31 protein-coding genes and 1 tRNA gene are annotated in these 40,454 nt (G+C 65.1%); 25 read left to right on the top strand and 7 right to left on the bottom strand.

What is annotated here, in order from left to right:
- The 10 genes from tuf to rpoC all read left to right on the top strand — a co-directional run.
- The coding region (tuf, locus tag CDN36_RS20115; RefSeq protein WP_287497716.1) for an elongation factor Tu at positions 1 to 905 on the top strand (905 nt) is incomplete at its 5' end.
- A gap of 64 nt (positions 906 to 969) precedes the next feature.
- Positions 970 to 1,045: transfer RNA gene (locus CDN36_RS20110), tRNA-Trp, on the top strand.
- Between the two features lie 22 nt (positions 1,046 to 1,067).
- Positions 1,068 to 1,448, top strand: coding sequence for a preprotein translocase subunit SecE (secE, locus tag CDN36_RS20105; protein WP_287497715.1), 381 nt, complete (start codon positions 1,068 to 1,070; stop codon positions 1,446 to 1,448).
- Between the two features lies 1 nt (position 1,449).
- Entirely contained in the window at positions 1,450 to 2,007 is a 558-nt protein-coding gene (gene nusG, locus CDN36_RS20100) for a transcription termination/antitermination protein NusG (protein ID WP_150557444.1), read from the top strand.
- A gap of 143 nt (positions 2,008 to 2,150) precedes the next feature.
- Entirely contained in the window at positions 2,151 to 2,582 is a 432-nt protein-coding gene (gene rplK, locus CDN36_RS20095; RefSeq protein WP_010804164.1) for a 50S ribosomal protein L11, read from the top strand.
- The gene (gene rplA, locus CDN36_RS20090) at positions 2,582 to 3,277 is read left to right on the top strand and encodes a 50S ribosomal protein L1 (protein ID WP_150557443.1); all 696 of its coding nucleotides are present in this window, start codon (positions 2,582 to 2,584) and stop codon (positions 3,275 to 3,277) included. Before rplK ends, rplA begins: the two co-directional genes overlap by 1 nt.
- Positions 3,278 to 3,610: 333 nt before the next feature.
- On the top strand, positions 3,611 to 4,108 hold the full coding sequence (gene rplJ / locus CDN36_RS20085; RefSeq protein WP_150557442.1) for a 50S ribosomal protein L10: 498 nt from the start codon (positions 3,611 to 3,613) through the stop codon (positions 4,106 to 4,108).
- A gap of 60 nt (positions 4,109 to 4,168) precedes the next feature.
- Entirely contained in the window at positions 4,169 to 4,546 is a 378-nt protein-coding gene (gene rplL / locus CDN36_RS20080) for a 50S ribosomal protein L7/L12 (protein WP_023593799.1), read from the top strand.
- A gap of 495 nt (positions 4,547 to 5,041) precedes the next feature.
- Entirely contained in the window at positions 5,042 to 9,148 is a 4,107-nt protein-coding gene (gene rpoB, locus CDN36_RS20075) for a DNA-directed RNA polymerase subunit beta (RefSeq protein ID WP_150557441.1), read from the top strand.
- 26 nt (positions 9,149 to 9,174) lie between these two features.
- Positions 9,175 to 13,386 carry a DNA-directed RNA polymerase subunit beta' gene (rpoC, locus tag CDN36_RS20070; protein WP_287497714.1) on the top strand — a complete coding sequence of 1,404 codons (4,212 nt, stop codon included), beginning with the start codon at positions 9,175 to 9,177 and terminating at the stop codon, positions 13,384 to 13,386.
- A 210-nt stretch (positions 13,387 to 13,596) separates the two neighbouring features.
- Here rpoC and CDN36_RS20065 read toward each other — a convergent pair whose 3' ends face one another.
- A complete protein-coding gene (locus CDN36_RS20065) occupies positions 13,597 to 15,789 on the bottom strand; it encodes a TonB-dependent receptor family protein (RefSeq protein ID WP_287497713.1) in 2,193 nt (730 codons plus the stop codon).
- Between the two features lie 557 nt (positions 15,790 to 16,346).
- Between CDN36_RS20065 and hpaH the strand changes: the two genes are divergently transcribed.
- The 6 genes from hpaH to CDN36_RS20035 all read left to right on the top strand — a co-directional run bounded on the left by hpaH (position 16,347) and on the right by CDN36_RS20035 (position 22,541).
- Entirely contained in the window at positions 16,347 to 17,150 is an 804-nt protein-coding gene (gene hpaH, locus CDN36_RS20060) for a 2-oxo-hept-4-ene-1,7-dioate hydratase (protein WP_287497712.1), read from the top strand.
- 85 nt (positions 17,151 to 17,235) lie between these two features.
- Entirely contained in the window at positions 17,236 to 18,042 is an 807-nt protein-coding gene (gene hpaI / locus CDN36_RS20055) for a 4-hydroxy-2-oxoheptanedioate aldolase (protein ID WP_287497711.1), read from the top strand.
- 146 nt (positions 18,043 to 18,188) lie between these two features.
- A complete protein-coding gene (locus CDN36_RS20050; RefSeq protein WP_287497710.1) occupies positions 18,189 to 19,664 on the top strand; it encodes an aldehyde dehydrogenase family protein in 1,476 nt (491 codons plus the stop codon).
- Between the two features lie 44 nt (positions 19,665 to 19,708).
- Positions 19,709 to 20,572: a DODA-type extradiol aromatic ring-opening family dioxygenase gene (locus CDN36_RS20045; protein ID WP_150557435.1), complete on the top strand. Its 864-nt coding sequence runs from the start codon at positions 19,709 to 19,711 to the stop codon at positions 20,570 to 20,572.
- A gap of 12 nt (positions 20,573 to 20,584) precedes the next feature.
- On the top strand, positions 20,585 to 21,544 hold the full coding sequence (locus tag CDN36_RS20040) for a fumarylacetoacetate hydrolase family protein (protein ID WP_287497709.1): 960 nt from the start codon (positions 20,585 to 20,587) through the stop codon (positions 21,542 to 21,544).
- A 13-nt stretch (positions 21,545 to 21,557) separates the two neighbouring features.
- Positions 21,558 to 22,541: a 2-dehydropantoate 2-reductase gene (locus tag CDN36_RS20035; protein ID WP_287497708.1), complete on the top strand. Its 984-nt coding sequence runs from the start codon at positions 21,558 to 21,560 to the stop codon at positions 22,539 to 22,541.
- Between the two features lie 6 nt (positions 22,542 to 22,547).
- Here the strand turns inward: CDN36_RS20035 and CDN36_RS20030 are convergent, their stop codons facing one another.
- Together CDN36_RS20030 and CDN36_RS20025 are read right to left on the bottom strand one after the other, a co-directional pair.
- Positions 22,548 to 23,834: an MFS transporter gene (locus tag CDN36_RS20030; RefSeq protein ID WP_241014208.1), complete on the bottom strand. Its 1,287-nt coding sequence runs from the start codon at positions 23,832 to 23,834 to the stop codon at positions 22,548 to 22,550.
- Between the two features lie 146 nt (positions 23,835 to 23,980).
- Positions 23,981 to 25,180 carry an amino acid aminotransferase gene (locus tag CDN36_RS20025; protein WP_287497707.1) on the bottom strand — a complete coding sequence of 400 codons (1,200 nt, stop codon included), beginning with the start codon at positions 25,178 to 25,180 and terminating at the stop codon, positions 23,981 to 23,983.
- Between the two features lie 148 nt (positions 25,181 to 25,328).
- Between CDN36_RS20025 and CDN36_RS20020 the strand changes: the two genes are divergently transcribed.
- Together CDN36_RS20020 and CDN36_RS20015 are read left to right on the top strand one after the other, a co-directional pair.
- Positions 25,329 to 26,261 carry a LysR family transcriptional regulator gene (locus tag CDN36_RS20020; protein ID WP_287497706.1) on the top strand — a complete coding sequence of 311 codons (933 nt, stop codon included), beginning with the start codon at positions 25,329 to 25,331 and terminating at the stop codon, positions 26,259 to 26,261.
- A 240-nt stretch (positions 26,262 to 26,501) separates the two neighbouring features.
- The gene (locus CDN36_RS20015) at positions 26,502 to 29,966 is read left to right on the top strand and encodes an autotransporter family protein (protein ID WP_287497705.1); all 3,465 of its coding nucleotides are present in this window, start codon (positions 26,502 to 26,504) and stop codon (positions 29,964 to 29,966) included.
- 79 nt (positions 29,967 to 30,045) lie between these two features.
- On the opposite strand, the gene CDN36_RS20010 is transcribed toward CDN36_RS20015, so the two are convergent.
- Positions 30,046 to 30,564, bottom strand: coding sequence for a hypothetical protein (locus CDN36_RS20010; protein ID WP_287497704.1), 519 nt, complete (start codon positions 30,562 to 30,564; stop codon positions 30,046 to 30,048).
- A 475-nt stretch (positions 30,565 to 31,039) separates the two neighbouring features.
- On the opposite strand from CDN36_RS20010, the gene CDN36_RS20005 reads away from it, so the two are divergent.
- Positions 31,040 to 31,750 (top strand): dienelactone hydrolase family protein, encoded by a 711-nt coding sequence (locus tag CDN36_RS20005; RefSeq protein WP_150557427.1) that lies wholly within the window; start codon positions 31,040 to 31,042, stop codon positions 31,748 to 31,750.
- Positions 31,751 to 32,123: 373 nt separating this feature from the next.
- Here the strand turns inward: CDN36_RS20005 and CDN36_RS20000 are convergent, their stop codons facing one another.
- The gene (locus CDN36_RS20000; RefSeq protein ID WP_150557426.1) at positions 32,124 to 32,432 is read right to left on the bottom strand and encodes a DUF4148 domain-containing protein; all 309 of its coding nucleotides are present in this window, start codon (positions 32,430 to 32,432) and stop codon (positions 32,124 to 32,126) included.
- Between the two features lie 149 nt (positions 32,433 to 32,581).
- Here CDN36_RS20000 and CDN36_RS19995 point away from each other — a divergent pair, with 149 nt between their 5' ends.
- On the top strand, positions 32,582 to 32,992 hold the full coding sequence (locus CDN36_RS19995) for a CopD family protein (protein ID WP_150557425.1): 411 nt from the start codon (positions 32,582 to 32,584) through the stop codon (positions 32,990 to 32,992).
- Between the two features lie 220 nt (positions 32,993 to 33,212).
- The gene (locus tag CDN36_RS19990) at positions 33,213 to 34,004 is read left to right on the top strand and encodes an AraC family transcriptional regulator (protein WP_241014210.1); all 792 of its coding nucleotides are present in this window, start codon (positions 33,213 to 33,215) and stop codon (positions 34,002 to 34,004) included.
- Here the strand turns inward: CDN36_RS19990 and CDN36_RS19985 are convergent.
- Entirely contained in the window at positions 33,952 to 34,674 is a 723-nt protein-coding gene (locus CDN36_RS19985; RefSeq protein WP_287497703.1) for an HAD family hydrolase, read from the bottom strand. The genes CDN36_RS19990 and CDN36_RS19985 overlap by 53 nt on opposite strands.
- A 203-nt stretch (positions 34,675 to 34,877) precedes the next feature.
- Positions 34,878 to 36,317, bottom strand: a complete 1,440-nt coding sequence (locus CDN36_RS19980; RefSeq protein ID WP_150557423.1) for an aminotransferase-like domain-containing protein — start codon at positions 36,315 to 36,317, stop codon at positions 34,878 to 34,880.
- 444 nt (positions 36,318 to 36,761) lie between these two features.
- Between CDN36_RS19980 and rpsL the strand changes: the two genes are divergently transcribed.
- The 4 genes from rpsL to CDN36_RS19960 form a co-directional block, all read left to right on the top strand.
- Complete coding sequence (rpsL, locus tag CDN36_RS19975; protein WP_010804142.1) at positions 36,762 to 37,136, top strand: 30S ribosomal protein S12; 375 nt, start codon at positions 36,762 to 36,764, stop codon at positions 37,134 to 37,136.
- A 125-nt stretch (positions 37,137 to 37,261) separates the two neighbouring features.
- Entirely contained in the window at positions 37,262 to 37,732 is a 471-nt protein-coding gene (gene rpsG / locus CDN36_RS19970) for a 30S ribosomal protein S7 (protein ID WP_010804141.1), read from the top strand.
- A gap of 117 nt (positions 37,733 to 37,849) precedes the next feature.
- Positions 37,850 to 39,952, top strand: a complete 2,103-nt coding sequence (fusA, locus tag CDN36_RS19965; RefSeq protein WP_150557422.1) for an elongation factor G — start codon at positions 37,850 to 37,852, stop codon at positions 39,950 to 39,952.
- 79 nt (positions 39,953 to 40,031) lie between these two features.
- On the top strand, positions 40,032 to 40,454 hold a 423-nt coding region (locus tag CDN36_RS19960), incomplete at its 3' end, for a GTP-binding protein (RefSeq protein WP_287497702.1).

The following is a 40,454-nucleotide window of genomic DNA, read 5'->3' as shown; positions in this document are numbered from 1 at the left end:
CTGCGCAGATGGACGGCGCCATCCTGGTTTGCTCGGCCGCTGACGGCCCGATGCCGCAAACGCGCGAGCACATTCTGCTGGCCCGTCAGGTTGGCGTGCCGTACATCATCGTGTTCCTGAACAAGTGCGACATGGTGGATGACGCCGAGCTGCTCGAGCTCGTGGAGATGGAAGTTCGCGAACTGCTGTCGAAGTACGACTTCCCGGGCGACGACCTGCCGATCATCAAGGGCTCGGCCAAGCTGGCGCTCGAGGGCGACAAGGGCGAGCTGGGCGAAGCCGCGATCATGGCGCTGGCCGAAGCGCTGGACACGTACATCCCGACGCCGGAGCGCGCCGTTGACAAGCCGTTCCTGATGCCGGTCGAAGACGTGTTCTCGATCTCGGGCCGCGGTACGGTGGTGACGGGTCGCGTGGAGTCGGGCGTGATCAAGGTTGGCGAGGAAATCGAAATCGTCGGTATCACGCCGACGGTGAAGACGACCTGCACGGGCGTTGAAATGTTCCGCAAGCTGCTCGACCAGGGCCAGGCGGGCGACAACGTGGGTATCCTGCTGCGCGGCACGAAGCGCGAAGAAGTTCAGCGTGGTCAGGTTCTGGCCAAGCCGGGCTCGATCACGCCGCACACGGAATTCACGGGCGAAGTGTACGTGCTGTCGAAGGACGAAGGCGGTCGTCACACGCCGTTCTTCAACAACTACCGTCCGCAGTTCTACTTCCGCACGACGGACGTGACCGGCTCGATCACGCTGCCGGAAGGCAAGGAAATGGTCATGCCGGGCGACAACGTGTCGATCACGGTCAAGCTGATCGCCCCGATCGCCATGTCGGAAGGCCTGCGCTTCGCAATTCGCGAAGGCGGTCGTACCGTCGGCGCCGGCGTCGTGGCCAAGATCATCGCTTAAGCCGGTACCTTAACGGTCCGCGCTTACGGGGTCAGCTTTTGGCGGCTGGCCCCACTGCTGTTTTAGGGGTATAGCTCAACTGGCAGAGCGTCGGTCTCCAAAACCGAAGGTTGGGGGTTCGATTCCCTCTGCCCCTGCCAAACAACTGTCTGCAAGCTGGAAATGGCGAATTCTCCCGTAGAAACTGTACGTACGACTGGCGACAAGCTGCTGCTGGCTCTGGCCGGGCTGCTCGTGATTGCCGGCGTCGTGGCGTTCTACGCGCTGGAGCAACAGGCGCTGTACGTGCGTGTTGCCGCTATCGTCGTCGTCCTGGCCGTCGCGGCAGGTGTTGCATTGGCATCGCAAACCGGCAAAGGCTTCCTGGCTTTTGCCAAGGATGCGTATCGGGAAGTGGGTAAGGTCGTTTGGCCGACCCGTAAAGAGGCCGCTCAAACGACGGCGATCGTCTTCGCGTTCGTCATCATCATGGCGCTGTATCTGTGGATCAGCGACAAGACGATCGAATGGGCGGTTTTCTCTTTGATTCTTGGCTGGAAGTGATATGTCTGATACCGGGGCTGCACCGAGTAAGAAGCGCTGGTACGTCGTTCAAGCGTATTCCGGCATGGAAAAGAGTGCGGTCAAGGCGCTGCGAGAGCGCATTGCCCGTGCAGGTATGGAAGACTACTTCGGTCAGATCCTCGTTCCGACCGAAGAAGTCGTGGAAATCAAGGGTGGCCACAAGTCGGTCACCGAACGTCGTTTCTATCCCGGCTATGTGCTGTGCGAGATGGAGATGACGGATGAGACCTGGCACCTGGTGAAGAACACTTCCAAGGTGACCGGTTTTGTCGGCGGCACGGGCAATCGTCCGCAGCCGATCCGTCAGGCGGAAGTCGACAAGATCATGTCTCAGATGAAGGATGGGGTGGAGAAACCCCGTCCCAAGACGTTGTTCGAGGTAGGCGAGCTGGTACGAGTCAAGGATGGTCCTTTCACGGACTTCAACGGCTCGGTGGAAGAAGTGAACTACGAAAAGTCCCGCCTCCGTGTTTCCGTCACCATTTTCGGACGGGCGACTCCGGTGGAACTGGAGTTCGGACAAGTCGAAAAGATCTAAGAATAAAATGCGCCGGCGCGACGTCCGGCGCGTTTTTGCGTTGGTGACAACCGTCGCCGAGGAGCGTCAGTAGCCCGTTTTGGGTGAACGCGCGCTATGACTCAACCCCGAATATGCGCCACATATTCGTTCCGGAGTAAACCATGGCAAAGAAAATCATCGGCTTTATCAAGCTGCAGATTCCTGCAGGTAAAGCCAACCCGTCGCCGCCCGTGGGCCCTGCCCTGGGTCAACGCGGCCTGAACATCATGGAGTTCTGCAAGGCGTTCAACGCGCAGACGCAGAGCCTCGAGCCGGGCCTTCCGATCCCGGTGGTGATCACCGCATTTGCGGACAAGAGCTTCACGTTCGTCCTGAAGACCCCGCCGGCAACGGTGCTGATCAAGAAGGCTGCCAACCTGCAAAAGGGTTCGAGCAAGCCGCACACCGACAAGGTGGGCAAGATCACCCGCGCACAAGCGGAAGAAATCGCGAAGACCAAGATGCCTGACCTTACCGCCTCCGATCTGGATGCCGCGGTTCGCACCATCGCTGGCAGCGCACGTTCGATGGGCATCACGGTGGAGGGTCTGTAATGGCTAAGATCTCGAAGCGTCAACAAGCACTGGCCGCCAAGGTCGACCGCAACAAGCTGTACCCGGTCGGCGACGCTCTGGCCCTGGTCAAGGAATGCGCAAGCGCCAAGTTCGACGAGTCGATCGACGTCGCCGTGCAACTGGGCGTGGATGCGAAGAAGTCGGACCAGGTGGTTCGTGGTTCGGTCGTTCTGCCGGCCGGTACCGGCAAGTCGGTTCGCGTGGCCGTTTTCGCCCAGGGCGAGAAGGCCGAGCAAGCCAAGGCCGCAGGCGCCGAAATCGTGGGTATGGAAGACCTCGCCGAGCAGATCAAGGCTGGCAACATGGACTTCGACATCGTGATCGCTTCGCCGGACACGATGCGTATCGTCGGTACGCTGGGCCAGATCCTCGGCCCGCGTGGCTTGATGCCGAACCCGAAGGTGGGCACGGTGACGCCGGACGTCGCTACGGCAGTGAAGAACGCCAAGGCAGGTCAGGTGCAGTTCCGCGTCGACAAGGCCGGTATCATCCACGCGACCATCGGTCGCGCGTCGTTCGAGCCGAGCGCGCTGCAGCAGAACCTGTCGGCACTGCTCGACGCCCTGACGAAGGCCAAGCCGGCTTCGAGCAAGGGTGTCTACCTGCGCAAGATCGCTCTGTCGAGCACGATGGGCGTGGGCGTGCGCGTGGACCAGGCCAGCCTGGGCGCCTAAGCGACACCGCATCGCAATGTATCGCAATCGCCGGGTGATGGCGTCCCCGGCGATGGCCGAGATCCTCGAGATCGACAGCCGGTAGCAAAAGACTTTGGGCGGAAGCGGTTTCTTCGGAAATCGCTTCCGGTTATCAAAGACCGTTGGCGGGAATGGGCATTCACTGACACTCCCTTAATACGCCAGCCAACGCAGATGGCGAACCCGAACAAGTTATGCAGTCACTTCGCCGCCCCCGGGCAACCGGGCGCGGGGATAGAAACTCCAGACATGTCGGCGAGCCGTTAGTGGAACGGCATCACCATGAGGTGATGTCAATTTTGGAGGTTAACCGTGGCACTTAATCTTGATGATAAGAAAGCCGTCGTGGCAGAAGTATCGGCGCAAGTCGCCGCCGCTTCGACCATCGTTGTGGCTGAATATCGCGGAATCACGGTTGGCGATCTGACGAAGCTTCGCGCCAATGCGCGTCAGCAAGGCGTCTACCTGCGCGTTCTGAAGAACACGCTGGCTCGCCGTGCGGTGGAAAACACCCCGTTTGCTGACCTGGCTGAGCAGATGACCGGTCCTCTGATCTACGGTATCTCGACGGATCCCGTAGCCGCTGCGAAAGTCCTGAACGACTTTTCGAAGGGCAACGACAAGTTGATCTTGAAGGCCGGCTCGTACGACGGCAAGGTGATGGACAAGGCGGGCGTGCAAGCGCTGGCCTCGATCCCGAGCCGCGACGAACTGCTCGCGAAGTTGCTGGGTGTCATGCAAGCGCCGGTTTCCGGCTTTGCTCGCGTCCTGGCTGCCGTGGCAGAGAAGAAGCAAGCGGAAGCTGCTTGATTCTCGCTTCGGTTACACGATCGCTGACTTCGGTCCGAACACAATCTAGGAGTTTTACAAATGGCAATCACGAAAGACGAAATCATCGAAGCCGTAGGCGCGATGTCGGTTATGGAACTGAACGACCTGGTCAAGGCGTTCGAAGAGAAGTTCGGCGTGTCGGCAGCTGCCCTGGCAGTGGCTGGCCCGGCGGGTGCTGGCGGCGGTGCCGCTGCTGCTGAAGAGCAGACCGAATTCAACGTCATCCTGGCGGAAGTCGGTGCAAACAAGGTCGGCGTCATCAAGGCCGTGCGCGAAATCACCGGCCTGGGCCTGAAGGAAGCCAAGGACCTGGTCGATGGCGCTCCGAAGGCTGTCAAGGAAGGCGTCGACAAGGCTGCCGCCGACGAAGCCAAGAAGAAGCTGGAAGAAGCCGGCGCCAAGGTCGAAGTCAAGTAATTCGACTCTGCGCGTAGGGAAGGCTGGCGACGAAATGTCGTCAGCCTTTTTGTGCTTTCTGGAGATGCAAATCCCGAAATTGGGATGTTGAATTCGAAAGCCGGTGTCGACGAACACCAAGTGATTGAAAGTAAAGCGTTTTCGCAAAAGTGCCCGTGAGCGGCGCCGTTTCAAACGGACGTCTCACACGAGCGCGGCGCAAAGCGCGCGGTGCGCGACGCACCGCGGAAAGACCGAAGAGGCCAAAGAAAAAATCGCGGCGCGACGCGCGCCTGGCGGTTTTCTCTTTGTCTTCTGAAGCGACTGCAGAAGGCAAGTTTGGTCGGGCGACGGGCAACACAGGCATCCGTCGCCGTCAGCCAGCGGTTGGTAGCGGCCAACCACCAAGCTCGTTGCTCCGCGGCAAGCCCGCCGCGGGGGACGTCTGGTCTCAGTCGATGAACACCCGTTGACGATGCCTGCCGTCGTCGTCAGCGTAGTGATTCGGAGATCGTAATGCACTATTCCTTCACCGAGAAGAAACGCATTCGCAAGAGTTTTGCGAAGCGTCCGACCGTGCACAAGGTGCCGTTTTTGCTGGCCACCCAGCTCGCCTCGTACACATCGTTCTTGCAGGCCGACGTGCCTGCATCGGAGCGGAAGCCGGAGGGTCTGCAAGCAGCCTTTTCCTCCATTTTCCCGATCGTTTCTCACAACGGGTTCGCACGCCTGGAGTTCGTCAGCTATGTGCTGGGCACTCCCGCGTTCGATGTCAAGGAATGCCAACAGCGCGGCCTGACCTTCTGCTCGGCCCTGCGCGCCAAGGTTCGTCTGGTGATTCTCGACAAGGAATCGCCGAACAAGCCGGTGGTGAAGGAAGTCAAGGAACAGGAAGTGTACATGGGCGAAATTCCGCTCATGACCTCCACGGGTTCCTTCGTCATCAATGGCACGGAACGTGTCATCGTCTCGCAGCTGCACCGCTCGCCGGGCGTGTTTTTCGAACACGACAAGGGCAAGACGCACAGCTCGGGCAAACTGCTGTTCTCCGCGCGTATCATCCCCTACCGCGGTTCGTGGCTCGACTTCGAATTCGACCCGAAGGACATCCTGTATTTCCGCGTCGACCGCCGTCGCAAGATGCCGGTCACGATTCTGCTCAAGGCCATCGGTCTCACGCCGGAACAGATCCTCGCGAACTTCTTCGTGTTCGACAACTTCAAGCTGATGCCGGAAGGCGCACAGATGGAGTTCGTGCCGGAGCGTCTGCGCGGTGAAGTCGCGCGCTTCGACATCACGGATCGCGAAGGCAAGGTCATCGTCCAGAAGGACAAGCGCGTCAACGCCAAGCACATCCGCGACCTGGAGAACGCCAACACCAAGTTCATCTCGGTGCCGGAAGACTACCTGCTCGGCCGCGTGCTCGCGAAGAACGTGATCGACGGCGACACCGGCGAAGTGATCGCCAACGCCAACGACGAAATCACCGAAAGCGTGCTGGCGAAGCTGCGCGAGTCGGGCGTGTCGGACATCCAGACGCTGTACACGAACGATCTGGACCAGGGTTCGTACATCTCGGCCACGCTGCGCATCGACGAGACCGCCGACCAGACGGCCGCGCGCATCGCGATCTACCGCATGATGCGCCCGGGCGAGCCGCCGACCGAAGACGCGGTCGAGGCCCTGTTCAATCGTCTGTTCTACAGCGAAGAAGCCTACGACCTGTCGAAGGTGGGTCGTATGAAGTTCAACCGTCGTGTGGGCCGTGACGAAGTGGTCGGGCCGATGACGCTGACGGACGACGACATTCTCGCGACGATCAAGATCCTGGTGGATCTGCGCAATGGTCGCGGCGAAGTCGACGACATCGATCACCTGGGCAACCGCCGCGTGCGTTGCGTGGGCGAGCTGGCCGAGAACCAGTTCCGCGCCGGTCTCGTGCGCGTCGAGCGCGCCGTGAAGGAACGTCTGGGTCAGGCCGAGTCGGAAAACCTGATGCCGCACGACCTGATCAACAGCAAGCCGATCTCGTCGGCCATTCGCGAGTTCTTCGGTTCGTCGCAGCTCTCGCAGTTCATGGACCAGACCAACCCGCTGTCCGAAATCACGCACAAGCGTCGCGTGTCGGCACTGGGCCCGGGCGGTCTCACGCGCGAGCGTGCGGGCTTCGAAGTGCGCGACGTGCACCCGACCCACTACGGTCGCGTGTGCCCGATCGAAACGCCGGAAGGCCCGAACATCGGCCTGATCAACTCGCTGGCGCTGTACGCCCGCCTGAACGAATACGGCTTCCTCGAGACGCCGTACCGCAAGGTGGTGGACGGCAAGGTCACCGACCAGATCGACTATCTGTCGGCCATTGAAGAAGGCCGCTACGTGATCGCGCAGGCGAACGCGTCGATCGGCGAGCACGGCGAGCTGACCGACGAACTCGTGTCGGCGCGCGAAGCGGGCGAAACGCTGATGGTCACGCCGGACCGCATCCAGTACATGGACGTGGCGCCGTCGCAGATCGTCTCGGTCGCCGCCTCGCTGATCCCGTTCCTCGAGCACGATGACGCGAACCGCGCATTGATGGGCTCGAACATGCAGCGCCAGGCCGTGCCGTGCCTGCGCCCGGAAAAGGCGGTCGTGGGTACGGGTATCGAACGTACCGTGGCGGTCGACTCGGGTACGACGGTGCAAGCGTTCCGTGGCGGTGTGGTCGATTACGTCGACGCCGGCCGTGTGGTCATTCGCGTGAACGACGACGAGGCCGTGGCCGGTGAAGTCGGCGTGGACATCTACAACCTGATCAAGTACACGCGTTCGAACCAGAACACCAACATCAACCAGCGCCCGATCGTGGAAGTGGGCGACAAGGTGGCGCGCGGCGATGTGATCGCCGACGGCGCGTCGACCGATCTGGGCGAGCTGGCGCTGGGTCAGAACATGCTGATCGCGTTCATGCCGTGGAACGGCTACAACTTCGAGGACTCGATCCTGATCTCGGAGCGTGTCGTGGCGGAAGACCGTTACACGTCGATCCACATCGAAGAGCTCAACGTGGTCGCGCGCGACACGAAGCTCGGACCCGAGGAAATCACGCGCGACATCTCGAACCTGGCCGAAGTGCAGCTGAGCCGTCTGGACGAGTCGGGCATCGTGTACATCGGTGCGGAAGTCGAGGCCGGCGACGTGCTCGTGGGCAAGGTCACGCCGAAGGGCGAAACCCAGCTCACGCCGGAAGAGAAGCTGCTGCGCGCGATCTTCGGCGAGAAGGCGTCGGACGTGAAGGACACCTCGCTGCGCGTGCCCTCGGGCATGAGCGGCACCGTGATCGACGTGCAGGTGTTCACGCGCGAAGGCATCCAGCGCGACAAGCGCGCCCAGCAGATCATCGACGATGAGCTCAAGGGCTATCGCCTGGACCTGAACGACCAGCTGCGTATCGTGGAAGGCGACGCGTTCCAGCGTCTGGAGCGCTTCCTGGTGGGCAAGACCGCGAACGGCGGTCCGAAGAAGCTCGCCAAGGGCACCAAGATCACCAAGGAATACCTGGCCGATCTGGACCGCTACCACTGGTTCGACATCCGTCTGGCCGACGACGAAGGCGCGCAACAGCTCGAGCAGATCAAGGAGTCGATCGAGCAGAAGCGTCACCAGTTCGACCTGGCGTTCGAAGAGAAGCGCAAGAAGCTCACGCAAGGCGACGAACTGCCGCCGGGCGTGCTCAAGATGGTGAAGGTGTACCTGGCGGTCAAGCGTCGTCTGCAGCCTGGCGACAAGATGGCCGGCCGTCACGGTAACAAGGGCGTGGTCTCGAAGATCGTGCCGATCGAGGATATGCCGTACATGGCCGATGGCCGTCCGGCCGACATCGTGCTCAACCCGCTCGGCGTGCCGTCGCGGATGAACGTGGGTCAGATTCTCGAATCGCACCTCGGCTGGGCGGCGAAGGGTCTGGGCTGGCGCATCGGCGAAATGCTGCAGGCGCACACCAAGGTCCAGGAAATTCGCAAGTTCCTGACGAAGATCTACAACGAGAGCGGTCAGCACGAAGACATCGACAGCCTGACGGACGACGAAGTGATGACCCTGGCGCGCAACCTGCAGAACGGCGTGCCGTTCGCAACGCCGGTGTTCGACGGTGCGCACGAGGACGAAATCCGCCGCATGCTGGATCTGGCCTTCCCGGACGAGATCGCCAAGGAACTCGGCATGACCCCGTCGAAGAACCAGGTCACGCTGTTCGACGGCCGTACCGGCGAAGCCTTCGAGCGTCCGGTCACGTGCGGCTTCATGCACATGCTCAAGCTGCACCACCTGGTCGACGACAAGATGCACGCGCGCTCGACCGGTCCGTACTCGCTGGTGACGCAACAGCCGCTGGGCGGCAAGGCCCAGTTCGGTGGTCAGCGCTTCGGTGAAATGGAAGTGTGGGCGCTGGAAGCATACGGCGCCTCGTATGTGCTGCAGGAAATGCTGACTGTGAAGTCGGATGACGTGACGGGCCGCACGAAGGTGTACGAGAACCTCGTCAAGGGCGATCACGTGATCGATGCCGGCATGCCGGAGTCGTTCAACGTGCTGGTCAAGGAAATCCGTTCGCTCGGTATCGATATCGACCTGGAGCGCGGTTAATCGCGTTCAGGCAACAGGAGAAAGCAATGAAAGCTTTGCTCGATCTATTCAAGCAAGTCCAACAGGACGAACAGTTCGACGCGATCAAGATCGGTCTGGCCTCGCCGGACAAGATCCGCTCGTGGTCGTTCGGCGAAGTGAAGAAGCCGGAGACGATCAACTACCGGACTTTCAAGCCCGAGCGTGACGGCCTGTTCTGCGCAAAGATCTTCGGTCCGATCAAGGACTACGAATGCCTTTGCGGCAAGTACAAGCGCCTCAAGCACCGTGGCGTGATCTGCGAGAAGTGCGGCGTGGAAGTCACGCTGGCGAAGGTGCGTCGCGAGCGCATGGGCCACATCGAGCTGGCCTCGCCGGTCGCGCACATCTGGTTCCTTAAGTCGCTGCCGTCGCGTCTGGGCATGGTGCTCGACATGACGTTGCGCGACATCGAGCGCGTGCTGTACTTCGAAGCGTATGTGGTCCTCGATCCGGGCATGACGCCGCTCAAGCGCTGCCAGATCATGACCGAGGAGGATTACTACAACAAGGTCGAGGAATACGGCGACGAATTCCGTGCCGAGATGGGCGCGGAAGGCGTGCGCGAGCTGCTGCGCTCGATCGACATCGATCAGCAGGTCGAGCATCTGCGCGCCGAGCTGCAGGCCACGGGCTCGGAAGCGAAGATCAAGAAGTACGCCAAGCGCCTGAAGGTGCTCGAGGCGTTCCAGCGCTCGGGCATCAAGCCCGAGTGGATGGTGCTCGAAGTGCTGCCGGTGCTGCCGCCCGAGCTGCGCCCGCTGGTGCCGCTCGACGGTGGCCGCTTCGCGACCTCGGACCTGAACGATCTGTATCGCCGCGTCATCAACCGCAACAACCGTCTGAAGCGTCTGCTCGAGCTCAAGGCCCCGGACATCATCGTGCGCAACGAAAAGCGCATGCTGCAGGAATCGGTGGACTCGCTGCTCGACAACGGCCGCCGCGGCAAGGCGATGACCGGCGCGAACAAGCGCCCGCTCAAGTCGCTGGCCGACATGATCAAGGGCAAGAGCGGTCGCTTCCGTCAGAACCTGCTCGGCAAGCGCGTCGACTACTCGGGCCGTTCGGTGATTACCGTGGGCCCGACGCTCAAGCTGCACCAGTGCGGTCTGCCCAAGCTGATGGCGCTCGAACTCTTCAAGCCGTTCATCTTCCACAAGCTGGAAGTGATGGGCGTGGCCACGACCATCAAGGCCGCGAAGAAGGAAGTCGAGAACCAGACGCCGGTGGTGTGGGACATCCTCGAAGAGGTGATCCGCGAGCACCCGATCATGCTCAACCGCGCGCCGACGCTGCACCGCCTGGGGATTCAGGCGTTCGAGCCGGTGCTGATCGAAGGCAAGGCGATCCAGCTCCACCCGCTGGTTTGCGCGGCGTTCAACGCCGACTTCGACGGTGACCAGATGGCCGTTCACGTGCCGCTGTCGCTCGAAGCGCAGATGGAAGCGCGTACCCTGATGCTGGCCTCGAACAACGTGTTGTTCCCGGCCAACGGCGATCCGTCGATCGTGCCGTCGCAGGATATCGTGCTGGGTCTGTACTACGCGACCCGCGACAAGATCAACGGCCGCGGCGAAGGCCTGTCGTTCGTCGACGTCTCGGAAGTGCTGCGCGCTTACGACAACAAGGAAGTCGAACTGGCTTCGCGCGTGAACGTGCGTATCACGGAGTACACGGTCGATCCGGAAACGGGCGAGAAGACGCCGAAGGTCACGCTGTACCCGACCACCGTCGGCCGCGCAATCCTGTCGGAGATCCTGCCGCCGGGCCTGCCGTTCTCGGTGCTCAACAAGTCGCTCAAGAAGAAGGAAATCTCGAAGCTGATCAACACGGCGTTCCGCCGCTGCGGCCTGCGCGAGACGGTGATCTTCGTCGACAAGCTGATGCAGTCGGGTTTCCGTCTGGCCACGCGCGCCGGCATCTCCATCTGCGTCGACGACATGCTCGTGCCGACGAAGAAGGAAGAGCTGATCGCCGAAGCGTCGAAGAAGGTCAAGGAATACGACCGTCAGTACATGTCGGGCCTGGTCACGGCGCAAGAGCGTTACAACAACGTCGTGGACATCTGGGGCGCTACTGGTGACGCCGTGGGCAAGGCGATGATGGAGCAGCTCTCGAAGGAGAAGACGGTCGACCGCGACGGCAACGCCGTGGATCAGGAGTCGTTCAACTCGATTTACATGATGGCCGACTCCGGCGCTCGCGGCTCGAGCGCCCAGATTCGCCAGCTCGCCGGTATGCGCGGCCTGATGGCCAAGCCGGACGGCTCGATCATCGAGACGCCGATTACCGCGAACTTCCGCGAAGGCCTGAACGTGCTGCAGTACTTCATCTCGACCCACGGGGCACGTAAGGGTCTGGCCGATACGGCACTGAAGACGGCAAACTCCGGTTACCTGACGCGTCGTCTGGTCGACGTGACGCAGGATCTGGTCGTGGTCGAGGACGATTGCGGCACGAGCAACGGCGTGGCAATGAAGGCGCTGGTCGAGGGCGGTGAAGTGGTCGAAGCCCTGCGTGACCGTATCCTCGGCCGTGTGGCCGTGGCCGACATCGTGAACCCGGAAACGCAAGAGACGGTGTTCGAAGCGGGCACGCTGCTCGACGAAGATGTCGTGGAGATGATCGAGTCGCTCGGTATCGACGAAGTGCGCGTGCGCACGCCGCTCACCTGCGACACGCGCTATGGTCTGTGCGCAGCCTGCTATGGCCGCGACCTGGGCCGCGGCACGCGCGTGAACGTCGGCGAGGCGGTCGGCGTGATCGCTGCGCAGTCGATCGGTGAGCCGGGCACGCAGCTGACCATGCGCACGTTCCACATCGGTGGCGCGGCGTCGCGTGCGGCGGTGGCCTCGTCGATCGAAGCCAAGTCGAACGGTACGGTTCGCTTCACGTCGACCATGCGCTACGTGACGAACGGCAAGGGCGAACAGGTCGTGATTTCGCGTTCGGGCGAAATCCTGATCACGGACGACCATGGCCGCGAGCGCGAGCGTCACAAGGTGCCCTACGGCGCCACGCTGCTGCAGCTCGACGGCGCGCAGGTCAAGGCCGGCGCCCAGCTCGGTACGTGGGATCCGCTCACGCGCCCGATCATTACCGAGCACGGCGGTATCGCCAAGTTCGAGAACGTCGAGGAAGGCGTGACGGTGGCCAAGCAGATCGACGATGTGACGGGTCTGTCCACGCTGGTCGTGATCGATCCGAAGCGTCGTGGTCCGGCGTCGAAGAACGTGCGTCCGCAGGTCAAGCTGCTCGACGAGAACGGTCAGGAAGTGAAGATTCCGGGCACCGACCACGCCGTGACGATCGGCTTCCAGGTGGGCGCGCTGATCACCGTGAAGGACGGTCAGCACGTACCGGTGGGTGAAGTGCTCGCACGTATCCCGACCGAATCGCAGAAGACCCGCGACATTACGGGGGGTCTGCCGCGCGTGGCCGAACTGTTCGAAGCGCGTGCTCCGAAGGACGCCGGCATTCTGGCCGAAGTCACGGGTACCACGTCGTTCGGCAAGGACACGAAGGGCAAGCAGCGTCTGGTCATTACCGATCTGGACGGCAATCAGCACGAATTCCTGATTCCGAAGGAAAAGCAGGTGCTGGTGCACGACGGTCAGGTGGTGAACAAGGGCGAAATGATCGTGGACGGCCCGGCCGACCCGCACGACATCCTGCGTCTGCAGGGTATCGAGGCGCTGGCGCGTTACATCGTCGACGAAGTGCAGGACGTGTATCGCCTGCAGGGTGTGAAGATCAACGACAAGCACATCGAGGTGATCGTTCGCCAGATGCTGCGTCGTGTGCAGATCGTCGATCCGGGCGATACGCGCTTCATCACCGGCGAGCAGGTCGAACGTTCGGAAATGCTCGACGAGAACGACGCGATGATCGCGCAGGACAAGCGTCCGGCGACCTACGAGAACGTGTTGCTGGGTATCACGAAGGCGTCGCTGTCGACGGATTCGTTCATCTCGGCCGCATCGTTCCAGGAAACGACGCGCGTGCTGACCGAAGCCGCGATCATGGGCAAGAAGGACGACCTGCGTGGCCTGAAGGAAAACGTCATCGTCGGCCGTCTCATCCCGGCAGGTACGGGTCTGGCGTATCACAAGGCCCGCAAGGCCCGCGAGACGTCGGATCGCGAGCGTCACGACCAGATCGCGCTGGAAGAGGCGTTTGCTCCGATGCCGAACTCGGTGGAGCAGCCTACGGCCGAGTGATGACGCAGTAATGGCGAAGTAACAGGCAAGGCGGCGCTGGCGAATGCGGGCGCCGCCGCCCTGAGACCGAAGTCGTTGCCAACAGGAAAATCGGCACCCTTTGCGGGGTGCCGATTTTTTTTTGCCCGCTTTTTTTTCCGATTCCTGCCGGGTTACCGCCGGGCTGCTGCCAGGTGGTTGCCGCGTTCGGGCTCGGCGCCGGGCGCCCGCTCAGAAGCCGAAGTGCCCCTGTACGTAGACCATGCGCGGCGCGCCGACCATGCGGCCCGCGTTGCTGTCCACGTTACGCGTGTAGTAGCGCTTGTCGAACACGTTGTTCAGACCGACGGTGACGTCGGCTTTCTTGTAGCCGGGGATTCGGTACATTGCCTGCAAGTTCCAGATTCGGAAGCCCGGCACCTTGCCGTTGCTGCCGTCTGCCGACTCCGCTTCCGTATTCGCCAGATCCGAGTACTGCGAGCTCTGGTGCGTGGTCGAGACGTTGAACGTCCACTGGCCGATCTCGTAGCGTGCGCCCAGCGTATCGGTGAAGCGCGAGTAGAACGGCACGTCGAGGCCCGACGTCGCTCCCGACTTCTGGATCGCGCGCACGTAAGTGAAGTTGGCGTACAGGTTCAGGCCGCGCAGCGCGCTGTCCTGATCGAACGTATAGTCGACGGCGGTTTCGATGCCGTCGTGGTTCGTCGCCCCAATGTTCTGGAAGGTCGCCGGGCTGCTGCCGGGCACCTGCAGGATCTGGTTGTCGAACTTCATCTTGAACGCGGTGAGTTCGGCCTTCCAGCGCTTGTCCGTCCAGCGCGTGCCGATCTCGTAAGTGCGCGCGAGTTCGGGCTCGAGCGGGTTGGCGGCCGACATCGAGTTGAGCTGCGTGTTCTGCACCGGGTCGAACGAGGTGCTGTAGTCGGCGAAGAGCGTCCAGGCGTCGTTGACCAGATACGACAGATTGACCGACGGCAGCGCCTTGTTGTTGTCGGTGCGATAGGTGGCGTTCGTCGCGTTGTCCACGCGCTGCGAGCTGATCATCTCGTAGCGCACGCCGGGCGTGAGGCGCCAGTTGCCCCACGCGATGCGATCGTCGATGTAGAACGCGTTCGCGCTGGTGAAGTTGTTGAACGTCTGCGTGGCCGTGTTGCGGCCGGTGGCCAGCGTGGTCGTCCAGCTATTGTCGTCGCCGCGCTCGTGAACGTAGCGGTAGCCCACGGTCACGTCATGCGCGCTCGGGCCGGCAAAGAGGCGCTGCGTGAAGCGCGGCTCGAAGCCGAAGGTCTGATAATTGCGCGGTTGATGCGTCGTCGCGGTGAAGGCCGAATTGACCAGCGTGCTTTGACGATAGCTCTCGTTGTAGAACGTGCGCACCTCGAACTCCTGCGTCTCGGAGATCGTGTTTAGGTAGCCGAAGTCGAGCCCGGTGCGATTGCCGCTCCAGTAGTCGTTCGGGCGCGTGTTCTGAAACGGGTCCGCGTTGAATTGCGCGACGGTGAGGCCGCCCGGCGTTTTCGACTTCACGTCGTAGTAGGACACCTTGCCGTACACCATCTGATCGGGCGTGATTTCGTAGCGGAACTTCAGCGCGAGGTCCTGTACGTGCTCGTCGCTGCCCTTGCGCCAGTCGCGACCCACCATGCCGGAATACAGCAGCGCGAGCCCCAGGCCGTTGTCCATCTGCGTGCCGAGGAACAGGCCGTATTGCGTATTGGCTCCGCCGCCGGCGGTGTAGACGTTCTCGCGCACCGTTGCATCGGCACTCAGGCCCGGCGCGTTGGGGATCGAGCGCGTCTTGAAGTTGATCACGCCGCCCACGTTCTGCGGACCGTAGCGCACCGCGCCGCCGCTGCGCACCACGTCGATGCTCTCGATGTTGAACAGGCTGATCGGCGCGAATGACAACTGCGGCTGCCCGTAGGGCGCCACGGCCATCGGAATGCCGTCGAGCAGCACCGTCGAGCGCGGCGTGAAGCGGCCCGTGAGGCCGCGCACGCCGATGTTGAGCGAAATCGCGCTGCCGGCGGTGCTGGAGTTGTCGGTCGCCTGCACACCCGGGATGCGGCGCATGACGTCGCCGATGCTCGTGGCGCCCGACTCCTCGATCTGCTGCTTCTTCACGACCGTGCGCGCGCCGGGAAAAGTCTTCGCGCTGTTCTCGAGGCCGGTGCCGAGCCAGTCGCCGGACACGTTCACGGCGCCGAGTTCTACTTCTGCCCTGGCTTCGTCGGCCGCGCGGGTCGACGGTGCGGGCGTCGCCTGCTGCGCGTGGGCGGCGCCCAGCGTCGTCATGAGCAGCGCGGCGGCGCATGCCGTGGTGCGCGGCAGCCGGTGGCGCGCGGTGAGCTGGGTGGCGAGGGTGCTGGGGAAAACGGGCGAGTCAGGGGACGCGGGCGTGCGGCGAATGTCGGACGGCTTCATCGGGTTGGCGAATCTTCGAGGCTGAGAATAGAAATCGGGGCAGGGAACCGGACAAGAACCGGACAGGAACCGGACAGGAACCGGAACAAGAATCCGGACAGCCGCCAGCAAACAGACAGCGTGGCGGCAGGCCGTTCGTTGCGCGTAATGCGTTGTAATGAAACGCAGCGGATTATAAATGCAAATCACTCTCATTTTTGATGGGGCGCGTCGACTGCGAATCGTTATTTCGCTGCCACGCGCACGTCCACGCGGAAGATCGCCGACATAGCGCGACGTTGGACGGCAAAGCAACGCAAAGATCAGGAAATGCGAGAAGAACCAGGAGTGCCGGCGCGTGGGGCCCGCGTTCAACGCTCGGTTGAGAGCGTCGCGGGCCCGCAACACCCGTAGCCGGCCGGCGGGACGCGATCCGTGCGAAGCGCGGCGCCGATTATCCAGTTTTGCTTATCAATCGCCCAAAATCGATTGATTGTCCGCGGGCGGGCCGGCCGTAAAAATGGAGGGCATCGACAGAAGAACGGTTCGCCCGCGGGCGACCTTACGGAGACCACGCGATGCTCGAGCCCTCGGTACATCAGGCCCTCGCGCGCGAACTGCACGAAGCCGAGCGCAGCCGCACGCCGGTCATGCAGTTTTCCCGCCGCTACCCCGACATGACCCTCGCGGACAGCTACGCGATCGCGCAGGCGTGGCTGGCGCTCAAGTATGCGCAGGGGCGCCGCATGATCGGCCACAAGATCGGGCTGACGTCGCGCGCCATGCAGGTGGCGGCACAGATCACCGAGCCGGACCACGGCACGCTGCTCGACGACATGCTCGTGACCGACGGCGCCACGCTCGAGGCGTCGCGTTTCATCGTGCCGCGTCTGGAAGTGGAGCTGGCGTTCATCCTTGCCAAGCCGCTCAAGGGGCCGGGCGTGACGCTCTTCGACGTGCTCGACGCCACCGCATGGGTCACGCCCGCGCTGGAGCTCATCGATGGTCGCATCGAGCTGTTCGACCGCGACACGAAGGCGCCGCGCAAGGTGTTCGACACGGTTGCCGACAATGCGGCGAACGCGGCCGTGGTTCTGGGCGGGCGTCCCGTGAAGCCGGACGCCATCGATCTGCGCTGGACCGGCGCGCTGCTCTATCGCAATGGTGTCATCGAAGAGACCGGGCTGAGCGCGGCCGTGCTGGGACACCCCGGCAACGGGATCGCCTGGCTCGCGAACAAACTGAGCGCGTTCGACGAAGGGCTGCAGGCCGGCGAGATCGTGCTGGCCGGGTCGTTCACGCGTCCGGTCGCCTGTGCGGCCGGCGACGTTTTCCATGCGGACTACGGTGCGCTGGGCGCCATTGGCGTGCGCTTTGCCTGACGGCCGCGCCATCGCGCACCGGCCGCCGCCCAAGAAACGCGCGGGCGCCTACCGCGCGCCGCGTATCGGAGATGGAAGCCAACTCATGAAAACGCCCCCGAACCTCTTCAAGCAGGCGCTCGCTCGCGGCGAACGCCAGATCGGCCTGTGGCTGGGTCTCGCCTCGCCCTACGCCGCCGAGCTTTGCGCCGGCAGCGGCTTCGACTGGCTGGTGATCGACGGCGAGCACGCACCCAACGATCTGCGCACGATGCTTGCCACCCTGCAGGCCGTGGCGCCTTATCCGACGCACCCCGTCGTGCGACTGCCGCATGGCGACGCCGCGCTCGTCAAGCAGGTGCTCGAGATCGGCGCGACGACGCTGCTCGTGCCGATGGTCGAATCGGCCGCGATGGCGCGCGACCTCGCGAGCGCCACCCGATACCCGCCGCGGGGCACGCGTGGCGTGGGCAGCGGGCTGGCGCGTTCGTCGCGATGGAATCGTTACGAGGACTATCTGCACGCGGCGAATGAGACGACGTGCCTGCTCGTGCAGGTCGAGACGGCCGATGCGCTCGCGCAGGTCGACGAGATCGCCGCCGTCGATGGCGTCGACGGCGTCTTCATCGGGCCGGCGGATCTGGCGGCGTCGATGGGCTATCTCGGTCAGGCCACGCATCCGGCCGTGCGCAACGCAATCGAGGACGGCATCGGCCGCATCCGCCGTGCCGGCAAGGCTGCCGGCATCCTGTGCGTGGACGAGACGCTCGCCCATGGCTATGTCGATGCCGGCGTGAGCTTCATCGCGGTGGGCATCGACACGACGTTGCTGGCGAATGCGACGCGCTCACTTGCCGCGAAGTTCGCGACCGTCCGGGGCGCCGCCGAAGCGCCGCGCAATGTCTCGCGGTGAGCCGGCTGGCGGGCTCGCTTGGCACCACCTTGCACCCACCTTGCGCCCACCGTGCGCCCACCTTGCGCCCGTCTCCCACTGCGCACACGTCGAGCGCGCTGAACGCTCCCTTTCCCCAATCCTTTCCCCTGCTCCCGAGACAAGGCATGAGCTCCCCCAATCTTGAAGTCGCCGGCGTATCGGTCTCGCCCGATCATTACATCAACGGCGAACGCGTGGCGTCGGACGCCACGTTCGAATGCGTCTGCCCGATCGACCAGACGCGCCTGGGCGATATCGCGAGCGGCAGCGCGGCGCACGTCGACGCCGCCGTGGGCGCGGCCGCGGGCGCGTTTCCCGCGTGGGCGGCGCTGGGCCCGGCGGCGCGCCAGCCGTACCTGCAGCGCTTCGCCGATGCCATCGGCCGCCACGCCGAGGCGTTCGCCACGCTCGAGAGTCACGACGCGGGCGTGCTGCGCTCGCGCATGGCGCATGGCGTGGTGCCGCGCGCGGTGCAAAACATCGCATGGTTTGCCGAACGTGCGCTCACGCTGCAGGACCGCGTGATCGAGACGCCGCAGGCGCGGCACGTCGTGCGGCACGATCCCGCGGGCGTGGTGGCGGTGATCACGCCGTGGAACTCGCCGCTGATGCTCGCCACGTGGAAGATCGGCCCGGCGCTCGCCTCGGGCAACACGGTCGTGCTCAAGGCGCCGGAGTGGGCGCCGCTCACGTCGTCCCTGCTCGCCGATTGCGCGCACGAAGCGGGCTTGCCGCCGGGCGTCTTCAACCTGCTGCAAGGCGCGGGCGCGCAGACCGGCGCGGCGCTCGTGAGCGACGCGCGCCTCGCCCGCATCTCGTTTACCGGCTCGGTCGGCACCGCGAAGTGGATCGCGCGGACGGCGGCGGCCAATCTCGTGCCATGCAGTCTGGAGCTTGGCGGCAAGTCGGCGTTCATCGTGCTCGCCGACGCGGATCTCGACGCCGCTGCCGCGACCGCTGCGCTGATGTATCGCAACGCCGGGCAGGTGTGCCTGGCCGGCACGCGCCTGCTCGTGCATCGCGATATCGCGGCCGTGTTCACCAGCAAGCTGCGCGCGGTGGTCGAGCGCCTGGTCGTGGGCGACCCGCGCGAAGCTGCCACGGAGGTGGGGCCGATCATCCACCCGCGTCAGCTCGAACGCGTGCAGGGCTTCGTCGAGCGCGCCGTGGCGAGCGGCGCGCGCGTGCTGTGGGGCGGCGCGCGTCATCCGTTCGGCGAGCAGTACTTTGCCCCGACGCTGCTCACCGGGCTGCGCCAGCACGACGAGATCGTGCAGCAGGAGGTCTTCGGCCCGGTGCTTACGCTGCAGACGTTCGCGAGCGACGACGAGGCCGTGGAGATGGCCAACGGCACCGACTACGGATTGGGTGGCGTTTGCTACGGCGAGCAGACGCACGCCATCGAGCTTGCGCAGCGCGTGCGCACGGGTTTCATCTGGGTCAACAGCTTCGGCATTCGCGATCTGGCGGCGCCGTTCGGGGGCATCAAGCGCTCGGGCGTCGGCCGCGAGGGCGGCGACTGGAGCTTCGAGTTCTTCTGCGACGTCAAGGATGTCGTCGTACCGAAACAGCCGTTCAGGGCGAGCTTCAGTCACCGCTGAGCCGCGCTTTGCACGAACAAGACACGAAGTGAGAGGAGAGCAACATGGGACAGATCGTCGGTGCGGCGTTGGTGTCGCATCATCCCGGCCTGATGCAGTGCGAGGAGTTCCGCGTGCTGCAGGGCGCCGGCGCGGACTCGGACTTGATTCCCGGCTATGCGCGCGTGCGCGAACGCATCGCGGCCGCGCGCCCCGATGCGATCGTGATCTTCGATTCGCACTGGTTCACCACGGGCTACCATCTGATCGACGCCGGCCGCCACTACGCGGGGATGTACGTCTCGGACGAGATGCCGTGGTATCTGCACGGCGTCCCCTACGACTATCGCGGGCACCCGGAACTGGCGTTCCTGGTCGACGCCGTGGCGCGCGAGCGCGGCGTTCGCGCGCGCGCGGTGCAGCACCCCGACCTGCCGCGCCATTACCCAACGATCAACGTCATCAAGCAGATGCGCCTCGACGGGTGGCCGATCGTCACCGTAAGCTCGTGTCAGAACTGCGAGACGCAGCACTTTCTGCAGTCGGGCGAGGTGATCGGCGAAGCGATCCGGCGCAGTGGGCTGCGCGTGGTGATGCTTGCCTCGGGAGCGCTCAGCCACAGGTTCAACGGCATCGACTGGACGCCGAACCATCCACGCATCTTCCACGAGAGCAACGTGTCGCGTCCGGAGAACGTCGAGAGCGACAAGCGCGCGATCGCCGCGTTTCGCGACGGGCGCCACGACCGCATTCTCGCCGACTGGGACGAGGACTACCGCAAGCGGCCGTGGGAGGCGCACGGCGCGCATTACCTGCAGATGGTCGGCGCGCTCGGCGGCGCGCACTGCCGCAGCCCGGGCACGGTGCTCTCCGATTACGAGAACGCGCGAGGCACCGGCAACGTGCATATCTGGTTTGACACTGTCTGACGAGGCGAGCCCATGGATTTCGAATTTCCGCTGCGCGAATTGCCCGCCGTCATGCGCGGCCCGCGCGTCGAGCGTCGTCGCGTGCTGCTCGGCGGCAGCGCGTTCTGGGGCACGATCGTCGAAACGGGGCCTGAGCGTGGATGGCTGCGCCTGGACGACGGCCGCACGGTCGATCCGCAGACGGTCGCGCACCTGCCGCCGGTCGCCCCGTCGAAGATTATCGCCGTGCATATCTCCTATCGCTCGCGTAGCATGGAGACGCGCAACAAGCCGAAGCCGACGGACACGCCGACTTACTTCACCAAGCCGCCCACGTCGCTCAACGGCCACGGCGGACAGATTCTCAAGCCCGAGGATTGCCGTTACCTGAATTACGAGGGCGAGTACGCGGCGGTGATCGGGCGCACGTGCCGCAACGTGCTGCCCGACGAGGCGTGGGACTACATCGAAGGCTTCTGCCCGGCGCTGGACATGGGGCTGCAGGACTTTCGCGACACCGACCAGGGGTCGATGCTGCGCGTGAAGGGCGCGGATACGCTGTTGCCGATCGGCCCGGGCGTCGTGCGCGGGGTAAACCTGTTCGAGCAGACGTTGCGCACCTTTCGCAACGGGCGCATCGTGCAGGAGGCGCACATTGGCGACGAGACGATCTGGGGCCCGCACTACGTGATTGCGGATATTGCGCGGCACATCACCCTGGTGCCCGGCGACGTGATCCTCATGGGCACACCGTGCCACTCGCGCTCGGTCGACGCAGGCGATCTCGTGGAGTGCGAGATCACCGGGCTGGGGCGGCTCTCCGGCATGGTCGCGCGCATCGACGCGCCGCGTGCGGCGGCGCTGGGAGTGGGGCACGCGCCGGGCGACAGCCCCGAAGTGCGCCGCGTGGCGCTCGGTTTCGACGAGCGGGTGCCGGAGCGGTTCAAGGAAAACTATCGGCTCGCGGCACGACGACAGGAGCGACGGGAATGACAGGAGTGAGCGAATGAAGGTGACGATCATTGGTGCGGGCGCCATCGGCGGACTGATCGGCACGAGGCTCGCGGCGACGGGCGAGGCGCAGGTGAGCGCGCTGGCGCGCGGCGCGACGCTGGCGGCACTGCGCGAGCGCGGCTGGCGCGTGAGGCAGGGCGAAGCGCTGATCGCGGCGCCTGTGGCGGCTGCCCATCCGGTGGAGGAGGCGGGCAAGCTGGGCGTGCAGGACCTCGTCGTGATCGCCGTGAAGGGTCCGGCGCTCTCGCAGGTGGCCGCGTCGGTGACGCCGCTGCTCGGTCCGCAGACGATCGTGCTGCCGGCGATGAACGGCGTGCCGTGGTGGTTCTGCAAGGGCGTGGCGCCGTTCGGCGACGCGCCGCTGGCCAGCGTGGATCCGGACGGCGCCATCGGCGCCGCCATTGCGCAGGCGAACGTGCTCGGGTGCGTGGTGCATGCGAGCGCGGCCACGCCGGAGCCGGGCCTCGTCGATCACCGGATAGGGCGGGGGCTCATCGTGGGCGAGCCGGCCGGCGGCATGAGCGAGCGCGTGCAGCGTCTCGCGGCGCTGCTCGAGCGCGCGGGCTTCGAGGCGAAGGCGTCGGAGAACGTGCGTCTGGACATCTGGTACAAGCTGTGGGGCAATTTGACGATGAACCCGGTCTCGGCGATCACGGGAGCGACGATCGACCGGCTGCTCGACGATCCGCTGGTGCGTGAATTCTGCTCGGCGGCGATGCGCGAGGCCGCGGCCATCGGCGCGCGGATCGGTTGCGCGATCGACCAGTCGCCGGAGGATCGCCATGCGGTGACGGCGAAACTGGGGGCGTTCAAGACGTCGATGTTGCAGGACGTGGAAGCGCACCGTCCCATCGAACTGGATGCGCTGGTGAGCGTGGTCCGAGAAATCGGCCAGCGCGTGCAGGTGCCCACGCCGAACATCGACGCCCTGCTGGGCCTCACCCGCTTGTTCGGGCGGGTGCATGGGCTGTATTGACGGCGATCACCGCACTCCGGTATGCCGGTACACGCGGCTCAGGGCGAGCAGGCCGACTGCGGCGGCGGCCATCATGTAGAAGCTCGGCGCGAGTTTGCTGCCCGTCGCATTGATCAGCCACGTCAGGATGAACGGCGCAAAGCCGCCGAAGCACGTCACCGACAGGTTGTACGACAGCGACAAGCCCGTCGTGCGCGTCTTCACCGGGAAGATCTCGGACGCCAGCGCCGGCAACGGCGCGAAGTACATCGTCATGAGCACGCCGAGCAGGGTCTGCAGCGCCAGCATCACGCCGAAGCCGGGGTACGTCGAGAGCAGCCAGAACATCGGCCAGATCAGCACCAGCAGCGCGGCGGCTGCGATCATCATCGGCTTGACACGTCCCACGCGGTCCGACCACGCGCCGACGAGCGGCGACAGGAGCATCTGCACGATGCCGGTCGCCACCGTCGCCGCGAACGCCACCGACGCCGGCAGGCCAAGCTGCTTGATCGCATACGTCGGCATGTAGAGCACGAGGTACGTCGAGACGGTCGCCACGACCACCACCCCCACTGCCAGCAGCAAACGGACTTTCTGCTGACCGAGCGTGTCGCGCAACGGTGTCTGCGTCGGTTCGGCCTCCAGGAACTCGGGCGTCTCGCTCACGTGGCGGCGGATGTAATACGCCACCGGACCGATCAGCAAGCCGAACAGGAACGGCACGCGCCAGCCCCAGCTCTGCATCTGTTCGGGCGAGAGCGCACCGGTGAGGACCGCGCCGAAGCCCGCGGCGAGCAGTGTCGTCAGGCCCTGGCTCGCGACCTGGAAGCTCGCGAAGAAGCCGCGCCGGCGCGGCGCATGCTCGGCGAGAAACGCCGTCGCGCTGCCGAACTCGCCGCCGGCCGAGAAGCCCTGGATCATCCGCGCGAGCACGATGCCCATCGGCGCGAGCACGCCGATCGAGGCGTAGGTCGGCAGGAAGGCGATGATTGCCGTACCCGCCATCATCAGCACGATCGTGAGCGTGAGCGCTTCGCGGCGGCCCCGGCGGTCCGCATAGACGCCGATCACGATGGCACCCAGCGGCCGCATGAAGAACGATACGCCGAAAGTGCCGAGCGTGAGCAGCAGCGAGGTGGTGTCGTCGTGCGCGGGGAAGAACAGCTTCGCGATCGTGACGGCGAAAAAGCCGTACACGACGAGATCGAACCATTCGAGCGCGTTGCCGATGGACGCGGATATCACCGCGCGCCAGGTGTGAGAGGTATCGTCGCGGCCGACGCGGGCGCCGGCGGCAGTGGCTGTGCTCATGCTCATGTTGTCTCCTGTCGTTTTCGTGCGCCCTGCATGCAGTCGCGCAGGGCATGCGCTCCGTTGATTCGGATGCCGGTCCGGCGCGACGCGCGCGACACGCGCGACCGACGTGCCGGCCGTGCCGGCTGCGCCGGCGCAGCCGTTCAGCTTTTCGTCAGTACCTGCGCGATGGCACGCGCCACGGTGTCGACGTTGCGCGTGTTCAGACCCGCGACGCACATGCGTCCCGAGCGCAGCACGTAGACGCCGTGCGTCTCGCGCAACGCGTCCGCCTGCGCGGCGGACAAACCCGTGTACGTGAACATGCCGCGCTGCCCGATATAGCGCGCCGCCGCGTCATCGCTCAGGTGCGGGGCGAGGCGCGCGTGAATCTCGGCGCGCATCGTGGCGATGCGCTCTCGCATGCCGCCGAGCTCCTCCTCCCAGGCGCGACGCAGGGCCGGCGTGCCGAGCACCCGGGCGACGAGCCGCGCCCCGTGCGTCGGCGGATTGCTGTAGTTCGCCCGCACCGTGCCGGTGAGTTGCCCGAACACGCGCGAGGCCTCGTCGGGCGAGGCGCACACGACCGACAGCGCGCCGCATCGCTCGCCGTACAGCGAGAAGTTCTTCGAGAACGAGTTGGCGACCACGGTCGGCACGCCGGCGTCGGCCAGCGTGCGCACGGCGAAGGCGTCCGCCTCCAGTCCGTCCCCGAAGCCCTGATAGGCCATGTCCACGAACGCGATCACGCCGCGCTCGCGCAGTACCGGCGCGAGCATTTGCCATTGCGCCTGCGTGAGATCCACGCCCGTGGGGTTGTGGCAGCACGCGTGGAGCAGCACGATGCTGTGCCGCGGCAGGGCAGCCAGCGTCTCGAGCATGGCGTCGAAACGCAGCCCGCCGGTGGTGTCGTCGTAGTACGGATACGCCTGCACCGGAAAGCCCGCACTCTCGAATACCACGCGATGGTTGTCCCAGCTCGGGTCGCTGATCCACACGGTGCTGTCGGGGAAGTAGCGCTTCAGGAAGTCGGCGCCGACGCGCAGCGCCCCGCCGCCGCCGAGCGTCTGCAGGGTGGCGATGCGTGCCTCGCGACGCGCGGCGCGGTCCTCGCCGAAGACGAGCGCCTGCACGGCGTTGCGGTAGGCCGGCGTGCCGGCCATCGGCAGATAGGGGCGCGGGGCAATGTCCGAGAGGGCGGCCGCTTCGGCCTCGCGCACGGCGCGCATGACCGGCAGACGGCCGTCGTCGTCGACATAGAGGCCAATCGACAGGTTGACCTTGTGCGCGCGCGGGTCGCGGCCGAACGCTTCGTTCAGGCCGAGAATGGGGTCGCCGGGATAGGCGTCGACATGGGAGAACATGGGCGGTCTCGCTTGGTCTCGAATCACGGAAGTCAGGGAAGTCGGGAAACTCGGGGAATTTTGGAAACCGATTGTGTGCGACGGCCCTTTGCGGAACAATCAATCGATTCTGGTCCATTCATAAGCGAAACTTGATAATCGGCCCGCCATGCCCCTGACCCGCGTCACACTGCGCCAGTTCGAAGCCCTGGTCGCCATCGCCGAGTTGCACAGCTTCGCCGAAGCGGGCAAGCGCCTCGGCCTCACGTCATCGGCCGTGAGCCAGCTCGTGGCCGAGCTCGAGTCGGTGATCGGTTTTCGCATCTTCGATCGCACTACGCGCCGCGTGGCGCTGTCGAGCGCGGGGCGCGACTTCCTCGCGTCGGCCGAGTCGGTGCTGCGGCACGTGCAGGCGGCGGAGAAGACGGCCGACGACCTGCGCAACCGGGCGGCCGGGATCGTGCGCGTGGGCGCACCGCTGGTGCTGGCGAGCATGGCGCTGCCGGCCGCGATTCGCGCGTATGCGGCATTGCGGCCGAAGGTGGTGGTGCGCGTGGTCGACACGCCCGTCGACGCGCTCGTCGATCACGTGGGCAGCGGCGACCTCGATCTCGCCATCGGACCGAATCGCGCGACCGGCGCCCACGTCGCGGGCGAGCCGGCGTTCGACAGCCCGTGGGTGCTGTGGTGTGCGCCGGAGCATGCGCTGGCGCGCCGCCGCAAGGTGCGCTGGGAGGAGCTGCGCGACACGCCGCTCGTCGCCGCGGGTCGGGACCACGAGCGCAGCGTCGCGCAGATGCGCCTGTCGGCGCCGCCGGACGCACGCATCACGCCCATCGACGTGGTCGACAACGTGACGACCGCGCTTGGCGTGGCGGCGCAGGGCCTGGCCGCCACGCTCACGCCGGGTTACGTGGCGGCGCTCGCCCATCCGTTCGGACTGGTGATGCGGCGCGTCGTGTCGCCCGAGACGATCCGGCAGGTCTGCGTGTACCGACCGCTGGCACGCGCGGCTTCGCCGGCGGCCGAAGGGTTCGCACAATTCCTGCTCGAATGGCTGCCGCAATGGAATGCGCGGATGATGACGGCGTCGCGCGCGTGAGGGTTTGCACGAGCTCGCCCGGATTCCGATAATTCAAATTACGTTAAGCAAGCCGAATCGATTATTAAAATAACCGGCTGTCTTTTCGGGAGGAAATCCCGGTGAAATCTCCGCTCGTGGCGCTGTCGTTTATGCCACGATTGGTCTAGTGTTTACCTGACCTTGCGGAGCATTACACGGCATTGGTGTTTCGCACTGCTTTCGATGTGTCCCCTTGTCTCCTTCCCCCATGGAGGTAACGTGACCCGCGCCAAACAAGCTTCTTTGCCGCATCGCCGGCCGCTGACGATTGCCATCTCCCTCGCCTTTTTGCATGCCGGCGCCGTGCGCGCGCAGATTTATCCGGCCGCGACGATCCCCTCCGGCAGCAACCTCGATTACGAGCAGTATTACGACGGGAGCGTCGTTGCGAGCGGCACGATCGAAGGTTCGGTGACGATTCATCCGACGGGCACGTACCCGGCGCAGCTGGGCGGCGCCGGCGTGTCGGTGTTCAGGGGCGCGACAGTGACGATGAACCCGAATCTCGGCGTGCCTGGGCCGATCGTCATCACCTCGGACTATCGGGCAGGTGCACCGAATGACGCGTTGTACATCGCGTATGGCACCGTCAACATCGTGGCGAGTTCGGCCGGTGTGCGACTCGTCGGCAACGGTCCGTCGGTGCATGGCGTGTATATGCCCGAAGCGACGGGCGGCCCGTCGCTGCTCACCGGCGCGAACGTGAGCATCGAGACCAACGGCCTTGCCGCCGACGGCATGCGGCCGTATGGCGCGCGATCGACCATCGATCTGCGCGACACCGCCATCACTGTGAATGGGCAGGATAGCTGGGGCGTGCGTTCCTGGGGCGGCAGCAGCATCACCCTCACGGACTCGTCGATCACCGCAAAGGGCGCGCTCGGCACGGGCGCCGGCGCGAGCGCCGGGGGCGTGCGGGTCTACAACGGCTCCGTGGCCACCATCAACGGCAATTCGACGATCACGACTGCCGTGGACGGTAACCTCGGCCTCAACGTCGAGGCCGGTGGCACGCTCAATACGAATACCGATCCCGCAACGCCCGGCACGGTCACGGTCAGCACGAGCGGCGCGGGCAGCCACGCGGTGCGCATCGGTACGGCGAGCGCCAATCTGAATCGGCTCAGCGTGTCGACCACGCAGAGCGCCACCTATGGATTGACCGCGAGCGGCACGTCGAACGTTAGGGGCTCGCAGGTCGACGTGAGCACGCGCGGCGCGTCCTCCTACGGTATATGGATTTCCGGCAGCACGACGGCCACGCTTGCCACCGGCTCGATCACTACGCAAGGACAGTCGGCGCATGGCCTGCTCGCGGGCAGCGGGGCGGCCACGGTGAACCTGTCGGACTTCGCGATCGCCACGCACGGCACGCAGGGATATGGCATCTACGGCTGGACGGGAAGCACCACGAACTTTGCCGGCGGCAGCATCACGACCGATCAGGCAAGTACTTACGGCGTCTACGCAAACGCGGGAATGGTGAACCTGCTGCGCAGCAGCGCGACTGGCGCAGGCACTTCGGTCACGACGAGCGGGACCAACGCCTACGCCGTGCGTATCCAGAACGGCGGCCAGTTCAATGCGACCGGTGCGACGCTGCGTGCGACCGGGGCGGGCACGGCGGCCATTGTGTTCGACGCACCGCAGACGATCACCGGCTTGCAGGCGTCGGCTCCTACGCCGGCATTGCCGACGTTGCCTGCCACAACGCCCTTGATGGCGTCCACCGAGCCGCCGCCGCCGCTGGCCATTGTCACGCCCACGCCGGCGGCGCCGACCGAGCTCGGCAGCGATGTCGCCGCACCGGCTGTGGGGGGCGTCGGGGCGCGCGCGGGCGTGGCGGCGCCCCCGCGCGCCGGCGGTTACAACCTGAGCCTGCAGGACACGACCGTCACCTCCGATAGTGGCGTGGCGCTATGGGCTTTCGGGGGCGTTGCCAACGTCAGCGTCGTCAACAGCACACTGAGCGGCGGGGGCGGTGCCATCAACGCGACAACGCGCTCCGGGCTCGGCGCGACGCTCAACCTCGATGCCAGCAACGCTACGCTGACCGGGCGGATATATACGGATGCCACCAGCACGTCGGTCGTCAATCTGACTCGCAACAGCGTGTGGCACGTAATGGCGAGCTCCAACGTGACGGAGCTTACCAATACCGACAGTCTGATCGATTTTCCGGTGACGGCACTGCTTGACTCGGCGCCGACCAGCCAGGGGTCGTATCGCAGCGTGGCGATCGACAACGGTTACGTGGGCACCGGCGGTACGGTTACGCTCAACACCTACCTGAATGAAGGGGGCGCGCTCTCGAATCAATACAGCGACCGCTTGCTGATCCGCGGGGCGGCGAGCGGGACCACGTTGCTGCAAATCCGGCCGAGCGCAGGCAGCCCGGGACGGCTCACCTCGCCCAGCGGCGTGATCACCAACGACGAGGGGATATCCGTGGTGCAGGTGGCCGGCGCGTCGACAGTCGGCGCGTTCAGCCTGGCGGGCGGATACGTCGTGGCGCCCGATTCGCCATACGAGTACCGGCTATACGCCTATGGTCCGGGCTCGGTGCACGGCACGGCCGAAGCCTCGCAGAACCTCGTGAGCACGGGGGCGGGCCATTGGGACTATCGCTTGCAAAGCGCGTATGTGACGCCGGGCGGGGAGGTCGATCCGGAGGCGCCGGGCGATCCCGGCGGCGAAGTGGACGATCCGGTGCCGCCGGACGCTCGTCGCGAGGTCGCACCGCAGGTAGCGTCGTATCTGAGCGCACCGGTGGCGTTCCTGCACGCAGGATTGATGGACCTGGACTCGCTGCACCGGCGCCTGGGCGAGGTGCGCGACGATCGCGAACTCGGGCGCGATCGTGGACCAGGCGAGATGTTCATGCGCGCTTACGGGGGCAACTTCAAATACCGGTCGAATCAGAGCTTTCAGGCGTTCGGCTACGACATCAGCGGCGACTACGGCGCGATTCAGGTCGGCGGAAATCTGTTCAGGCAAGTCGACGATGACGGCACCTGGCGCTTCGGCGCTGCCGGGTCGATGGGCTGGCTGCACTATGAGCCCGTGGCCATCGATGGACCGAGCGCCACGCGCGCGAGCATCTACCGTTTGTACGGTTTCGGAACTTACCAGAGTCAGCAGGGCTGGTACGTGGACGGCATCGTGTCCGTTGGCTGGTTCAACGGGCGTACCACGACCGACGCGCGAGGCGAGGTCGCGCCCTTGCGGGGCACCAGCTATGCGGCCTCCGCCGAGGCGGGCTACCCGCTGGCGCTCTCCTACGGCCTGAACCTCGAACCGCAATTGCAGTTCGTCGGCCAACATCTCGCGTTTCGCAACATGACCGACGGCGACGGTCTGGCAGTCAACATCGGCTCGCAAAACCAGCTTACCGGACGCCTCGGCGTGCGGCTGACGCGGCCCGTCGAGGTCAGCACCGGCCGCGTAACGCCATACGCGGGATTCGACATCGTTCACGCGTTCGCGGGCGGCACCGGCGTGCAGGTCGGAGACGCGATGTTCCAGACGGGACGGTACGGCGACGCGATGCTGTTCTCGCTGGGCGTGAACGGCACGCCGTCGCGCAACTTCTCGATGCACGGCCGGGTGTCTTACCAAAAGAGCTTCGGCACCGGAGGGGTGCGCGGCGTGCTCGTGAACTTCGGCGCGAAGTACGTTTTCTGAACCTCGCGCCGGCAGCGCAGGGCGCTATGCCGCCACGCCCGGCTGAGACGGTTGTATGGCACCGCCACGGCATGGCCGCCTAGCGGTTTCTGGTTTCGGTGCGTGTCGCGAGCGTCGCGAGATCCTCGTTCAACTGGGCGCGCAGGGTGGCAATGGCCGCCGCCGTGTCGGCCGGCTTCAGTTCCTCGCGGGCGATGGCGTCGCGCAGATGGCGGCGCACGAGCGGGTCGCGCGCCTGCGTCAGCGTTTCGCGGTAGAAGGGCAAGACGTTCTCCGGATGGCCGCCGACGCGATACAGATGCGCGATTTCGTCGATGACGCGCAAGGCGCCGAACGCGGGGCTCCCCACGCCCGCCACGCCCGCCACGCCCGCCGGCGCGCCGAAGCCATGCGCGGCGCCCACGTGTGGCGCGGTCCAGGGCGGTGAAGGCAGCGGGGCCAGTGGGGCGGGTGGGGCCGGTGGGGGCGGCATGTCGCTCTGGGCGCGCGCGGCAGACGGCGGGCCGTCGGCCGCCGTCGCCGGGGGCAGGCATGCCGCGGTCAATGACAGCATGAGCGCGAGCGACGTCAGTGTCTGGCGCTTCGTGATCGTCTTCATATGGACTCCGTAATAAACGCGTTTCCCGGAAGGTCGAACGCATGGACGCAAGCCTACCGTCTTGCGATGCGGGCGCCCGCACGCGGTAACCGCGTGTAAGGCGGGGCGGGGATCCGCCGGCGGGCGGGTCGCAGGCTTCGGGGCCGTGGCGAAGATTTTCGAAGCGGCGCTCGCCGCGTGAGTCCCGCGCTCGCGTGGGGCGGCCCGGGTTCGGTCATTGAAACGACCTGGCGAGCGCGCGCGCCGCGTGTGTCGCGATGACGCCGCCTCTGTGCGGCGGTGAGCCGCCCGGTGACGCCGCCGAACCCGGCTCAGCCTTGACCGGCGGGCGTTCCGGGTATGCGGCGCCGTGCTGAAAGCTCGCGCGAAAGTGCCTATACTGATCCGGTCCGACTGCGCATGCCGCTTGCGGCGGCCTTCCCGGCCCCCATGGGCACGCGCAGGCATTTCCCCTTCTCTTGATGGAGCAATTTCCGTGTCGAACAGTCAATGGATCCGTGTCGAAACCGTGGACGGCGCCTTCGATGCCTATCTGGCGTTGCCGCCTGCGGGCAAGACGGCCAGTTCTCCCGGCGTCGTACTCGTGCAGGAAATCTTCGGCGTGAACGAGCACATTCGTGGCGTGGCCGACCAATATGCACTGGATGGCTACGTCGTTCTCGCACCGGACGTCTTCTGGCGTGCCGCACCGCGCGTCGAACTCGGCTACTCGGGCGACGATCTCGCTCGCGCGATGGAACTGCGCAAGTCGGTTGACGTCGAGAAGGCCGTGAAGGATATCGAAGCGACGACCCGGACGCTGCGCGCTCAGCTCGCCGACGGCGCGAAGGTTGCCGCCGTCGGCTATTGCTTCGGCGGCCTGCTGTCGTATCTGAGCGCGGCGCGCGGTCTCGTCGACGCCGCGGTGCCGTACTACGGCGGTGGCATTCACAACCACCTGGACGAAGCGGCGAATCTGAAAGTGCCCGTGCAATTCCACTATGGCGCGCTCGACACCCACATCACGCCGGACATCGTGAGCGCGGTCGGCGAAGCGGTGAAGACGCGCCCGAACACCGAGCTTTACGTCTATCCGGGCGCGGATCACGGCTTCAATTGCTGGGCGCGCGGCGCCTACCATCAGCCCGCGGCGGCGCTCGCGCATGGCCGCACGCTCGAGTTCCTCTCGAAGTGGCTGTCTCGCTGACCCGGCGAGCGCCGCGGCCGTTCGCCGTCATCGCGCCGCACCGGCGGCAAACGGCTGACCGCAAGGCGCGCTGCCGCTGCCGCTTGCCGTAAACGACGAAAGCCCGCTTCGGCGGGCTTCGTCGTTTTTATTGTCAGCATGCTCGGCCCGCGCCCGCCGGCGGCGTTGGCTAAAAAAGCCCGTCGCCGAAGCGACGGGCAAGGTCCTGTGCGTTGAACCGCTACGCACAGCGACAGGAGCCTTGGGCCACAAGCGAGCGAGGGCCGCAGAATCTCGCGAAAGCGCCGGCGTCTACACGCGCCGGCACGTCGTTATGCGCAGAACGCGCGTCGCGCCGCCGCCTCGCAACGAGGCGCACGGCGCGGCGGTGACATTACGAGCCGAAGTAGGTCGTGCCGGCGCGTTGTGCGGCGCCGACCGAGCCCATCGTGACGGGGGCGGCGGCCGATGCGGGCTGGGCGCTCGGCGCAGCCTTCGGGTAGACGGTGTCGTGCTGCACCACGAGACCGGCGCGCTGGGCCTGGATCAGTTCGTCACGCACCTGGGCGCGGCTCAGGGCGCTGGTTTGCGGCACCCACGAAAATTCGGACGGGCCGTCGAACGCGTCGCTGGCGAAAGCCGAACCGGCCGACACGGCCAGCATGGCGCAAACGAGGGCAGAGGCAATAAGGGGGCGCTTCATGGTATTTCTCCTGTCATTTGAAGGGGGCGATGCTCAATGCATCGTCGACAGTCACAGTCTATTGATGCGCGTATTGGTGATAAAGGCGAGTTTCGACAAGCAATTATTGTGTAATCGAGAATAATCGAGTGACGTCTGCGGAGGTTCCGATGCTTTATCTGTGGATCAAGGCCGTACATCTGATCTCGGTCGTCATCTTCATTGCCGGCATGGTGACGATGGCGCTGGGCGGACGCCTCGCGCAGCCGGAGTGGCGGCGCATCGCCCGGCGTGCGGACTATCGGCTCGCGTCGCCGGCGCTCATCGTGGTGTGGATCACCGGCCCGGTGCTGGCCGTGATGGCCCACTGGTGGAGCGCGCCCTGGCTCATGGCGAAGCTGGTCTTCGTGGTGGTCGTCTCCGCGCTGCACGGGCGGCTCTCGGCCACGTTGCGGCGCATGGAGCGGGACAGCGTTGTCCAGCCGGCGTCGCAGCCGAAGGCGCTTTTCGTGCGGGCCCTGCCAATCACGCTGCTGTCGATGGCCGTGGCCGTGGCGCTCGTGATCGTCAAGCCGTTCTGAGCGTGTGCCGGTTGCCCGGGCGCGTCGGCGAGCAGCGAGGCCGGTGAGGCGCCGGATGGGGAAGGAGGGGAAGGAGGGGAAGGAGGGGAAAGAGGAGAAAGAGGAGAAAGGAGGGGCGATGAAAGGGGGACGGGCGCCGGGCCTGCGCACGCCGCGGCTTGGAGCGGGCGCGTGCCCGATGTTACGCTCGGAGCGTCGCCAAGAACGAGGCCTGGTGCCGATGCCGATTACACGTGCGGTACCCCTGGACTTCCAGGGACATGACCGTCCCATCGGCGCGTTGGCGAAGGATTATCCGGATGGCTACGTCATCCGGCCGCACAGCCACCGGCGCGCGCAGTTGATGTACGCATGCACCGGCATCCTCGAAGTGCGGACCGATGCGTCGTACTGGGTAATCCCGCCGCAACGCGCGTTGTGGATTCCGGGGGAGATCACGCATGAAGTGCGCATGCGGGGAAAAGTGGAAATGCGCACGGTCTACGTCGACGTGGCGCGCTGCGGCATGCCCGCACCCGACACGCCTGTCGTCATTCGCGTGTCTGCGCTGCTGCGCGAACTGATTCTGCGCGCCATGACGCTGCCGGTGAACTGGTCCGCCGACGGCAAGGACGGGCTCATCATGGCCTTGCTGCTCGAAGAGATGGAGTGGAAGAGCGAGTCGCCGTTTCATCTGCAGGTGCCGCGCGACGCGCGTCTGCGCAAGATCTTCGACGCCTATCTGAGTACGCCCGCCGATGGCCGCAGCCTGCAGGACTGGGCGGAGCAGGTCGGCGCGTCGAGCCGCACGCTCGAGCGTCGCTTCATGACGGAGTTCGGCTTGCCGTTTCGCGAGTGGCGCCAGCAGATGCGATTGCTCGGCGCGCTGCCGCTGCTCGGCGCCGGGCGCCCCATCACGCAGGTCGCGCTTGAAGTCGGTTACGACACGCCGAGCGCGTTTTCCACCATGTTTCGCCGCTTCATGGGCGTGACGCCAAGCGAATACCTGTTGCGCGGCCGCGGCCCGGATTGAGCCAGTGCATGGCGTCCCACATGTCGTCGTAGACGGTCACGCCCTCGTCATAGAGCGGCGAGCGCTGGCGCCTCGAGCCAATGCCCACGAAGTCGATGCCGAGCTGGCGAGCCACCTTCAGGTCCCACACCCCGTCGCCGATGGAGACGATCGCACGCGGTTTGGTGATGCCATAGCCGAGCTGCGCGCGCTTGATCGCCTCGGCGACGAGCTGTTCGCGCGAACTGTATTCGGACGCCGTGACCAGCATGGCGTCGGTGTAGTCGGTGGCCACGCAGCGCAGCTTGCGATGACTTACCTGCCGGATGCCGCCCGTGGCGAACACCACGCCCCAGCGCGAACGGTGCGCCGCCTCGACGAAGGCGCGCGCGCCCGGAATCTCGGCCAGCCCGTGGGCGTTGAGCAGCGCGGTGAAGCGCTCGTCGATCTCGTGCTCGAAGCGCGCCAGATCGTGCGGTTGGGGCAGCGCCCGGCCGTGTTCGACGTGCGCCTGGATCAGAATGCCGGTGTCGGTGTGATGCGGATAGCTGCCCCAGTCGGTGCTCAGATCGCCGAATTCCAGCGACTGCATGGCGCCGAGCAGCGCGCGCTGGTGGATGCGCACGGAATCCGTCAGCGTGCCGTCGACGTCGAGAACCAGAATGCTGTCTTTTTCGAAGCTCGCCTGCATGGCTGAAGAGGGGTTCCTGCGGTCACTGGAGGGGGTTGCGCCAAAGTCTCGGGTGTTTCGGAGTGTACGAACTCGGCGCGTCAAAAAAAACGCGGCGGATGACACCCGATACGCCGTTTGCGACATGCAGGACTACGTTATTTGATAGCTTGACGTGCATCAAGAGGGTGACCCTGCCGGCTTGCGAGTCTGACCGGCGTTCGCTACACCACCGCGCCGCGCAGGCTCGGCGGCGCTTCGCGCAGCAGCGACGCGAGCCGCCGCAGGCCGCTCGCGAGCCGCTCGGGCTCCTTCACGCCGCCCAGCGAGATGCGGATGGCGTTGGGGGCGTCGGGCGCCAGGCAGAAGGCGTCGGCCGGGGTCACCGCGAGGCCCTCGGCGCGTGCGGCCATCGTCAGCTCGCGCGCCGTCCACGGCGCCGGCAGCGGCTGCCACAGATGAATGCCCTGCGCGATCGCTTCGTTCGTTCCCTTCGTTTCCCTTGTTTGCTTTGCCTCCTTCGCGATTCGCCCGCCGCCCAGAATGCCGGCCGCGATCGCCTGACGCTGCGCCGCCGCGGCGCTTACACCGGCCAGAATGCGCTCGGCCATGCCGTTGTGAATCCACTGCGTGGCGAGCCCCGTCATGAGCGGCGGCGCCATCAGCGCGAATGCGCGCAGCGCCGTGAGAAAGGCGTCGCGCCGGCTGGCGTCGGCCAGGCGGACGTAGGCCGTGCGCAGGCCCGGCGTGAGGCACTTGGACAGTGTGGCAACGTAATGCACACGGTGCGGCGCGAGACGCGCAAGCGGCGGGGGCGCGTTGCGCGCGAGGCGCCAGTAGGGATCGTCCTCGATGAACGTGAGGTCGAGGGTTTCGGCAAGCTCGAGCAGCTCGCGGCGGCGCTGCTCCGGCATGGTGCGCGTCGTCGGGTTCTGCAGCGTCGGATTCAGATAGACGAGCCGTGCGCCGTGTTCGCGCGCGCGGGCGGCGAGGGCGTCGGGCAGCATGCCCTCGCCGTCGGTCGCCACGGCCTCGAGATGGCGCCCGAGCGTGCGCGCCGCACTGCGCAGTCCAGGGTAGACGATCGGCTCGCACAGCACCGTGTCGTCGCGCGCCGTGTCCGCGAGCAACAGAGCCGCCAGCGTGGCCTGCGCGCCGGGGCATACGAGTATCTCGGAAGGCTCGATCGAACCGAGCATCGGCGCGAGCCACAACGCGCCGGCCTGCCGGTCGGCCATTCCGCCGTCGCCCAACTGATACGCCATGAGCCGCGAAGCGTCGGTATGCCGGAGCACTTCGTCGACGCCCTGCCGCAGCAGCTCGCCCAGGAAAATGTCAGCGGGCGCGGGCGGAATGTTCATCCCCAGATCGAGGACCTGGTCGAGCGCCACGCGCGGCGTACTGACGAACGTGCCGAGCGGGCCCCGGCCTTCGATCGCATGACGCTCGCGCGCCCGGTTGTAGGCCCGCGTGACCGTCGTGAAGTCGATGCCGAGCCACGAAGCGAGCTCGCGCTGCGCGGGCAGGCGGTCGCCGGGACGCAGCCGGCCGTCCGCCACGGACTGCTCGATGAAGCTTGCCAGCCGCAGATACCGCGGACCTTTGCCGGTGGCGAGTGCGGGCTTCCAGAAGGTGGCACGCAGGGTGTCGTGGAAGGCGTCCATGGGAAATGTGGTGGTATGTATGGATATTTTGCCGACGAAGGCGTGATTTGCTGAGTGTAATTTGCATACATGAGGGCGGCAACCGCGAAAATGCGTGGCACCGGCGCCCGTCGCGCCGCTCCTCGCGCCGCAGGGCTGTGCGCGATCGACGGGGTGACGTGACGGAGCGGCGGAACCGCACTCGCACGGACCCAGCGGCAATCATCGTTAACAATCAACGACTTACGGGGCGAAATCGCGCGCGAAAGCGTTGACACTTGCATTGACGCCATGTATAGTCGCAGGCTCCGGTTTTTCCGGCGGTATGCCCGTGCCCAATGCAAAAGGCTTTTGCATCAAGCGTTTAGATGCGGACAAACCGCGGGTTTGGCTGGAGAGTACGCAGTAAAGTCGCATGGCGGTCCGCCTTGACTGCCACGCTTTTGACACATTTAGGAAATCACAATGCCAACGATTAACCAATTGGTCCGCAAGCCGCGCACCTCTGCTCAAATCAAGAGCAAGAGCCCGGCCCTGCAGGACTGCCCGCAGCGTCGCGGCGTGTGCACCCGTGTGTACACCACGACGCCGAAGAAGCCGAACTCCGCTCTGCGTAAGGTCGCCAAGGTGCGCCTGACGAACGGTTTCGAAGTCATTTCGTACATCGGTGGTGAAGGCCACAACCTGCAGGAACACTCGGTCGTGCTGATCCGCGGCGGTCGTGTGAAGGACTTGCCGGGTGTGCGTTACCACATGGTGCGCGGCAGCCTCGACACGCAAGGCGTCAAGGACCGTAAGCAGGCCCGTTCGAAGTACGGCGCGAAGCGTCCGAAGGCCTGAGCGGCTGAGCGGATATACGTTCGGTGATGGTGTTCATCGTCACTGAGTAAGTGGTCACTCGGCCGAGAAGCGGCTAGTAGGTGGCCTGGAGCCTGGCTCCAACTGAATTTATTAAGGAAGAAATCATGCCGCGTCGTCGCGAAGTCCCCAAGCGCGAAGTGTTGCCCGATCCGAAGTTCGGCAACGTTGATGTCGCTAAATTCATGAACGTGCTCATGCTTGCCGGCAAGAAGTCGGTGGCCGAGCGCATCGTTTATGGTGCTTTCGAGCAGATCCAAACCAAGGCGGGCAAGGATCCGCTGGAAGTCTTCAACACCGCTCTCGGCAACGTGAAGCCGGTCGTTGAAGTCAAGAGCCGCCGTGTTGGCGGTGCAAACTATCAAGTTCCGGTCGAAGTGCGTCCGTCGCGTCGTATGGCATTGGCGATGCGTTGGTTGCGTGAGGCCGCGAAAAAGCGTAGCGAGAAGTCGATGGCCCTGCGTCTCGCAGGCGAGCTGATCGAAGCCTCGGAAGGCCGTGGCGGCGCCATGAAGAAGCGTGACGAAGTTCACCGCATGGCCGAAGCCAACAAGGCATTCTCGCACTTCCGCTTCTGACGCAGGCAGGCAGTACCTAAAGCAGAAACCGGGGCGGGTGCGCATGAAAAATTGCGCCTCGCCCGTTTGTGTTAGTAGCCCCCTCAAAAATGGCGGCTACATTGAAAGAGGCTTAAAGTGGCTCGTACAACCCCTATCGAGCGCTACCGCAACATCGGTATCAGCGCTCACATCGACGCCGGCAAGACCACGACGACCGAGCGCATTCTGTTCTACACCGGTGTGAACCACAAGATCGGTGAAGTGCATGATGGCGCCGCGACGATGGACTGGATGGAGCAGGAGCAGGAGCGCGGCATCACGATCACGTCGGCCGCCACGACCTGCTTCTGGTCCGGCATGGCCAACAACTATCAAAAGCACCGCATCAACATCATCGACACCCCGGGTCACGTCGACTTCACGATTGAAGTCGAGCGTTCGATGCGTGTTCTCGATGGCGCGTGCATGGTCTACTGTGCCGTGGGCGGCGTGCAGCCGCAGTCCGAAACCGTGTGGCGTCAGGCCAACAAGTACGGCGTGCCGCGTCTGGCGTTCGTCAACAAGATGGACCGCACCGGCGCGAACTTCTTCAAGGTCTACGACCAGCTCAAGACGCGCCTGAAGGCCAACCCGGTGCCGGTGGTGGTGCCGATCGGCGCCGAGGAAAACTTCAAGGGCGTGGTCGACCTCATCAAGATGAAGGCGATCATCTGGGACGAGGCAACGCAAGGCATGAAGTTCGACTACGTCGACATTCCGGCCGAGCTGCAGGCCGACGCCCAGAAGTGGCGCGAGAGCATGGTCGAAGCCGCTGCCGAGTCGAGCGAAGAGATGATGAACAAGTACCTCGAGGAGGGCGACCTCACCGAGGCTGAAATCATCCAGGGTCTGCGCACGCGTACCATCGCCTGCGAAATCCAGCCGATGCTGTGCGGTACCGCGTTCAAGAACAAGGGTGTGCAGCGCATGCTGGACGCCGTGATCGACTTCCTGCCGTCGCCGGTCGACATTCCGCCGGTCAAGGGTACGGACGAGAAGGAACAGCCGGCCGAGCGCAAGGCCTCGGACGACGAGAAGTTCTCGTCGCTGGCGTTCAAGATCATGACGGACCCGTTCGTCGGTCAGCTGATCTTCTTCCGCGTCTACTCGGGCGTCGTGAACAAGGGCGACACGCTGCTGAACTCGGTCAAGGGCAAGAAGGAACGCCTGGGCCGTATCGTGCAGATGCACGCCAACCAGCGTGAAGAAATCGACGAAGTGCGCGCCGGTGACATCGCCGCCGCCGTGGGCCTGAAGGACGCCACGACGGGCGATACGCTGTGCGATCCGTCGGCGCCGATAGTGCTCGAGCGCATGGTGTTCCCGGAGCCGGTGATCTCGCAGGCCGTCGAGCCGAAGACCAAGGCCGACCAGGAGAAGATGGGCCTCGCCCTGAACCGCCTGGCGCAGGAAGATCCGTCGTTCCGCGTGCGCACCGATGAAGAGTCGGGCCAGACCATCATTTCGGGCATGGGCGAGCTCCACCTCGAAATTCTGGTCGATCGCATGAAGCGCGAATTCGGCGTGGAAGCCAACATCGGCGCACCGCAAGTTGCTTACCGCGAAACCATTCGCAAGTCGGCAGCGGACGTCGAAGGCAAGTTCGTCAAGCAGTCGGGCGGTCGCGGCCAGTACGGTCACGCTGTCATTACGCTTGAGCCGAGCGAGCAGGGCGCGGGCTACAAGTTCATCGACGAGATCAAGGGTGGCGTGATCCCGCGCGAATACATTCCGGCCGTCGACAAGGGTATTCAGGACACCCTCGCGACCGGTGTGCTCGCCGGCTTCCCGGTGGTCGACGTCACGGTTCGCCTGACGTTCGGTTCGTACCACGATGTGGACTCGAACGAAAACGCGTTCCGCATGGCCGGTTCGATGGCTTTCAAGGAAGCCATGCGCCGCGCCAACCCGGTCATCCTCGAGCCGATGATGGCCGTGGAAGTGGAAACGCCGGAAGACTACATGGGCAACGTGATGGGCGACCTGTCGAGCCGTCGCGGCATCGTGCAGGGCATGGACGACATGGTGGGCGGCGGCAAGATCGTGCGCGCCGAAGTGCCGCTGTCGGAAATGTTCGGCTACTCGACGTCGCTGCGTTCGCTGACCCAGGGCCGCGCCACGTACACGATGGAGTTCAAGCACTACGCTGAAGCTCCGAAGAACGTGAGCGAAGCCATCATCAGCTCGAAGAGCAAGTAATTTGACGGGTGTTCGCATCGCGCGATGCGCACACCCAACTCACTGTTAAATCGTCTATTCAGTATCTGAGGATTCGGAAATGGCAAAGGAAAAATTCGAGCGGACCAAGCCGCACGTGAACGTTGGCACCATCGGTCACGTTGACCATGGCAAGACCACCCTGACGGCCGCTATCGCAACGGTTCTGTCGTCGAAGTTCGGCGGCGAGGCGAAGAAGTACGACGAAATCGACGCGGCGCCGGAAGAAAAGGCACGCGGCATCACGATCAACACCGCGCACATCGAGTACGAGACGGCCAACCGCCACTACGCGCACGTTGACTGCCCGGGCCACGCCGACTACGTCAAGAACATGATTACGGGTGCTGCGCAGATGGACGGCGCCATCCTGGTTTGCTCGGCTGCTGACGGCCCGATGCCGCAAACGCGCGAGCACATTCTGCTGGCCCGTCAGGTTGGCGTGCCGTACATCATCGTGTTCCTGAACAAGTGCGACATGGTG

It is taken from the genome of Pandoraea sp. CB10b_02 (assembly GCF_002216225.1).
Lineage (GTDB): Bacteria > Pseudomonadota > Gammaproteobacteria > Burkholderiales > Burkholderiaceae > Pandoraea > Pandoraea nosoerga.
The sequence above is the reverse complement of the archived record's forward strand: the minus strand, read 5'-3'. Positions and strand labels throughout refer to the sequence as shown.

What these genes read in the sequence shown, in the direction of transcription:
- CDN36_RS19985 (WP_287497703.1), bottom strand. Translation starts at nt 34,674, where the DNA reads ATGCAGGCGAGCTTCGAAAAAGACAGCATTCTGGTTCTCGACGTCGAC.
- CDN36_RS20065 (WP_287497713.1), bottom strand. Translation starts at nt 15,789, where the DNA reads ATGAAGCCGTCCGACATTCGCCGCACGCCCGCGTCCCCTGACTCGCCC.
- rplK (WP_010804164.1), top strand. Translation starts at nt 2,151, where the DNA reads ATGGCAAAGAAAATCATCGGCTTTATCAAGCTGCAGATTCCTGCAGGT.
- rpsG (WP_010804141.1), top strand. Translation starts at nt 37,262, where the DNA reads ATGCCGCGTCGTCGCGAAGTCCCCAAGCGCGAAGTGTTGCCCGATCCG.
- rplL (WP_023593799.1), top strand. Translation starts at nt 4,169, where the DNA reads ATGGCAATCACGAAAGACGAAATCATCGAAGCCGTAGGCGCGATGTCG.
- rpsL (WP_010804142.1), top strand. Translation starts at nt 36,762, where the DNA reads ATGCCAACGATTAACCAATTGGTCCGCAAGCCGCGCACCTCTGCTCAA.
- CDN36_RS20025 (WP_287497707.1), bottom strand. Translation starts at nt 25,180, where the DNA reads ATGTTCTCCCATGTCGACGCCTATCCCGGCGACCCCATTCTCGGCCTG.
- CDN36_RS20000 (WP_150557426.1), bottom strand. Translation starts at nt 32,432, where the DNA reads ATGAAGCGCCCCCTTATTGCCTCTGCCCTCGTTTGCGCCATGCTGGCC.
- nusG (WP_150557444.1), top strand. Translation starts at nt 1,450, where the DNA reads ATGTCTGATACCGGGGCTGCACCGAGTAAGAAGCGCTGGTACGTCGTT.
- rplA (WP_150557443.1), top strand. Translation starts at nt 2,582, where the DNA reads ATGGCTAAGATCTCGAAGCGTCAACAAGCACTGGCCGCCAAGGTCGAC.
- CDN36_RS19980 (WP_150557423.1), bottom strand. Translation starts at nt 36,317, where the DNA reads ATGGACGCCTTCCACGACACCCTGCGTGCCACCTTCTGGAAGCCCGCA.
- hpaH (WP_287497712.1), top strand. Translation starts at nt 16,347, where the DNA reads ATGCTCGAGCCCTCGGTACATCAGGCCCTCGCGCGCGAACTGCACGAA.
- CDN36_RS20050 (WP_287497710.1), top strand. Translation starts at nt 18,189, where the DNA reads ATGAGCTCCCCCAATCTTGAAGTCGCCGGCGTATCGGTCTCGCCCGAT.
- rpoB (WP_150557441.1), top strand. Translation starts at nt 5,042, where the DNA reads ATGCACTATTCCTTCACCGAGAAGAAACGCATTCGCAAGAGTTTTGCG.
- CDN36_RS19995 (WP_150557425.1), top strand. Translation starts at nt 32,582, where the DNA reads ATGCTTTATCTGTGGATCAAGGCCGTACATCTGATCTCGGTCGTCATC.
- secE (WP_287497715.1), top strand. Translation starts at nt 1,068, where the DNA reads ATGGCGAATTCTCCCGTAGAAACTGTACGTACGACTGGCGACAAGCTG.
- CDN36_RS20020 (WP_287497706.1), top strand. Translation starts at nt 25,329, where the DNA reads ATGCCCCTGACCCGCGTCACACTGCGCCAGTTCGAAGCCCTGGTCGCC.
- CDN36_RS20040 (WP_287497709.1), top strand. Translation starts at nt 20,585, where the DNA reads ATGGATTTCGAATTTCCGCTGCGCGAATTGCCCGCCGTCATGCGCGGC.
- CDN36_RS20010 (WP_287497704.1), bottom strand. Translation starts at nt 30,564, where the DNA reads ATGAAGACGATCACGAAGCGCCAGACACTGACGTCGCTCGCGCTCATG.
- hpaI (WP_287497711.1), top strand. Translation starts at nt 17,236, where the DNA reads ATGAAAACGCCCCCGAACCTCTTCAAGCAGGCGCTCGCTCGCGGCGAA.
- CDN36_RS20030 (WP_241014208.1), bottom strand. Translation starts at nt 23,834, where the DNA reads ATGAGCACAGCCACTGCCGCCGGCGCCCGCGTCGGCCGCGACGATACC.
- CDN36_RS19990 (WP_241014210.1), top strand. Translation starts at nt 33,213, where the DNA reads ATGCCGATTACACGTGCGGTACCCCTGGACTTCCAGGGACATGACCGT.
- CDN36_RS20045 (WP_150557435.1), top strand. Translation starts at nt 19,709, where the DNA reads ATGGGACAGATCGTCGGTGCGGCGTTGGTGTCGCATCATCCCGGCCTG.
- CDN36_RS20035 (WP_287497708.1), top strand. Translation starts at nt 21,558, where the DNA reads ATGAAGGTGACGATCATTGGTGCGGGCGCCATCGGCGGACTGATCGGC.
- rpoC (WP_287497714.1), top strand. Translation starts at nt 9,175, where the DNA reads ATGAAAGCTTTGCTCGATCTATTCAAGCAAGTCCAACAGGACGAACAG.